General features: G+C 70.5%; 42 protein-coding genes and 2 tRNA genes. 23 read left to right on the forward strand and 21 right to left on the reverse strand.

Translation table 11 applies throughout. The features are described 5' to 3' along the window. Positions 1 to 201: 201 nt before the first annotated feature. Positions 202 to 3054: a helix-turn-helix transcriptional regulator gene (locus tag BI335_RS10675; RefSeq protein WP_094430911.1), complete on the reverse strand. Its 2853-nt coding sequence runs from the start codon at positions 3052 to 3054 to the stop codon at positions 202 to 204. A 124-nt stretch (positions 3055 to 3178) separates the two neighbouring features. After that, positions 3179 to 3272 (reverse strand) — tRNA-Ser (locus tag BI335_RS10680). Positions 3273 to 3460: 188 nt separating this feature from the next. Between BI335_RS10680 and BI335_RS10685 the strand changes: the two genes are divergently transcribed. Continuing rightward, the gene (locus BI335_RS10685; protein ID WP_094430912.1) at positions 3461 to 5155 is read left to right on the forward strand and encodes an LCP family protein; all 1695 of its coding nucleotides are present in this window, start codon (positions 3461 to 3463) and stop codon (positions 5153 to 5155) included. After that, positions 5155 to 5616: a hypothetical protein gene (locus tag BI335_RS10690; protein ID WP_094403278.1), complete on the forward strand. Its 462-nt coding sequence runs from the start codon at positions 5155 to 5157 to the stop codon at positions 5614 to 5616. Before BI335_RS10685 ends, BI335_RS10690 begins: the two co-directional genes overlap by 1 nt. A 2-nt stretch (positions 5617 to 5618) precedes the next feature. Here BI335_RS10690 and BI335_RS10695 read toward each other — a convergent pair. Beyond that, positions 5619 to 5708, reverse strand: a tRNA-Ser gene (locus BI335_RS10695). Positions 5709 to 5790: 82 nt separating this feature from the next. Between BI335_RS10695 and BI335_RS10700 the strand changes: the two genes are divergently transcribed. The 7 genes from BI335_RS10700 (at position 5791) to BI335_RS10730 (ending at position 12492) form a co-directional block, all read left to right on the forward strand. Further along, positions 5791 to 6780, forward strand: a complete 990-nt coding sequence (locus BI335_RS10700) for an NAD(P)H-quinone oxidoreductase (RefSeq protein ID WP_229119547.1) — start codon at positions 5791 to 5793, stop codon at positions 6778 to 6780. Between the two features lie 8 nt (positions 6781 to 6788). Then, complete coding sequence (locus tag BI335_RS10705; protein ID WP_094404936.1) at positions 6789 to 7613, forward strand: helix-turn-helix transcriptional regulator; 825 nt, start codon at positions 6789 to 6791, stop codon at positions 7611 to 7613. 13 nt (positions 7614 to 7626) lie between these two features. Then, positions 7627 to 8475, forward strand: coding sequence for an LLM class flavin-dependent oxidoreductase (locus BI335_RS10710; RefSeq protein WP_094430939.1), 849 nt, complete (start codon positions 7627 to 7629; stop codon positions 8473 to 8475). Between the two features lie 348 nt (positions 8476 to 8823). Continuing rightward, the gene (locus tag BI335_RS10715) at positions 8824 to 10008 is read left to right on the forward strand and encodes an MFS transporter (protein ID WP_144009111.1); all 1185 of its coding nucleotides are present in this window, start codon (positions 8824 to 8826) and stop codon (positions 10006 to 10008) included. A gap of 20 nt (positions 10009 to 10028) precedes the next feature. Beyond that, positions 10029 to 10751, forward strand: a complete 723-nt coding sequence (locus tag BI335_RS10720; RefSeq protein ID WP_094430916.1) for a YaaA family protein — start codon at positions 10029 to 10031, stop codon at positions 10749 to 10751. 9 nt (positions 10752 to 10760) lie between these two features. After that, positions 10761 to 11384 (forward strand): bacterial proteasome activator family protein, encoded by a 624-nt coding sequence (locus BI335_RS10725; RefSeq protein WP_094430918.1) that lies wholly within the window; start codon positions 10761 to 10763, stop codon positions 11382 to 11384. A gap of 535 nt (positions 11385 to 11919) precedes the next feature. Further along, the gene (locus BI335_RS10730) at positions 11920 to 12492 is read left to right on the forward strand and encodes a WhiB family transcriptional regulator (RefSeq protein ID WP_094357715.1); all 573 of its coding nucleotides are present in this window, start codon (positions 11920 to 11922) and stop codon (positions 12490 to 12492) included. A gap of 172 nt (positions 12493 to 12664) precedes the next feature. On the opposite strand, the gene BI335_RS10735 is transcribed toward BI335_RS10730, so the two are convergent. From BI335_RS10735 to BI335_RS10745, 3 genes are read right to left on the reverse strand one after another with little or no spacing between them, the layout of a single operon-like run. Then, on the reverse strand, positions 12665 to 13429 hold the full coding sequence (locus BI335_RS10735) for an HAD family hydrolase (RefSeq protein WP_094357782.1): 765 nt from the start codon (positions 13427 to 13429) through the stop codon (positions 12665 to 12667). A 42-nt stretch (positions 13430 to 13471) separates the two neighbouring features. Continuing rightward, a complete protein-coding gene (gene serS, locus BI335_RS10740) occupies positions 13472 to 14752 on the reverse strand; it encodes a serine--tRNA ligase (RefSeq protein WP_094430920.1) in 1281 nt (426 codons plus the stop codon). Positions 14753 to 14761: 9 nt separating this feature from the next. Further along, a complete protein-coding gene (locus tag BI335_RS10745) occupies positions 14762 to 15472 on the reverse strand; it encodes a FadR/GntR family transcriptional regulator (protein ID WP_094404931.1) in 711 nt (236 codons plus the stop codon). A 94-nt stretch (positions 15473 to 15566) separates the two neighbouring features. On the opposite strand from BI335_RS10745, the gene BI335_RS10750 reads away from it, so the two are divergent. Beyond that, on the forward strand, positions 15567 to 16082 hold the full coding sequence (locus BI335_RS10750; RefSeq protein WP_229119548.1) for a gluconokinase: 516 nt from the start codon (positions 15567 to 15569) through the stop codon (positions 16080 to 16082). A gap of 43 nt (positions 16083 to 16125) precedes the next feature. Beyond that, complete coding sequence (locus BI335_RS10755) at positions 16126 to 17718, forward strand: bifunctional phosphatase PAP2/diacylglycerol kinase family protein (RefSeq protein WP_094404930.1); 1593 nt, start codon at positions 16126 to 16128, stop codon at positions 17716 to 17718. Positions 17719 to 17942: 224 nt separating this feature from the next. Here the strand turns inward: BI335_RS10755 and pheA are convergent, their stop codons facing one another. The 3 genes from pheA to BI335_RS10770 are packed head-to-tail and all read right to left on the reverse strand — an operon-like array spanning position 17943 to position 21484. Next, positions 17943 to 18869 carry a prephenate dehydratase gene (pheA, locus tag BI335_RS10760; RefSeq protein WP_094404985.1) on the reverse strand — a complete coding sequence of 309 codons (927 nt, stop codon included), beginning with the start codon at positions 18867 to 18869 and terminating at the stop codon, positions 17943 to 17945. Positions 18870 to 18906: 37 nt separating this feature from the next. After that, positions 18907 to 19815, reverse strand: coding sequence for a DUF2510 domain-containing protein (locus BI335_RS21405; protein WP_166646740.1), 909 nt, complete (start codon positions 19813 to 19815; stop codon positions 18907 to 18909). A 7-nt stretch (positions 19816 to 19822) separates the two neighbouring features. Continuing rightward, positions 19823 to 21484 (reverse strand): hypothetical protein, encoded by a 1662-nt coding sequence (locus BI335_RS10770; protein WP_133625949.1) that lies wholly within the window; start codon positions 21482 to 21484, stop codon positions 19823 to 19825. Positions 21485 to 21555: 71 nt separating this feature from the next. Here BI335_RS10770 and BI335_RS10775 point away from each other — a divergent pair, with 71 nt between their 5' ends. Genes BI335_RS10775 through BI335_RS10785 form a run of 3 tightly spaced genes read left to right on the forward strand, consistent with a single transcriptional unit; the run spans position 21556 to position 24721 of the window. After that, positions 21556 to 22818, forward strand: coding sequence for an arginine deiminase (locus tag BI335_RS10775; protein WP_094430922.1), 1263 nt, complete (start codon positions 21556 to 21558; stop codon positions 22816 to 22818). A gap of 34 nt (positions 22819 to 22852) precedes the next feature. Continuing rightward, positions 22853 to 24241 (forward strand): DUF1731 domain-containing protein, encoded by a 1389-nt coding sequence (locus BI335_RS10780; protein WP_094430924.1) that lies wholly within the window; start codon positions 22853 to 22855, stop codon positions 24239 to 24241. Between the two features lie 30 nt (positions 24242 to 24271). Beyond that, on the forward strand, positions 24272 to 24721 hold the full coding sequence (locus tag BI335_RS10785; protein WP_094357730.1) for a BlaI/MecI/CopY family transcriptional regulator: 450 nt from the start codon (positions 24272 to 24274) through the stop codon (positions 24719 to 24721). A gap of 7 nt (positions 24722 to 24728) precedes the next feature. Here BI335_RS10785 and BI335_RS10790 read toward each other — a convergent pair whose 3' ends face one another. Next, the gene (locus tag BI335_RS10790; RefSeq protein ID WP_094357732.1) at positions 24729 to 25862 is read right to left on the reverse strand and encodes an NAD(P)-dependent alcohol dehydrogenase; all 1134 of its coding nucleotides are present in this window, start codon (positions 25860 to 25862) and stop codon (positions 24729 to 24731) included. A gap of 118 nt (positions 25863 to 25980) precedes the next feature. Here BI335_RS10790 and BI335_RS10795 point away from each other — a divergent pair, with 118 nt between their 5' ends. From BI335_RS10795 to BI335_RS10810, 4 genes are read left to right on the forward strand one after another with little or no spacing between them, the layout of a single operon-like run. Then, positions 25981 to 26925 (forward strand): AraC-like ligand-binding domain-containing protein, encoded by a 945-nt coding sequence (locus BI335_RS10795; protein ID WP_166646741.1) that lies wholly within the window; start codon positions 25981 to 25983, stop codon positions 26923 to 26925. Positions 26926 to 26963: 38 nt separating this feature from the next. Further along, a complete protein-coding gene (locus BI335_RS10800) occupies positions 26964 to 27614 on the forward strand; it encodes a DUF5134 domain-containing protein (protein WP_133625951.1) in 651 nt (216 codons plus the stop codon). Next, positions 27611 to 29014, forward strand: a complete 1404-nt coding sequence (locus BI335_RS10805) for a PepSY-associated TM helix domain-containing protein (RefSeq protein ID WP_166646742.1) — start codon at positions 27611 to 27613, stop codon at positions 29012 to 29014. The genes BI335_RS10800 and BI335_RS10805 overlap by 4 nt, the downstream gene beginning before the upstream one ends. A gap of 10 nt (positions 29015 to 29024) precedes the next feature. Next, a complete protein-coding gene (locus tag BI335_RS10810) occupies positions 29025 to 30287 on the forward strand; it encodes a S8 family peptidase (protein ID WP_166646743.1) in 1263 nt (420 codons plus the stop codon). 19 nt (positions 30288 to 30306) lie between these two features. On the opposite strand, the gene BI335_RS10815 is transcribed toward BI335_RS10810, so the two are convergent. The 5 genes from BI335_RS10815 to eccCa form a co-directional block, all read right to left on the reverse strand. Further along, positions 30307 to 31233 carry a dihydrodipicolinate synthase family protein gene (locus BI335_RS10815; protein WP_094430933.1) on the reverse strand — a complete coding sequence of 309 codons (927 nt, stop codon included), beginning with the start codon at positions 31231 to 31233 and terminating at the stop codon, positions 30307 to 30309. Continuing rightward, on the reverse strand, positions 31230 to 32657 hold the full coding sequence (locus tag BI335_RS10820) for a sialate:H+ symport family MFS transporter (RefSeq protein WP_208109196.1): 1428 nt from the start codon (positions 32655 to 32657) through the stop codon (positions 31230 to 31232). Before BI335_RS10820 ends, BI335_RS10815 begins: the two co-directional genes overlap by 4 nt. Before the next feature lie 112 nt (positions 32658 to 32769). Then, the gene (locus BI335_RS10825; protein WP_208109197.1) at positions 32770 to 33474 is read right to left on the reverse strand and encodes a FadR/GntR family transcriptional regulator; all 705 of its coding nucleotides are present in this window, start codon (positions 33472 to 33474) and stop codon (positions 32770 to 32772) included. 98 nt (positions 33475 to 33572) lie between these two features. Beyond that, positions 33573 to 34988 (reverse strand): glucose-6-phosphate dehydrogenase, encoded by a 1416-nt coding sequence (locus BI335_RS10830; RefSeq protein ID WP_094430935.1) that lies wholly within the window; start codon positions 34986 to 34988, stop codon positions 33573 to 33575. A gap of 452 nt (positions 34989 to 35440) precedes the next feature. Further along, a complete protein-coding gene (gene eccCa / locus BI335_RS10835) occupies positions 35441 to 39586 on the reverse strand; it encodes a type VII secretion protein EccCa (RefSeq protein WP_094404919.1) in 4146 nt (1381 codons plus the stop codon). 120 nt (positions 39587 to 39706) lie between these two features. Between eccCa and eccD the strand changes: the two genes are divergently transcribed. From eccD to mmsB, 5 genes are all read left to right on the forward strand, one after another. Beyond that, positions 39707 to 41110, forward strand: a complete 1404-nt coding sequence (gene eccD / locus BI335_RS10840) for a type VII secretion integral membrane protein EccD (RefSeq protein WP_166646744.1) — start codon at positions 39707 to 39709, stop codon at positions 41108 to 41110. 134 nt (positions 41111 to 41244) lie between these two features. Next, positions 41245 to 42282 carry a LacI family DNA-binding transcriptional regulator gene (locus BI335_RS10845; protein WP_229117707.1) on the forward strand — a complete coding sequence of 346 codons (1038 nt, stop codon included), beginning with the start codon at positions 41245 to 41247 and terminating at the stop codon, positions 42280 to 42282. Between the two features lie 287 nt (positions 42283 to 42569). After that, positions 42570 to 43610, forward strand: a complete 1041-nt coding sequence (chvE, locus tag BI335_RS10850) for a multiple monosaccharide ABC transporter substrate-binding protein (RefSeq protein WP_094404917.1) — start codon at positions 42570 to 42572, stop codon at positions 43608 to 43610. Between the two features lie 99 nt (positions 43611 to 43709). Beyond that, positions 43710 to 45266 carry a multiple monosaccharide ABC transporter ATP-binding protein gene (gene mmsA, locus BI335_RS10855; protein ID WP_094404916.1) on the forward strand — a complete coding sequence of 519 codons (1557 nt, stop codon included), beginning with the start codon at positions 43710 to 43712 and terminating at the stop codon, positions 45264 to 45266. Then, positions 45247 to 46467 carry a multiple monosaccharide ABC transporter permease gene (mmsB, locus tag BI335_RS10860; protein WP_094357756.1) on the forward strand — a complete coding sequence of 407 codons (1221 nt, stop codon included), beginning with the start codon at positions 45247 to 45249 and terminating at the stop codon, positions 46465 to 46467. The genes mmsA and mmsB overlap by 20 nt, the downstream gene beginning before the upstream one ends. Here mmsB and BI335_RS10865 read toward each other — a convergent pair. The 6 genes from BI335_RS10865 to BI335_RS10890 all read right to left on the reverse strand — a co-directional run bounded on the left by BI335_RS10865 (position 46464) and on the right by BI335_RS10890 (position 53414). Continuing rightward, on the reverse strand, positions 46464 to 47483 hold the full coding sequence (locus BI335_RS10865; RefSeq protein ID WP_229117705.1) for a LacI family DNA-binding transcriptional regulator: 1020 nt from the start codon (positions 47481 to 47483) through the stop codon (positions 46464 to 46466). The two genes, mmsB and BI335_RS10865, sit on opposite strands and share 4 nt — an antisense overlap. 84 nt (positions 47484 to 47567) lie before the next feature. Then, positions 47568 to 48554: a zinc-dependent alcohol dehydrogenase gene (locus tag BI335_RS10870; RefSeq protein ID WP_094404914.1), complete on the reverse strand. Its 987-nt coding sequence runs from the start codon at positions 48552 to 48554 to the stop codon at positions 47568 to 47570. Between the two features lies 1 nt (position 48555). Continuing rightward, positions 48556 to 50064 (reverse strand): L-arabinose isomerase, encoded by a 1509-nt coding sequence (gene araA, locus BI335_RS10875; protein ID WP_094403260.1) that lies wholly within the window; start codon positions 50062 to 50064, stop codon positions 48556 to 48558. A 4-nt stretch (positions 50065 to 50068) separates the two neighbouring features. Beyond that, positions 50069 to 50824, reverse strand: coding sequence for an L-ribulose-5-phosphate 4-epimerase (locus BI335_RS10880; RefSeq protein ID WP_094357764.1), 756 nt, complete (start codon positions 50822 to 50824; stop codon positions 50069 to 50071). Continuing rightward, positions 50817 to 52505, reverse strand: a complete 1689-nt coding sequence (gene araB / locus BI335_RS10885) for a ribulokinase (protein WP_094357766.1) — start codon at positions 52503 to 52505, stop codon at positions 50817 to 50819. The genes BI335_RS10880 and araB overlap by 8 nt, the downstream gene beginning before the upstream one ends. Before the next feature lie 96 nt (positions 52506 to 52601). Continuing rightward, positions 52602 to 53414 (reverse strand): glycosyltransferase family 2 protein, encoded by an 813-nt coding sequence (locus BI335_RS10890; RefSeq protein WP_094404913.1) that lies wholly within the window; start codon positions 53412 to 53414, stop codon positions 52602 to 52604. Positions 53415 to 53554 lie beyond the last annotated feature (140 nt).

Consider the following 53554-nt stretch of genomic DNA (forward strand, 5'->3'; position numbering starts at 1 on the left):
TGGTCATCATCGGCCGGCTGCGCCGCGACCCCGACACCCAGGCCTACTTCCACCGACGCACCAGCGAACACAAGACCCGCGCCGAAACCATCCGATGCCTCAAACGCCACCTCGCCCGCACCATCTATCGAAACCTCAAAACCGACCTCATGACCCCTTGACGATCTATAGGACCGTCGCGATGAGCGTGGGGCCGCGGGGTCAGAGCAGGCCGCGGCGGCGGGCGATCGCGGCGGCCTCCTGCCGGTTCGCGGCACCGAGCTTGGCGAGCACGTTGGACACGTGCACGCTGACGGTTTTGGTCGCTATGAACAGCTGCTTGCCGATCTCGCCGTTGGAGCGGCCCTGCGCCACCAGCGCGAGGATCTCCCGCTCCCTGGGAGTGAGCACGTCGGCGCTGGCCGGCCGGTCCGCGGCAAGCTGCGCCAGCAGCGGGCGTACGCCCAACCGTTCGGCCACCGCCCGGGCCTGCTCGGCCAGCTCGCGGGCCGCGGCCGACCCGGGATCGCGGGCCCGCAGCACCTCGGCGTACCGGGCCCGGCAGCGGGCCAGCTCCAGCACCTCACCGTCCCGGTCGAAGGCAGCGCAGGCCGCCGCCCAGGCCGCATCCAGCTCCTCGGCGTCGACGTCGGCACCGGTGGCCAGTTCCAACCGGAGGGCCTCGGCCCGGGTCCGCAGCAACCACGCCCGGGCCTCCGGCCCGACCAGGTCCCGGCCCGCACCACCGCGTTCGAAGGAGGCCTCCGAACCGGTCACCAGGGTTTCGCCGAACCGCCGCAACTGCTGGCCGCGGCGCCGCAACCGGTCCCACTCCCCGCTCGGTGCGGTGGCCGCCGCATCGGCCAGCAGCCCGAGCAGGACCGCGCTGAACCGGATGCCGACCAACGAATGCCCGCCCCACAAGCGATTCAGGGTGTCCAGTGCGTCGGTGTAGAGGTTCTCGGCGGCATCGAGGCGCCCCTCGCGCGCGAACAACTCCATCCCGGGCTGGGCGGTGAGCACCACCAGCAGGCTTTCCGCGCTCCACCACTGCCGCAACCGGGACAGCTCGGCCGGCGTACCCTCCCCGGCCGCGACCCGCAGGCCGAAGGGCACCGCCTCCAGCAGCGCCCTGGCCGGTTGCGGGGGCGGGTCACCGGTCACCGCGACCCGGCGGCGCGCACCCGGCCAGTCGCCCAGTTGGGCGGCGACGAGCGCACCGAGCAGAGCACAGTCCAGCGCCCACGGTGCCCAGACGCGCCGCATCCGGTGGGCCGCGCGGATGCCGGCGTCGAAGTGCCGCAGCGCGGCCGCCAGATCGCCGACGCGCTGTTCCAGTGAACCCAGTTGGTGCCAGGCCCGGATCTGGGCCGGCTGGTCGGTGCCGTCCAGCTCCGCGGCGAGTTCGGTGAGCCGGGCCCGCTGCTCGGCCACGTCGGCACCGGCCTCATAGGCGCGGGCGAGGATGGCGCGCAGCTCCCCCGCCTCGCGTGGCAGACCGACCTCGTCGGTGAGCGCAAGGGCCTCCTCACCGAGCTGCAACGCCTCGGCGTACCGGCGGGCGTCGACCAGGGCCTGCACCCGGGAGCGCAGCACCCACAACCGCAGCTGGTCCCGCTCCGGGCCGAGCAGGCCGACGGCCTCCTCGGTGAGCCCGAGCGCGTCGATCTCCTGTTCGGTGGCGCGGGCGTCCATCACCAGATCCGCGATCAGATGGGCCCGATGCACCGGGTCGAAGGGCGCACTCGGATCCTCGAGCCGCTCCCGGCGCAGCTGCACCGCACGATTCGGGTCGCCGGACTGGCTGGCCGCGGTCGCGGCCCGCAGCGTGGTCCAGTCGCGTCGCTCGTCGTCGGCGGCCAGCAGACCGAGGGCGCGCTCGAACCGGCGCAGGCCCTCTTGCGGCGCCCCGAGCCGCATCGCGTCCTCACCGGCCTCGAGGTTGGCGGTGATCGCGGTCGCCAGATCACCGGCCGCGGCGGCATGCCGGGCCAGCGCGGCGGCCCCGCCGAGACCCGGATCGGTGCGCAGCGCATCGGCGTAGCGGCGGTGCGCCCGTCGCCGCTCCCCGGGCAACTGGTCGGCGTACTCGGTCTCGGCGATCAGCGCATGCCGAAAGGAGTAACCGTCGGCGGTGGTCTCCAGCAGGTGGTGCGATACCGCGGCACGCAGGGCCTCATCGAGCTCGTCGTCAGTCAGGTCGCTGACGGCGGCGAGCAGGTCGTGGCTGACCTGGCGGCCGGCGACGGCGGCGAGCCGCACCACCTCGCGGGCGCGCGGTTCGAGCTGGTCGACGCGGACTCGCAGCACCCGGGCCAGGTCGGCACCGACGGGTTCACCCAGCCCGGCGGCCATCGTCAGTTCCTCGGCGAAGAAGGCGTTTCCCTCCGCCCGCTCGATCACCGCGGCCACCTCGTCCTCGGCCAGATCGCCGCGCACCGAGCCGACGATCCGGCGCACCTCGGCTGCCGGCAGCGGACCGAGGTCGAGCCGCTGGGCGAGCCGGGACCAGTGCGCGATCGTACGCCCCAGCGGGTGGCCGGGATGCAGGTCGTCGCTGCGGTAGGAGAGCACCATCGACACCGGTTCGGCGAACCCGCGGGTGAGCAGCAGGGTGAACAGGTCGCGGGAGGAATCGTCGATCCAGTGCACGTCCTCGATCACCAGCAGCACCGGTTGCCGGTGACCCAGTCGGCCGAGCAGGGCGTGTACGCCCTCGGCGAGCCGGGCCGGTTCGGTGGCGGTGTCGGCACCGCCACCGGCGGCCAGCTCGGCCAGCCGCGGGTGGGTCTCGGCGACCTCGGCGAACACCTCCGGCGCGGCTCGTTGGACCCGGGTGACGACCTCGGTGACCGGCAGATAGGGCAGCTCCTGACCGCCCTGACCGAGACAGTGCCCGATCAGCACCAGCCGGCCCTGGGCGCCTGCCCGCGCGGTCAGCTCGCGCAGCAGCCTGGTCTTGCCGATCCCGGCATCACCGGAGAGCAGCACGCTGATCGCGGCCTCGGGATCGAGGGACTGCTGCAACCAGGCGAGTTCGTCGTCGCGTCCGACGATGGCGCTGGCAGCAGGCATGGGTTGATTATTGCGGGCCGCGGTGACAGCAGCGATCGGATTCCGCGGTGGGCGGAGTGCGCGCCTGCGGTCGGCACCGGACACCAAAAAACTCCGCCCAGATCAGCTCTGTGACGGAGTCGGTTGGCGGAGGCGGCGGGATTTGAACCCGCGATGGGGTTTAAGCCCCAAACCCGCTTAGCAGGCGGGCGCCATAGACCGGACTAGGCGACGCCTCCACGGCCACCGGCGATGGTGACCGAGGAGAACGTTACTTGGTCGCACGCCCCGCGAGCAATCTGGATGACGGCCACCGGGCCCGGTGCAAGCCTCCAGCACTGGTCGAGATCTGCCCCGGTGGGATTTGGGCCCGCGGCAGGCACCCCCGGTACGCTGCGTGCTGGCCGACGAGAGAAGGATCCCCCACGTGAGCACCCCTGGCAGCCGCAGCGAGGCGTCCGCGGGCTCCACCGCGTACGTTCCCGGCGGCACCACCCATGCGTTTCGACGCAGTGCCCTGTGGACCGCGATCGGCACCTATCTGCCCGGTCTCGGACTGGCCAGAGCCGGTCGTCGGCGTACCGGGGCGATCATTCTCGGTGTCTTCCTGGCGGTCATCGCCGGCCTGCTGATCTGGGCCCTGGTCGACAGCCGCTCGCTGCTCACCCTGGCCATCAACACCGCCTTCCTGAAGACGATGGTGATCGTGCTGCCGCTGCTCGCGCTCGTCTGGGCCGGTGTCGTGGTGGTCACCCATCTGCTGCTCCGACCGCGCCGGTTGACCAACCTGCAGCGCGGTCTGGGTGCCGGCCTGGTCGGGGTGCTCTGCTTCACCGTGACCGCACCGATGGCGGTCGCCGCGCGCTACTCGTTCGACCAGAGCCAACTCGTCGACACCATCTTCCGCCGCGGCGACAGCATCCGCTCCGGCACCGCACCCGGCCTGGACACCGTCGATCCGTGGCGGAACAAGCCGCGGGTCAACCTGCTGCTGCTCGGCGGCGACGCGGGCAAGGACCGCACCGGCACGCGTACCGACACCGTCATCGTCGCCAGCATCGACACCCGCACCGGTGACACGGTGCTGATCTCGCTGCCCCGGAACACCGCCCGGATGCCGTTCCCGGCCAACTCCCCGCTCAGCCAGTACTATCCCGACGGCTTCACCAGCGGCGACGCCGACGACCAGGAGTTCATGTTGAACTCCATCTACGACAATGTTCCGCAGAACGTCCCCGCCGACGTCCTCGGACCGACCGACGATCTCGGTGCCGATGCGCTCAAGCTGTCGGTCGGTGAGGCCACCGGGCTGAAGATCGACTACTACGTGCTGGTCCAGCTCGAGGGCTTCCACAAGCTGGTGGACGCCCTCGGCGGGGTCACGGTCAACATCAACACCTGGATCGCGATCGGCGGTCAGACCGACCTCGGCATCAAACCGAAGGGTGCGCTGCGGCCCGGCCCGAACCAGCACCTGAACGGCGATCAGGCGCTCTGGTACGCCCGGGGGCGCTACGGTTCGGACGACTTCCAGCGGATGGATCGCCAGCGCTGCGTCATCGATGCGGTGATCAAGCAGGCCAATCCGGCGAACATGCTGACCCGCTACGAGGCGGTGGCCCGGCAGAGCAAGGACATCGTGAAGACCGACATGCCGCAGGAGATCCTGCCGGCGATGGTCGACCTGTCGCTGCGGGTGAAGAACGGCGGGAAGACCCGCAGCATCGTGCTCAAACACGGCCAGGACGGCTTCTTGTCGAACCGGCCCGACTTCGAGCTGATCAGGCAGCGGGTCGCCACCGCCACCAAGCCGCGACCGGCGCCCACCACACCGCCGCCGGCCCCGCAGACCCAGGCCCCGGGGGCGCCCGCGCCGCAGCCGCCGGCCTCCCAGGCACCCCGGACCGAGGCCCCCGTCACCCAGGCACCGACCACTCAGGCGCCCGCCAGCCAGACGCCGTCGCGGCGGGCGAGCACCCCGGCTCAGGGCTCGGGTTCGGCGACTACGCCGAGCGCCGCGCCCAGCACCGCGACCGCGCCCGCGGAGGACCTGTCGGATTCCTGCGCGTACAAACCGGAGATCGCGGAACAGCAACCGCCCGTCCCACCGTGGGAGCAGTGATGAGCGATCCGTCGCAGAACCGTGAAGTCAGCGTGCATGTCCTCCGCCCCGCCCCGCCCATCCGCGCCTTCGGGCTGGCCTCGGTGTTCACCGTGCTCGGCGCGGTGCTCTTGGTGACCGCGTACGCCCAGGGCTGGTCGACGGTGTTGAAGGTGCTCTTCGGGATCGTCCTGGTGCTCGGGCTGGCCCTGCTCGGCGCGGCGATCGCCACGGTGGTCCGGATGCGCGTCCGCGCCGAACTCACCCCGACCGGTTACAGCTTCCGCACCCCGGCCGGCGTACGCCACGGCACCTGGGCCGACACCGCGAAGGTGAGCACCTCCGAATCCGGCCACCGGCTCAGCTTCGTCGACAACGACGACCGGGTGCAGCACGTGATCTCCCCGGTCGGCGGCGAGTCCCCGGAGATGTCCGCACTGACCGCGGAGATCGTCGCACGGCTGGAATCCAGCCGGGACTGACGTGGCGGCGAGAGTGGGATTCGAACCCACGGAACGGTCGCCCGCTCGGCCGCTTTCAAGGCGGCTGCACTAGTCCACTATGCGATCTCGCCAGCACCCCGATCGGGGCGCAGCGGCCATGGTACCGACTGGGGCCGATGACCGCTGTCGGATCGGGCATCTAAGGTGTGGTCCATGGTCGATGCGGACGTTCCCGAGCAGATGAAAGCGGTCGTCGCCGAGGGGTCCGGTGAGCCGGATGTGTTGCGGGTGACCGAGGTCCCCACACCGCGGCCGAAGCCCGGTCAGGTGCTGATCAAGGTGATCGCCGCCGGGGTCAACCGGGCCGATGTGATGCAGCGCCGCGGCTTCTATCCGCCGCCGCCCGGTGAGTCCGAGGTGATCGGGCTCGAGGTCTCCGGCAGCATCGCCCAGGTCACCGACGGGGTCGAGGGCTGGCAGGTCGGCGACGAGTGCCTGGCGCTGCTCGCCGGCGGCGGGTACGCCGAATACGTCGCCGTCGACGCCGGCCAGGTGGTGCCGCTGCCGCCCGGGGTGGACGCGGCGACCGCGGCCGGGGTGCTCGAGGTCGCCGCGACCGTGCAGTCCAATGCCGAGATCGCCCACCTCTCCCCCGGTGACGCCTATCTGGTGCACGGCGGCGCCGGCGGGATCGGCAGCTTCGCGATCCAGTACGCCAAGGCGCTCGGTTGCACCGTGTTCACCACCGCCGGATCCGCGGAGAAGCTGGCATACTGCCGCGACCTCGGCGCCGACCACGCGATCGACTACCACGACGACTGGGTGGCCGCGGTTCGCGATGCCGGCGGGGTCGACGTGATCCTGGACAACATGGGTGCCAAATATCTCGAGTCGAATCTGGCCGCGCTGCGCCCCGACGGCCGACTGACCGTGATCGGGTTGATGGGTGGCCGCAAGGCCGAGCTGAACCTCGGTGAGCTGCTGGCCAAGCGGGGTTCGGTGGCCGCCACCTCGCTGCGCTCCCGGCCGGCCGAGCAGAAGGCGGCGATCTGCGCCGGGGTCGTCGAGCGGATCTGGCCGATGTTCGCCGACGGGCAGATCAAACCGGCACCGACGGAGGTGTTCCCGCTCGCCGACGTCGTCGCCGCGCACGAATACTTCGACTCGGGTGAGCACCGCGGCAAGATCGTGCTGACGGTCTGAGCGACGCGATGCCGACCACCGCCCGCCCCGAGGTGCTCGCCACCCTGCGGTTCATCACCGAGCACCAGAGCGAGCCGCTGACGCTCGCCGAGGTGGCGGATGCGGTCGGTTACAGCCCGTTCCATCTGGCGCGGCGGTTCAAGGCCGAGGTCGGCCTGGCGCCGATGCAGTGGCTGGCCGCGCAGCGCTTCCTGCGGGCCCGGCAGCTGCTGCTCGGCTCCGATGCCAGCGTCACCGACATCTGCATGGAGGTGGGCTTCTCCTCGTTGGGCACCTTCACCCGCCGGTTCACCGGTGAGGTGGGGTTGGGCCCGAGCGAGTTCCGCCGGTTGCCGGATCGGTTGCACGACGAGCCGGCGCGGTTCGCGCACGTGCCCGGGCTGGACCCCGCAGGCGGTCGACTCAGTGGCCGGATCCGGTTCACCGAGGCGGCGCGGGCCAGGGTCGGCCAGGATCCGGTGATCTACATCGGGTTGTTCGCCGAACGAGCGGCCCGTGGCCGACCGGTCTGCGGTTCGCATCTGCGCGGCACCGACGTCTTCGGTTTCACCGATATCCCGCCCGGGCAGTACTGGCTGCTCGCCTCCGCATACGCCGACGACGACCCCTTGCGCCCGCTCACCGATGCATGGCCGGTGGCCGGCGGCACCGGCGCCCCGGTACGGATCGGACGCGGGCTGACCAGCGGCCAGCAGGTGCTGATGGCCACGCCCGGGGAATGGGCCACCCCGATCACGGTCGCGCTGCCCGCGCTGACCGCCGAACGGACGGCTGCCCGGCCGCCGATCCCGCTGCCGGTGCCGATGCATCACGGTGTCTGGCGGCCCCGATGATCAGGAGGATTCGATGAGGGTGGGCGTCTGCATCCTGCCGGAGTACGCCTGGGTGGAGGCCGCGCCGCGCTGGCGGGCGGTCGAGGAGCTGGGGTTCGACCACGGGTGGACCTATGACCATCTGGTCTGGAGCGGTCTGCCCGACGCTCCCTGGCACAGCACGGTGGTGACACTGACCGCGGCGGCCACCGTCACCGACCGGATCCCGCTGGGCACCTGGGTCGCCTCCCCGAACTTCCGGCATCCGGTGCCCTTCGCCCGCGACCTGGTCAGCCTGACCGACGTCGCCGGGCCGGGCCGGGTGATCTGCGCGATCGGCTCCGGCGGCGACACCGACGCCGAGCTGCTCGGCGAGCAGCTCAGCCGCGGTGAGCGGACCCGGCGCTTCGGAGAGTTCGTCGGGCTGCTGCGCCGTGCCCTGGTGGAGGATCCGTTGAACTACTCCGGCCCGCGCTACACGGTGCACGGTTATCGCAACCTCGCCGGGGCCGCCGCCGAGCCGCCGCGGGTGGTCGTCGCCGCCACCGGCCCGCGCGGGATGCGGCTCGCGATCGAACAGGGCGACGGCTGGGCCACCACCGGCATCGGCGGGGATGACAACGAGGCCTGGTGGCAGGGCGTACGCCAGCTCACCGAGGCCCTGGCCGAGGCCGGCGGCCGATCACTGGATCGCTATCTGAGCATCGACGCCGGGCCCGAGTTCTCCTTGCAGAGCAAGGAATTCTGCCTCGATCAGCTGGGCCGCGCCGCCGAGCTCGGCTTCACCGACGTGGTGCTGCACTGGCCGCGACCCACCGACCCCTACCGCGGATCGGAGCAGGTCCTCGAGGCCGTCGCCGCCGAGCTCCCCCGGTTGCACTGACGTCCCGATCGTCCCCCTCACCCACCCGCCCGAACGATGCACCTTTGATGCCCGTGAGGCATCAAGGATTCGTTTGGTACCGGGTGAGCATCAAGGATTCGTTTGATGCCCGGTGAGCATCAAGGATCCGTTTGATGCCCGGTGAGCATCAAGGATCCGTTTGATGCCCGGTGAGCATCAAGGATCCGTTTGATGCCCGGTGAGCATCAAGGATCCGTTTGATGCCCGGTGAGCATCACGAAATTCTTTGATACCTCCTTGGCATCAGAACCGGACCGGTTGGCACCCGTCCATTGGGGGCGAAGAACTCGTTAGCGGCCGTCGGACACCGCAGCTAGCCTCACTCGGGTGAGGAGATATGCCGAGGTCTGGGCGATCCCGGTGGTACGCCAGGTGCTGCTGCTGGGCGCGCTCTGCCGCATCCCGATGTTCGGGGCCTCGGTGCTGCTCACCCTGCATGTGGTGCAACGTCTCGACCCGCGCTACACCGCCGCGGGCGTGATCGCGATGGCCGCCACGCTGGCCATCGGGATCGCCGGCCCCTGGCGCGGCCGGATGCTCGATCGGTTCGGGCTGCGGCGTACCCTGCTGCCCTCGCTGATCGTGATGCCGATCTGCTGGGTGATCGCGCCGTGGGTCGGCTACTGGCCGCTGCTGGTGCTGGTCGTCATCTCCGGGCTGTTCACGGTGCCGGCGTTCTCGATGGTCCGGCAGGCGCTCGCCGGCGCCACCTCCGGGCCGCAGCGCAACACCGCGATGGCATTGGACTCGGTGATCGCCGAGATCTGTTTCATGATCGGTCCCGCGGCCGGCGTCTTCGCGGGCACCCAGTGGGGCACCACCTGGACGTTGATGATCTTCCAACTCTGCCTGGTGCTCGGTGGTGTGGTGATGTTCTGGGTGAACCCGCCGCTGCGCTCGGAGGGCGAGGACACCGACACCGAGCAGGCCCCGCCGAGCCGCTGGGTGACGCCGGCGGTGCTGGCGATCTTCGCCGCCACCGTGGCCACCATCGTCGCGGTCACCGCGACCGACCTCGGCGTGGTCGCCGGGCTGCGCGAACTCGGCGCGCAGTGGGTGATCGGCCCGGCGATGGCGGTCTGGGGGCTGGGCTCGGCCATCGGCGGACTGTTCTACGGCGCGATCAGCCACCGGGTGCCGACCTGGGTGCCCGTGTTCGGCCTCGGCGTCACCACCGCCCTGATCGCGCTGGCCACCGATCCCTGGTCGATGACGTTGCTGCTGCTGCTCGCCGGCGTCTTCTGCGCGCCCGCCTTCGTGGCCACCACCACCGCGCTCTCGGTGCTCGTCCCGGCCCGCTTCCGCGGTGAGGCATTCGGCTGGCACGGTTCCATGATCACCGCCGGTGGTGCGCTGACCGCCCCGACGATCGGGCTGGCGATCGACAAGGCCGGTTGGCCGGCCGGCTTCGTGGCCGGCGGGGTCGTCGCGGTGATCATCGCGCTGGCCTGGCCGCTGGTCCGCCGGGTGCATCGGCGCCGCGCGCACCCGGTGTCCGAACCGGTCGGTTGAGCCCCTCCTATGCTGGCCCGGTGCTGATCCTGCTGCCCCCCTCGGAGTCCAAGACCCCGGCCCGTCGCGGCCGCCCGATGGACTGGGATTCGCTGAGCTTCCCCGCGCTCACCTGGGCCCGGCAACAGGTCGCCGATGCGCTCGCCGAGCTCGGCGACTCCGCGGCAGCGGCCCGCGCGATCGGCGTACCGGAAGGAAAAGCGGACGAACTGTCCCGCAATCTCGAACTGGAGACCGCGTCGGCCAGCAAGGCCGCTGACCTCTACACCGGTGTGCTCTTCGACGCGCTCGATCTGGCCGGCATGGACACCGCCGAACGCCGCCGGGCCCAGCAGCGGGTGCTGATCTTCTCCGCCCTCTACGGGGTGGTACGCCTCGGCGATCGGATCGCGCCCTACCGGTTGTCGATGGGCGCCAACCTGCCCGGAATCGGGAGGCTGTCGAGCTTCTGGGCCGAGCAGCTGGACGGTGTGCTGAGTTCGGGCGGTTGGTTCGTCGACTGCCGCTCGGCGGCCTATGTCGCCGCCTGGCGGCCGCCGGCCGAGCGCTGGGTGCAGGTGTCGGTCCGCGGCGCCAGCCACAACGCCAAGCACAATCGCGGGGTGTTCGCCCGGTTGCTCTGCCAGAGCCAGCCGGCCCCGCGCAGCCTCGACCAGGTGCTCGACGTGGCCAGCGGACGCTGGGGCCGCGATGTGGCCGTCGAGGGCGGGGGCCCGCATCGCCTCGAGATCCCCGCGACCTAGACTCTGCCCATGAGCGAACAGCGTCCGGAGCAGGCCAATCAGGGATCCGAGCAGGGCGAGCGCGGGCGGGTGGTCGCCGGGCAGACCGACGACGGCCGGGTCTATGTGGTCTCGCCCCAGGCGATGGCCGTCGAATCGGCCGAGCCCGACCAGGACCGCGAATCGGTCACCGACATGGTGTCCCAGCCGGACAAGGTGATGCGGATCGCCACGATGACCCAGAAACTGCTCGACGAGATCAAGGCCGCGCCGCTGGACGACCCGTCCCGCAAGCGGATCTCCGAGGCGTACGGCACCTCGATCGAGGAGCTCAAGTCTGGCCTGGATCCGAAGCTGGCCGCCGAGTTGGAGCGGATCACCGAGCCGATCGCCGAGGGTTCGACCCCCTCCGATGCCGAACTGCGGATCGCCCAGGCCCAGCTCGTGGGCTGGCTGGAGGGGTTGTTCCAGGGCATCCAGACCGCGATCTTCGCCCAGCAGATGGCCGCCCGCGCCCAGTTGGAGCAGATGCGCCGGGCGCTGCCGCCCGGGGCCGGACCGATGCCGGGCCAGCCCGGCCAGCCCGGCCAGCCGGGTCAGCCCGGGCACGACCCGAATCAGCCGGGTAGCGGCGGCTCCGGCATGTACCTCTGAGTGCCCGATCCCGTCCCGATCGCCGTCGCGGCGCTCATCCGAGACGGCCGCGTCCTGCTGGCGCACCGGCACCCGCCTGGGTGGGTGGGCCGGTCAACCTCGCACCCGATGAACATGATGATCTGCGGTGGTTCGCACCCGCCGAACTGGCCGGGCTGACGCTCGCCGACCCCGCCGCGTTGCCGGATCTGATGAGAGTGCTCCCCGGCTGGAACGCCCCGACTCCATCGCCTGTCGAGTAGCACTCCCAGCAAGCATTTCAACGCTCAACGAAGCGCTGACCCGCACTGCTGCGGGGGTGCTGAGCCGAACTACTCCCGGACCCTGGGTACCCGTACCTAGATTTGCTTGTGCGAACTACTCAGCCCAACTCTGGTAGCGCTGCCTACGGATCCGCCTTTACCCCCGATTTCGTTTTGCGAAGATTGTGGTGCGGATAAGAAACCGCACATCGGGGGAATCCGAGGGGAACCACGGACCCAACTCTGAGCGTCGGTCTCACCGACAAGGCACGGAAAAGGATTGGGGAAGAAAGATGGCCAGCAACGTGATCGAGCAGAGCACCAAGCAGCGGGGTTGCCTGGACAACGCCGACCTCTTCCAGCACCGCCTGCTGGAGGAGCCGCCCACCGCCTCGGCACCCGCCGACGAGCGCCGCCAACACCTGATGATGACGCGCAAGGCCGAGAATCTGTGCATCGAGTGCCCGATCATGACCCAGTGCCTCTACAACGCCGTGGTCCGCTACGACGTCGCGGGCTTCGTCGCCGGTACCACCGTGCGGCAGCGCCACGAGATCCGCGCCCGGCTCGGCATCACCGTCACCCCGGAGGACTTCGACACCCTGGCCGGGGTCACCGCTCGGCATCGCCAGGTCGACCACGACGAGGTCGTCCGGCTGCGCAACGCCAACCCGCACGAGAGCCTGGAGACCCTGGCCCACCGCCTCGGCTGCTCGCTGTCGACCGTCAAGCGGCACCTGCGCCGGCACCGCCACGAGGCCGCCAGCAAGGCCCCGGCGCCGAAGAAGCACACCCCGACGATGACCGAGGTGCTGACCGCCTACCGCGAGGTCACCCGCGGCATCCCGGCCCGCCGCGCCGCCTGAGCGCACGCCGGCCCGCGGCACCACAAGACGAACGGACCCCGTCGACGCGACCCGTCGGCGGGGTTCTGCAATTCCCACGCCGACCCCTTGAAGTTGTCAGGGGTTATGCACAGTTCCGGTGTCGGAAACTGTGCGATCCCCCGCACGCGTTCAGACGCGCCGCGCCCAGGGCTCAGAACCAGCGGGCCAGTTCGGCCGGCGTACCGCCGTCGTCGAAGAGGCCGGTGACGGCATCGGCGGCCTGCTGGACCTCACCGGGGGCATCGCCCAGAGCGACCCCGCGACCGGCCCATTGCAGCATCTCGATGTCGTTGCGGCCGTCGCCCATCGCCAGCACGTCGGCGCGGTCCACGCCGAGCCGGTCGCAGACCTCGGCGAGCCCGGTCGCCTTGTGCACGCCCTCGGGGGCGATGTCCAGCCACGCCGAGTAGCCGATGAAGTAGCTCACCCCGTGCAGGCCGAGCTGTTCGGCCAGCGCGATGAAGTCCTCATCGGAGCTGCCGGGATCGCGGATGATCACCCGGGTGACCGGTTCGCGTCGCAACTGCTCGGCGCTCTCCACGGTGATCTCACCGTCCAGGTCGCCGGCCGGGAACTGGGCGGAGACGCGGTAGCCGTGGCCGACCACCTCGGTGGCGATCAGCGCATCCGGTGCGAACCGGGTGACCTTGTCGATCACATCGGCCGGGTCGAAGGTGACCTGCCGGATCACCTCACTCGGCGGGTACTCCACCACCACCGCCCCGTTGGAGCTCACCGCGTACCCGGGCGGGAGACCGAGCGCATCGAAGACCGGGCGGGTGGCGTGCCAGCTCCGGCCGGTGGAGAGCACCACCGGTACACCGGCCGCCAGCACCCGCTGCACCGCATCCCGGACCGGATCCGGCAACCGGCCGGCGTGGTCGACGACGGTGCCGTCGATGTCCAGTGCGACCAGCTTCGGGCGCCAGCCGTCCTGCTGCACCTGCTCAGCCACCGGTCAGCCCGCCACCGGCACGAGCGCTTCGCGGCCGCCGAAATAGGGCCGCAGCGCCTCGGGCAGGCGTACCGACCCATCGGCCTGCTGGTGGTTCTCCAGCACCATGATGATCATCCGGGTCATCGCGCAGAGCGTCCCGTTCACCGTCGCGGTGGGCCGGACCCCGTCGGCGAACCGGCCGCGGATCTGCAGCCGGCGGGCCTGGTAGTCGGTGGCGTTCGAGGTCGAGGTGATCTCCCGGTACCGCTGCTGGGTCGGCAGCCAGGCCTCGCAGTCGAACTTGCGGGCCGCCGACAGGCCGAGGTCACCGGAGGCGACGTCGATGATCCGGAACGGCAACTCGAGCGAGGTGATGAAGTCGCGCTCGTAGTCGAGCAGCTTCTGGTGCCAGGCCTCGGCGTCGGCGAGATCGCAGTGCACGAACATCTCGACCTTGTCGAACCAGTGCACCCGGAAGATGCCGCGGGTGTCCTTGCCGTAGGAGCCGGCCTCGCGGCGGAAGCACGGCGAATAGCCGACGTAGCGGCGCGGCAGGGTGTCGGCGTCCAGGATCTCATCGGCGTGGTACGCCGCCAGCGCCACCTCCGAGGTGCCGACCAGATAGAGATCGTCGGCCTCCAGGTGGTAGACGTCCTCACCCGCGCCCTGCCCGAGATACCCGGTGCCGTCCATCGAGCTGGGGCGTACCAGCGCCGGCGGGATGATCGGGGTGAAGCCCCACTCGGTGGCCTTGGCCATCGCATGGTTGAGCAGCGCCAGCTCCAGCTGCGCGCCCTGCCCGGTGAGGAAGTAGAAGCGCGAACCCGACACCTTGGCGCCACGTTCCATGTCGATCGCGCCGAGCAGCTCACCGAGCTCCAGGTGGTCCTTCGGTGTGATGCCCTCGCTCGCGAAGTCCCGCGGCGTACCGTGCTCCTCGAGCACCACGAAGTCGTCCTCGCCGCCACGCGGCACCTCGTCGAAGACCAGGTTGGGCAGCGACTTCAACAGCTCGTCGAAGCGTACGCCGGCGGCGTCGGCCTCGGCCTGCGCGGCCTTGACCTGGGCGGCGAGCTCCTTGGTCTGCGCGAGCAGCTGCTGTTTCTCCTCGCCCTGGGCCTTCGCGACCTGCTTGCCCATCCCCTTCTGCTCGGCACGCAGCTTCTCGAAGGCGGCGATCGAGGCACGCCGGGTCTCGTCGGCGGCCAGCAGTTCGTCGACCGGGGCGGGGGATTCGCCGCGGGCCTCCAGGCTCCGCCGGACGCGGTCGGGGTCGGTACGCAACAGCCGGGGATCAATCACCGGGACAGCCTAGCGTTCAGCGGCCGCCCGCCTGCCGGATATCTCGGTGACGCCGGACCAGGCCTCCTCGACGATCTCCCGCATCGCCCGCTCCGCGGTGCCGGCATCGCCCGCGGCGACGGCGCGCGCCACCTCGACATGCAGCCGACGGGCGGCGACGGTGGGTTCGGGTGGCATCAGCTCGTAGTGGTGCCGGGCGGTGAGCACCTCGGTGACGATGCCGGACAGGGCCATCATCAGCGGGTTGGCCGAGGCCTGCAGCAGCGTGCTGTGGAAGCGGACGTCGTGGTCGAGGTAGCTGTCCAGATCACCGTTGGCCACCTCCATCGCCGTCGCACTGTCGACCAGTTCGCTGCGTTGGTCGGCACTCGCCCGCTCGGCGGCCAGCGCGGCCGCGACCGGTTCGACCCCGCGCCGCAGCTGGCTGATCGCCTGCAACTGGTCCAACCGGTAGGGCCCGGCCAGTTGGTGCTGCAGGACGAACGGCGAGAGCGCGTTCCACTCGGTGGCCGGCAGCACGCGGACCCCGACCCGGCGCCGGCTGGTCACCAGGTTGTGCGACTCCAGCACCTTGACCGCCTCGCGGACCACGGTCCGGGAGACGCCGAACTCGGTACCCAGCAGCTCCAACCGCAGCACCTCACCGGCCTCCAGCTCCCCGTTGATGATCCGGGCGCCGAGGACGCCGGCGATCTGCTCGGTGAGCGGCGTGGGCGACATGGTCAGGATTCTAGGGCCCGTACGGGGCTACAATCGCCAAAAGTATTATCAATGCCGGCCCTGCGGTCGGCACCGTCACGATCGGACACCTGCGATGACCGCACCCCAGAGCGCGCCCCTGGCCGTGGTGATGGGGGTGTCCGGCTGCGGCAAGAGCACCATCGGGGCGCTGCTGGCCGAACGCCTGGCGGTGCCGTTCGCCGACGCCGACGCCTTCCACCCCGCCGCCAACATCGCCAAGATGTCGGCCGGGATCCCGCTCGACGACGCCGACCGGCGGCCCTGGCTGGCCAGCATCGGCGAGTGGCTGGCCGAGCACCGCGCCCGGGGCGCGGTGATGGCCTGCTCGGCGCTGAAGCGTACCTATCGCGACCAGATCCGCACCCCGGCACCGGGCACCGTCTTCCTCCATCTGGACGGCCCGTTCGAGGTGGCGCTGACGCGGGTGCAGTCCCGGCCGGGGCACTTCATGCCGGCCTCGCTGCTGCGTTCCCAGTACGCCGACCTGCAACCGCTGGAATCCGACGAGGCCGGGACGACGGCAGACTTCGCCCGCCCGGCCGATGCGCTGGTCGGCGAGTTCACCGCCTGGTTGGACCACGCTCGCTGAGCGAGCGCCGACACCTCGAAGCCACCCCTAGACTGCTGCCACCATGGCCCGCAGACCGCCCAGTCCGACCGCGTCGGTGACGCTCGTCGTGCTCACCCTCGCCTTCCTGGGCTGGACCCTGCTGGTCCTCTCCGGGGCGCTGACCGGATTCGACCGCTCCACCACCTATGCCGGGCTGACGCACAACTCCCCGGCCGCGCAGATCTTCGAGGCGATCGCCCTGGTCAGCTGGCCGGGCGTGCTGTACGCCGTGCTCGCCGGGCTGGCGCTGTGGGCGTACCAGCGTCGGCTGCGCAACCTGGCCGGCGCGATCGCCCTGTCCATCCCGCTGGGGTGGGGCAGCCAGGTCGTGCTGAAGCTGCTCATCGCGCGGCCGCGACCGGAGACCCCGCTGGATGTGATCACCGGGACCGGGTACGCCTATCCCTCGGGGCATCTGGTGGCGGCCACGGTGACGGTGATCATGATCGGTGCGGCCGTGGTGGTGACCCGGCAGTCGTTCACCCGACGGTTGGCGTCCCGGGTCGTCGGTGGGTCAGCCATCGTGCTCGTCGCCATCGACCGGTGGGCGATGAACGCGCACTGGATCTCCGACCTGGTCGGCGGGTTGCTGCTCGGGGCGCTGGTCTCCGCGCTGTCGCTGGTCGCGGCCGGGGTCCGGGTGCTGCCGAGCAATCCGCTCGAGCTGGCACGGCCCCGGATGCGGGCCGAGGCCGTGCCGGAGGGTGAGGAGAAGCGCTGTGCGGTGATCTTCAATCCGACGAAGGTGCTGGACATCACCACCTTCCGCCGGCATGTGGAGTACGAGGCGAGGCGGCGGGGCTGGGATTCCCTGCTCTGGTTGGAAACCAGCAGCCATGACCCGGGATATGAGATGGCCCGGGTGGCGCTGTACCGGGAGGTCGACCTGGTGCTCGCGGTGGGTGGTGACGGCACCGTGCGGGCGGTCTGCGAGGTGCTCGCCGACAGTGATGTCGCGGTGGCGCTGATCCCTGCCGGGACAGGGAATCTGCTTGCCCGGAACCTGGAGATCCCGCTGGATGAGTCGGAGGCGCTGCGGGTCGCCTTCCTGGGTCGGCGGGAGCGGATCGACCTGGTCCGGTTGACCACCGACCGGGGCCTGGCGTCGGAACAGCAGCACGTCTTCGGGGTGATGGCCGGGATCGGTATCGACGCGGCGATCATGGACCGCACCGACAAGGAACTGAAGCGCGCGGTCGGGACGGCGGCGTACTTCATCGCCGCGGCACAGAATGCCAACCATCCCCCGTTGCCGGTGAGCATCCGGGTGGATGACGACGAGTGGTTCAAGCGGAAGGCGTCGGTGCTGCTGATCGGCAATGTCGGGGTGCTCACCAACAACATCCGGATCATCCCGGATGCCTCCGCCACCGACGGCCAGCTCGATCTGCTGGTCGCCTCCCCGCGGACCGCGGCCGACTGGGTACGCCTGACCACCAAGGTGCTGACCCGCGCCCGCGGTACCGACCGGCGGATGGACCTGCTGAAGGGCCGCCGGGTCGAGGTCCGTGCGGAGCGCAGCGACGCCTACCAGGTCGACGGCGACACCGAGGGCCGCTGCCGCACCCTGGAGGCCGAGGTGATGCCCAGCGCCCTCACCATCCTGCTCCCCTGACGCCCCCACCCCCGCTCATCGAGTAGGTCGGCATGCGGAGCGCAGCGGAGAAATGCCGACCGTGTCGAGATGAGCCCCGTACGCCGGTTGAGCGAGCGAGGTACGAGCGAGTCGAAACCCGCCGCACCAGTGAGCCTGCGGGCAGGGTGAGCGGCGTACGGGTTCATCTCGACACGCCAGCCATTGCTCCGCTTCGCTTCGCATGGCTGGCTACTCGATGAACGTCAGGGGTTGGTCAGCTCAGCCAGCCACTCGTTGGCGGCGCGGTAGTCGCCGTCGGTGTGGCCGCGGTCGACGGCGGGGCGGACCTTGTCGGCGCGCGGGTAGGAGCCCAGGAAGACGACCTCCCGACTGGTCCGCTTGATGCCCTTCAGGGCACCGGCGACGCGTTCGTCGGCGAGATGGCCGTGGGCGTCGATGGAGAAGCTGTACGCCCCCCGCACGAGTCGGCTGGGGCGGGACTCGATCCGCGACAGGTTCACCCCGCGGGAGGCGAACTGTTCCAGCATCCGCATCAGCGACCCGGAGTCGTCATCGTTGAGGAAGACCACCACAGTGGTCTTGTCGGCGCTGGTCCGCTCCGGTGGCGGCCCGGGCCGGGTGACCAGCACGAAGCGGGTCACCGCATCGGCATTGTCGGCGATCTCGGTGGCCAGCGCGGTCAACCGGTTGGCCTCCCCCGCCACCGCCGCACAGACCGTCGCGTCGAAACCGGATTCCGGATCGGCGACGGTGACCGCACCGGCGGCGGTGCTGCCCTCGGTGACGATCTGCACATCCGGCAGATGGGTGGTCAGCCACTGCCGGACCTGGGCGATCGCATGCGGATGGCTGACCACCCGGTGCACCTCGCTCAGCTTCGTACCCGGCCGTGCGTACAGATTGAACTGCACCGGCAGCAGCACCTCGCTGACGATCCGCAGCGGCCTGCCGTAGGTCAGGTCGTCCAGGGTCGCCGACACCCCGCCCTCGACGGAGTTCTCGATCGGCACCAGGGCCGCGGCGATCTCACCGGCCCGGACCGCCTCCAGCGCCAGCAGCACCGACGGATAGGGCACCGGGTCCGGCGGAGCGTCCGGAATGCTGAGCAGGGCCTGGTGGCAGAACGTGTTGGCCGGCCCCAGATAGCCGTACCTCTCCTCCGCTGACATGGCGGTCACGCTAACAGCGCGGGCCGCCGCACCCGGTTCAGCCCACCAGCCGGATCGTGGCCTGCGATGCGGTCAGCGAATCCCGCACCTCTGCCGGTGCGTTGGTCGGTACCAGGGTCAGCCAGACCCCCATTCCCGACGCCCGCCCGTTCTGCCAGGGCAGCACCAGCATGGTGACCTCCTCGGCGACCAGCTCGGGATCGGGGCTCTGGTAGCGCACCTCGGCGGTGACCCGGGTCGCCCCGGGCAGCCCCGGCCACGGCTCGATCCGCGGCGAGCTCCACTCCAGCGGCACCGAGGCGGTCAGCTTCACCCGCATCTGCTCATAGGTGCGCCGGGCGGTCGCCGCCGAGTCCCCGGGCACCACGAGCGTCGGATCGAGATAGCCGAGCACCTGCTGCGCGGACTGCTTCTCATCGGACCGCTGCTGGGCGGAGGCGATCCAGCAGTGCTGGTACAGCCCGGACACCTGCTGCACCGACAGATCCGGGGAGGCGACCTCGGCCAGCGTCATCTCCAACCGCTCCCCGAGAATCACCGTCCGGTCCCGGAACCCCCAGGCCGCAGCCGTCCGCTGCGGCGTACCCAGCGAGGACGGGGTCGGCGCCTCCGGCACCGCCTGCGGCAGCGATCGCCCATAGATCGAGAGCGCGGTCAGCCCGAGCAGCAGCGAGGTGAGCACCAGCACCGCGAGCAGCCACCGGGCCGAGCGCGGCCGACGCAGCTCCGCCCGCGGCAGCACCGAAGGAGCCGGCCCGCGCGGCGACGGGGCGTAGGGGGTGTCGGCCAGCCAGGCCGTCCAGGCGCGGCCGTCCCACCAGCGGTACGCCGGTTCCGGGTCGGGATCGTCGAGTTCGCGCGGGTCGGGATACCAGCCGGGCCGGGGCGGCGGGTCGGGGCGCGGGCCCAGCTCCGGATCGAGATCCTGACCTACGCGTACCGGCATCGTGACCTCAGCTGTTGGCCCGGGCCGGTTCGTCGGTCTCGTCGCTGACGTGCGGGGACTTCGTGTGGCTGCCGACCTTGAGACCGTGCTCGTGCCACCAGAGCACCACCATCACGATCACACCGATCGCTGCGGAGGTGGAGAAGATCTCGCGGAGCCGCTGGTTCGCCGCCGACATCAGCGGCGGGTAGGCGATCACCCGGCCGAGCACGTACGCCAGGTTCAGCACGGTGACCCGGAAGAGCCCGATCAGGTCGAGCTTGGTGGCCCCGATCAGCGCCATCGGCAGGAAGTAGATCAGGTCGTACCAGGCCAGCGAATACGAGGAGGTGATCACCCAGCCGGCGGCCAGCCAGACGCTGGTGCGGATCGCGACGGCCAGCGGATCCCGCTCCGGGCCGACCCCCTTCGGCGCCCCGGGCAGCGCCCGCCAGGGCAGCACCCGCGACAGCATCCAGCACAGCAGCACCGCCGAACCCCAGGACAGCACGCTGACGATCGAGGCGACCACATCGCCGTCCAGGAACGGCTCGAGGAGCCGGCGTACCGGATGGATCCAGGACGAGCCGGCGACGTAGGAGGCGTTCTTCGACGCCAGTTCCAGCGCCCGCGGATAGAGGAAGATGTAGACGATCACGTTCGGGATGGCCGCGCCGAGCACCGAGAGGAAGAGTTTCTTGATCTCCCGCCGGTACGCCCAGGCCATCGCCAGGCCGTAGATGCCGACCGTCGCCTTGCCGGTGCAGGCGATGCCGATCAGCAGGCCGGTCAGGAACGGGTGGCGCCGGATGAACAGGAACGCGGCCATCGCGAAGAAGATCGAGATGCCCTCGTTGTGGGCGCCGGTGACGACCGCCCAGATCATCGCCGGGGAGGCCAGCGTCCACAGGATCGCGCGGCGCTGCAGATAGGGGTTGCCGCGCGCGATCCAGATGATCACCGAGCAGGCGCCGATGAAGCCGAGGGCGCAGAAGAGCTGCAGCCAGAAGACGATGTCGTGCAGGTTGTCCCCGCCGAGCACGTTCGCGAAGTAGTTGAGCCAGTGCAGCAGCGGGCCGTAGACCTCGACGGTGTCCTGCCAGGGTCGCTCGGTCCAGCGCAGCACCGGGTCATAGAACTGCCGGAACACCTCCGCCGGGGAGGTCACATAGGGATCGAAGCCGAGCTTCGCCAACCGGCCGTAGGCGGCGTACATCAACGTGTCGGCCGAGGTCTGCGGCGGGGTGAGGATCGTCAGCAGGTTCAGCAGGACGCCGCCGATGTAGAGGTTGCGGACCCGGGGCGCCCAGCCGACGGCCAGTGCGCGCAACCCGATCCAGGTGCCGGCCACACCCATCAGCACGATCACATAACCCAGGAACGCGACCAGCCACGGGTTCGGCTCCAGCATCCCCGGCAGGTACCAGGAGGGCATCAGCGTCTCCCGGGGACCCAGGGTGAGGGTGGTCACCGAGGGGCCGAGGAAGCCGACGAACATCGTCAGCACCGTCGAGCCGGCGATCAGCAGCAGGGCCAGCCGGGGGCTACGGTGCCAGGGGGTGTCGGCGGGGGCCTCGGCCAGCTGGCGCACCGCCGCCCAGAACCGCTTCGGCACCGATGCGCGGGTCGGTGAGGAGCCAGCTGGTTCCTCACCGGGGGGCGCGCTGGGTGTGTCGACGGTCCGGGTCACGGGCGCAAGGTTATCCGTTCTCGCCCATTACGCACCTTTTCCGGCGCCGCGCATGCCGTACGCTCGCGCGCATGGTCGACTCCACCCTCACCAGCATCCCGGACAGCACTCCCGCCGCGGCCCCCGGCGTACGCTCCGAGGTCGGCCCGCTGCAGACCGTGCTGCTGCACCGGCCCGGCAACGAGTTGCGCCGGCTCACCCCGCGCAACAACGACGACCTGCTCTTCGACGCGATCCCGTGGGTGGACCGCGCCCAGGAAGAACACGACGCGTTCGCCGAGCTGCTCACCGGCCGCGGTGTCGAGGTGCTGCGGTTGACCGATCTGCTCACCGAGACCTGGACCGATCCCGAGGCCCGCCGGTGGGCGATCGCGATGACCTGCGACGACCTGCACATGGGCGCGCAGCTGCAGCGCTACCTGACCGAACGGCTCGCCGACCTCTCCCCCGCCGAGCTGACCGAGATCCTGGTCGCCGGGCTGCGCAACGACGAGGTCACCGGGGTGCGCACCCTGGTCACCGCGCTGAAGCAGCCGGAGGAGTTCGTGATCAACCCGCTGCCGAACCTGCTGTTCACCCGGGACTCCTCCACCTGGGTCGGCGACCGGCCGGTGGTGACCTCGCTGGCGATGCCGGCGCGGGCGCGGGAGACCCGGTTGACCGGGCTGCTCTATGACTTCCATCCGCGGTTCGCCGGGCTGCGCGATGGTGGCATCTCGCCCTTGCACGGTTGGGATTCGGAGCATCTGGAGGGTGGCGACGTGCTGGCGCTGGCCGAGGGTGTGCTGGCCGTCGGCGTCGGTGAGCGGACCAGCCCGGCCGGGGTGGAGCGGTTGGCCCGGGCGGTCTTCGAGCTGGGTCTGATCCGGCGGATCGTGGTGGTACCGATCGATCAGCGGCGGGCCACCATGCACCTGGACACCATCTGCACGATGGTCGACACCGACACCCTGCTGATGTATCCGAACGTCGCCGACACCTTGACCGCCCTGGAGGTACGCCCCGGTGAGGCCGGTGATCTGGTGGTCGGCGAACCGGGCCCGTTCCTCGAGATCGCCGCGGCCGCGATGGGCATCGATCGGTTGCACCTGATCGACACCGGGCTGGATCCGGTGACCGCGGAGCGCGAGCAGTGGGACGACGGCAACAACACCCTGGCGCTGGCGCCGCGGGTCGCGGTGGCCTACGAACGCAATACCGAGACCAATGCCCGGCTCGAGGACGCCGGCATCGAGGTGCTGCGGATCGCCGGGTCCGAGCTGGGCTCGGGCCGGGGCGGCCCGCGCTGCATGTCCTGCCCGATCGTGCGCACCGACCTGGGCAACGCCGGCTGAGCGAATGGGACCCCAGCTGCGGAACACTGAACCCATGTGGTCGCGTACCGAATCCATCGAACTCGCCCTCCCGATCGATGCCGTCCGGGCGGTCCTCGACGATCCCGAACGACTGCCCGAGTGGCACCACTTCTTCGCCACGGTGCAGTTGGTCGACCACGTGCACGGCCACTACCGCCCGCGCGGCTGGGCGAACCAGGTGCATGCCCGGACCGCCGGCGCGTTCCGGATCGAGCGCGGTGACCGCGCCCTGGAGCTGGAGCAGCCACAACCGGCCGGCGGCATGCATCGGTTCCGCTGGTCGCTGGAGCCGAGCGAGATCGGCTGCCGACTGACCCAGCAGGTCACCGTCACCGGGACCGCGGCTCCGCTGTTCTCCCGGTTGGCCGGTCGGCCCTCGGCGCAGCAGTTCGGGCTGGACGCGGTCCGGCTCCACCGGTTGGCCGGTGGCGAGGTGCACCCCGACGCCGCGCGGGTGGTGATCGCCGGCGGCAGTGGATTCCTGGGCCGGGCGCTGGCCGCCGATCTGGTCTGCCGCGGCCAGGAGGTGGTGCTGCTCACCCGCCGGATCTCCCCCGATACCGAACCGGGTGCCGGGCTGCCGTTCGCACAGCAGCGCTGGGACGCGCGCAGCGGTACCGGTGAGTGGACCCAGGTGTTCGACACCGGATCAACCGGCCGCCCACTGGATGTGGTGAACCTGGCCGGCAAGCTCGTCGACTGCCCACCGACCGCGGCCAATGTCGCCGCGCTGCGGGATTCGCGGGTCGACGCCACCCGGGCCCTGGTCACCGCGACCAGGGAGCATCGGGTGCGGCACTGGTTGCAGGCCTCCACCACCGCGATCTGGTCCGATGCCGGGGATGCCCGGCTCGACGAGTCCAGCCCGTTGCCGACCGGTGAGGCGGCGCTGCCGCAGATGACCGGGGTGGCCGCACCGTGGGAGCGGGCCGCCGACGACGCGAACGCCGACCACCTGGTCTGGCTGCGCACCTCGATCGTGCTGGCCCAGGACTGCCCGGCCTTCGACCGGCTCGCCGGGCTCGCGGCGTTGGGCGCCGGTGGCACCGTCGGCGCCGGTGACCAGTGGTTCTCCTGGATCGAGCTGGACGACTGGTTGGCGATCGCCCGCTCCACGCTCGGCCTGGGCCCGGTCGACCTGCCGTCGGGGGTGGTGGTCGCCGCCACCCCGAATCCGGTCGGCAATGCCGAACTGATGCGGCTGCTGCGCGAGCGGCTGGCACCCGCCGGGCTGGGCATCCCGACCCCGGGACCGCTGCTGAAGGTGGGCGCGAAGGTGATCCGCACCGATCCGGCGCTCGCACTGACCGGTCGGCACGTCACCTCGACGGTGCTCGCCGAGGTAGGATTCCGGTTCGACCAACCCGAACTCGGCCCGGCCCTCGATGAGATCCTGAGCTGAGCAGAGCCCGCCAGCGGAGAGGAGACGGGAGTGCCCCGCGATCATCTGCGACGTGCCGTCCTCGACCTGCTGTGGGAATACCCCGACGGGCTGACCGCGGCCGAGGTGCAGCAGCTGCTGGCCGACCGGGAGCTGGCGCTCACCACGGTGATCACCGTGCTGGACCGGTTGCGCGCCGAGGGTGAGGTGGACCGCGAACGCCACGGCCGGGCGTACCGGCACCGCACCACCCGCAGCCGGGAGGAGACGGTCGCCAAGGTGATGCTGGAGGCGCTGCACACCGGTGGTGACTCGCATCGCGCGCTGTCGCGGTTCGTGGACAGTGTGAACCCGGCCGAGGCGAGCCTGCTCAGCACCGCGCTGCTGACCCGCTGCGCCTGTGGCCCGGAATGCGGCTGCCCCGCCGACTGCGCCTGCCGCGGTACCGGGGATCCGACCGCCTGCACCGCCCACCCCGGGACCGTTCACCACCACCACTGATCCGGCGTCAGCCGGGCTGCTCCTCCGGGGAGATCCGGACGACCGGTTTGATCACCTCACCGCGATGGCTGGCCGCGATGGCCTCCTCGAGCTGGTCGAAGTCGTAGTACTGGATCAACCTGTCGAACGGGAACCGGCCCTGGCGATACAGCTCGATCAGCGCCGGGATCAGCACGTGGGAGCGGCCCTCCCCGCCGAGTACGCCGACGATGCGCTTGCCGAAGACGGTGCTGAAGTGGTCGGTGGTGAAGGTGGCACCGGCCGGGGCGCCGCCGATCAGGATCGCGGTGCCACGCATGCCGACGGTGGCGATCGTCTGCTCCACCACCGAGATGATGCCGGTGCAGTCCAGGGCGAAGTCGGCCGGAGCGCCGAGCCGCTCCCGCACCGCCTCGCTCACCGATTCCACCCCGGTGGAGTTGATGGTGTCGGTGGCTCCGAACTGCCGGGCCAGCTCGAGCCGCGAGTCGTGCACGTCCACCGCGACGATCCGGGTCGCCGGGGTGTTGGTGGCGGCCATCACGGCGGCCAGACCGACCGCACCGGCACCGTAGACGACCAGGCTCGCACCGACCTGCGGGCGGGCGGTGTTGAGCACCGCGCCCGCGCCGGTGGCGATGCCGCAGGCCAACGGCCCGACGAGTTCCAGCGGAATCTCCTCGGGCACCCGGACCACCGCGTTGGCCTGCGCCAGCGAGTGGGTGGCGAACGAGGACTGGCCGAAGAAGTGGCCGGCCACCGGCGTACCGTCGGCGCGCCGGTAACCGCTCTGCCCAGCCTTCGGGCCGAGCAGCCGGTGCCCGCCGACCACCGCCTCACCGACCCGTTCGCAGTAGCGCGGTTGACCGGCCAGACAGTTCGCGCATCCGCCGCAGAACGGCCAGCCCAGCACCACCCGATCGCCGACGGCGACACTGTCGACCCCCGCCCCGACCGCGGTCACCACCCCGGCGCCCTCATGCCCCAGGACCCCCGGCAGGGGCATCGGCATGTTGCCGCGGCGGGTGTTCTCATCGGTGTGGCAGACCCCGCTCGCGACCACCCGCACCAGCACCTCACCCGGACCGGGATCATCCAGTTCGATGTCGCGGACGGTGAACGGGCCGTTGACCTCATCGACGAGGGCTGCGCTGATCTGCATGGGGCCCATGCTCGGCCCCTCGGCCCGCGGGGGCTTCGCTGTGCGCGCCATGGGCGTTGCCGTTGCGCGCCAGGACGCGGTTGTACGCTGCCCCGGTCGGGCAGCGGAGGGGGCAGCGATGGGCACCAATGACCCGATCCGCGACACCGAGGTCGCGAGTGACTGGCAGGCGACGATCGCGCAGGCGTTCGACGGCCTGCGCGCGCGCCCACTGGACGGCGACGACGGGCCGGTCACGGGTCGGCTGACCGGTCGCCGATTCGACGACGTCGGACTCTACGATCTGGCCAGCAGTGCGCAGACCGTGCACCGCTCGCCCGGTTCGGCCCGCCGGGCCGGCGTACACCTGTTGAAACTCTCGCTGTCGCTGCGGGGCCGCGCGATCGTCGATCAGGCCGAGACCCAGGTGGAGATCCGGCCCGGGGAGTTCGCGATCTATGACACCAGCCGGCCCTACTCGCTGACCGCGTTCGGGCCCTGGCACACGTTGGTGATGACGGTGCCGCGGGCGCTGCTGCCCATTCCCCAGCGCGAGTTCGACCGGTTGCGGTCCCGGCCGCACGACGCGACCCGCGGCGCCGGTGCCCTGCTGACCGGATACCTGCGGGCCGGCACCCAGCAGCCGGACCCGGGCACGGCGGCGGAGGGCACCCGGATCCGCGATGCCGGCCTGGCCCTGCTGGAGGGGGCCCTGGCGGGTGCGGTGACCACCGCGACCACGGATGCCAGGACCGCGATACGGGCGTTGGCCGTCCAGCAGATCCGTGCCCGACTGGCCGATCCGGAGCTCTCCCCCGCCTCCGTGGCCGCCGCGTGCCATCTCTCCGCCCGCAGTCTGCATCGTGCGTTCGAGGGCAGCGGCAGTACTGTGGCCGAGGAGATCCGGCGCTCGCGGTTGGACGCGATCCGCCGCGATCTGGAGAACCCGGTGCTGCGGCACACCACCATCGCGGGGCTGGCGGCCCGCTGGTGTGTCTGGAACCAGGCCTGGCTCTCCCGGGCGTTCAAGCGCGAGTACGGGGTCTCACCCTCCGACTACCGCGCGCAGCATGGGGCGCCCTGAGTTGCACACAGAGTTCTACGTCTTGTAGAAATTGGGGCGTGCTTCCCGCTCCCTGGTCGATCGTGCTGACCCTGCTGTTCTGCGGCACGGCGGCGTACGCCCTGCTGCAACTGGTCCGGCTCGCGTCCCGGCCGCGCGCGGAGGGACCCGGTGGGCAGGTGGTCGAGCTGAACCATCTGGTGATGAGCGTGCTGATGGTGGCGATGGTCTGGTGGATGCCCGGCGGCCTCGGTACCGCGGTGCAGGTGGCCGCGCTCGGACTGTTCGGGCTGGCGCTGCTGCGTCACGCCACCCGGCCGGAGCTGGCCCGCGGCACCCGGATCGCGATGGCCGCCCATCTGATCGGCAATGTCGCGATGATCTGGATGCTGGTCGCGATGCCCTGGCTGATGGGCCACGGCACGGCCACCACCGACCCCGCCGCGGCGGGCCAGCATGCCGGCCACGGGGGCGGTGCGGAGCCCGCGCCGGGCGGTGCGATGCCGCCGATGGAGATGCCGATGGGTACGCCCGGTTGGATGACCGTGGTCACCCTGGTGCTGGCGGGCCTGCTGGTGCTGACCGCGATCGGTTGGCTGGTGCACCGGCACCGGGCCCGCGAACTGCGCGCCGGTGATGACTGGTCGCACCGGATCTGTCACGCGGCGATGACCGGCGGGATGGCCGCGATGCTGGTGGTCATGCGGTGAGCGTCGTCGATCCCGATCAGACCAGCCGAGCCGCCGACACCCCCACCACCCGCACCGCGGATCGCTGGTGGCTGGCCGGTTTCCGGCCGCTGCTGCTGCGGTTGCACTTCTATGTCGGCCTGTTCGTCGGGCCGTTCCTGCTGGTCGCGGCGGTGACCGGGCTGCTCTACACGATCGCCCCGCAGCTGGAGTCGTCGGTGCACGCAGAGCAGCTCCGGGTACCGGCGGTGGGCACCCGTGCCGTGCCGCTGGCCGATCAGGTGACGGCGGCGCAGGCCGCGGTGCCGGAGGGCACCCTGAAGTCGGTCCGGCCGCCGAGCAGCGCCGACGGCACCACCCGGGTGGTGTTCGCCAGCCCCGAGACGGCGGAGGGCTACACCCGGACCGCGTTCATCGACCCCTACACCGGCCGGTCGCGCGGGGTGTTGGACACCTATGGCGAGTGGTTGCCGGTCCGCGCCTGGCTGGACGATCTGCACCGCAACCTGCACCTCGGCGAACCCGGCCGGATCTACAGCGAGCTGGCCGCGAGCTGGCTGTGGGTGCTGGCGCTCAGCGGCCTGCTGCTCTGGTGGGCGCGGGCCCGGAAGGCACGCCGGGATGCCGGCGGACCGGGCCGGTTGCGCCGCCTGCTGATGCCGCGCGGTGGGAAGGGCCGGGGCCGCCTGCTCAGCTGGCACGGCAGCATCGGCGTCTGGGCGCTGCTCGGCATGTTGTTCCTCTCCGCGACCGGGATGACCTGGTCGACCTATGCCGGTGCCACCGTCAGCGAGGTGCGCAGTGCCCTCAGCTGGCAGGCACCGTCGGTGACCAAGGGGTTGCCGAGCACCGCCGCACCGGTCGCGGCCGAGGATCAGCCGGCCGCCGTGCAGCGGGTGCTGACCGCGGCCCGTACCGCCGGCCTGGACGGCCCGGTGGAGGTGAGCGTCCCGAGCTCCGGCGCAGCCTGGAAGGTCAGCCAGACCAAGCGTTCCTGGCCGGTCGCGCAGGATTCGATGGCGGTCGATCCGCAGTCGGGGACCGTGCTGAATCGGATCGACTTCGCCGATTGGCCGGTGATGGCCCAGCTCGCCAATCTGGCCATCGACACCCACATGGGGCTGCTCTTCGGCGTGCCGAACCAGATCGCGCTGGCACTGATCGCGGTCGGCATCATCGCCGCGGTGCTGATCGGGTACCGGATGTGGTGGCTGCGCCGCCCGACCCGCGGCACCGGGGCACGCCTGCCCGGACCACCGGGGGCGGGCCGGGCACCGAGCCGGATCGCGCTGGTCACGATGGTGCTGGTGGCGATCGCGGTGGGGGTGGCGTTCCCGGTGCTCGGCGGTTCGCTGCTGCTGTTCTGCGGGATCGACGCCGTCTGGCAGGCGACCCGGAGAGCTGGCCCGACCGGGTCGTAGGGTGGCGCCCGTGCCATCCTTCCGATCCCTCGGCCGGCGGCTGCTCGGGGCCGCCGCGGTGGCACTGCTGCTCGCCCAGGGCGCGCAACCGGCGTACGCCGCCGACGGCGAGGGCGAACCCTTCGACGCCACCCTCTGCGGTGACTTCGTCCCCAACGACCCGAGCCAGGTGGAGAACGCGCACTGGGCCACCCAGCGGCTGCAGGTCGAGCGGGTGAACCAGTTGGCGACCGGCAAGGGGGTCCGGATCGCGGTGATCGACACCGGGGTGGACACCTCCCGCAATCCCGAGCTGCAGCGCGAGGGCCGGCCGGTGGTCAGCCAGGCGTACAACTTCGCCGGTTACGACAAGTCCAAGGGCTCGGGCAGTGAACGCAGGGCGGACTGCGCGCACGGCACCCGGGTCACCTCGCTGATCGTCGGGCGCCCGGACGGCAAGGGTTTCAGCGGGCTCGCCCCCGATGCGGAGGTGATCTCGCTGCGGGCGCTGCAGCAGACCGCCGGCAGTGTCGGTACGCCGGGTCAGCAGCAGGAGTCCGAACCGCTGCAGCCGACGATCAATGCGGTCCGCAAGGCGATCGAGCTGCGCGTGGACATCATCAACATTTCCCAGCAGGGCAGCGATTCCTACGAATACCGGCAGGCGATCAATGAGGCGATCGGGGCCGGGATCGTGGTGGTGGCGGCCTCCGGCAACCGGGGCGGGGAGCCCAGACCGCCGTATCCGGCGAGCTATCGCGATGTGATCGCGGTCGGGATGAGCGACATCAACGACCAGCCGCATCCGCAGTCACAGTTCAACCCGGATCTGCATGTGGCCGTCGGGGCGCCGGGGGTGAAGGTGCTCGCGGCGAACCCGTCCGGGCCGCAGGGCCAGTCCTGGGAGATGGTGGACGGCACCTCCTATGCCGCGCCGCTGGTGTCGGCGACGGTCGCGCTGATGCTGGAGCGCGATCCCGGTCTGAAACCGGCCGAGGTGAAGCGGCGGTTGCAGGCCAGCGCCGACCCGCCGGCTGCGACCGCACCGGACAAGCAGCTCGGCTTCGGGATCGTGAACCCCTACCGGGCGCTCACCGACGTCGACTTCGGTACGCCGGGGCCGACTCCCCCGCCGGTCGCCGGCCGCGCCCCCGATCCGACGAAGGCCGCGAGCACCACCGGCGGCGGGAAGCTGGCGGTCGCGCTCGGCCTGGCCGCCCTGGTCGGGGTCGGGCTGGCCACCGCCCTGTTCGCGGCCTATCCCTCGGGCAAACGGCGCGGCTGGAAGGCCTGACCCGCATCGGCGCTGCTCCTCAGCGCACCACCGTGAGCCCCGCGCGGATCAGGATCTCCCGGATCCGGTCGATCTCCGCATCGGTCAGCGGGCTCAGCGGTGCGAAGGTGCGGGGCGAGTCGAGCACGCCGCGCAGCCACATCGCTGCCTTGAAGGCGCCGAGGGCGCCGGCGGTGAAACCGATCCGGGATCGGTCGGCGACATCGATGATCGCGAACAACGCGATCAGCCGCTCCTGTTCGGCGGCCGCGGCGGCCGGGTCACCGGCCTCGACGGCGCGGAGGATCGCGGGGTAACCGTTCGGGTCGACATTGCCCAGGCCGGGTACGATGCCGCTCGCACCGAGCTGGACGGCGACATCGGCGAAGACCTCGGAGCCGGTCAAGGCGGTGACCCCGGTCCCCCGCAGCGCCGCGAGCGCACGGCGGAAGCCGGCCAGGTCACCACTGGAGTCCTTGAAGGCCGCGATCGTACCCTGCTGTGCGAGTCGGGCCAGGGCCGCGAGCGGCAGCGGTGAATGGGTGGCGGCGGGGATGTCGTAGGCGACCACCGGCACCTCCACCGCGGCGGCGATGAGCTCGTAGTGTCGGACCACCTCGGCCACCCCGGGTGCGATGTAGAACGGCGGGGCCGCGACCACCGCCGCGGCCCCGGCCGCGACGGCCGCGACCGCGTGGTCGATGACGCGCAGCGTGCCGGTGTCCATCGCGCCCGCGATCACCGGGGCCCGACCGGCGGCCGCCGCGACGGCGACCTCGACCACCCGGCGGCGTACCGCATCGGGTTGCAGGGCGACCTCACCGGTCGATCCGCCGACGAACACCGCCCGGGCGCCGGCGCCGAGCTGCTCGTCGACGACCCGGCCGAGCGCGTCCTCATCGAGCTCGCCGGTGTCGGTCAGCGGGGTGACCAGCGGGGTCACCACACCGCGCAGTGCCTCGGTCATCGGGCGCCCTCCTGCAGGGCCGGGGCATCGGACTCGACGCGCAGCGCCTTGCCGATCCGGGCCGGGACGTTGAAGCCGACGAACACCGCGACCACGATCGTGAACGCGATCGCCAGCACCATCAGCGCGGTCCCCAGGCCGCCGAAGCGCTGGGCCAGGGTGGCGCCGATGACCGGGGCCAGTGCCCCGCCGAGGGCGCCGATGTTGTAGGTCAGACCCAGGCCGGCCGCACGCAGCCGGGTCGGGAAATGGTCGGTGATGAACTTCGGCAGCAGCCCGGAGATGCCCTGGCTGGTGAACTGCAGCGCGAACAGCAGCACCGAGAGCAGCACGAAGCTCGAACCGCCGATCAGGAACACCGGTGCGATCACCAGCAGCGAGACCAGCAGCCCGGTGAGGTACGCCCGACGGGTGCCGATCCGGTCGCCGAGCATGCCGGCCGCGACCGAACCGGCCGCGTACCCGAGCCCGGCCCAGAGCAGCACCGTCGAGACGGCGGCCGGGTTGTAGCCGAGGTCGGTCTTCAGATAGGTGGGCAGCAGCGACTGGATCGGCCAGGAGTAGAGGAAGGCCGCGAACACCGTGACCACCAGGGCGACCGTCATCGGCCAGAGCCGGCCGGCCATCTGCACCAGGTAGGCGATGAAGCCCGCACCGACGATGATCGCGAGCAGCCAGGTGGCGGGCCCGGCGGCCTTGGAGAAGACCAGCACCAGGCAGACGGCGATGACGATGCCGATGACGGTGTTCAGCAGGGCGCGCTGCCGGGTGCCGAACAGGATCTGGAAGGTGGTCGCCTCGGCCCGCTCCCCGACCTCGCGCTGCCATTCCGCGGCCTCGGGCAGCGAGCGGCGCATGACCAGTGCGAGCACGACCGGCAGGATGCCGATGTAGAACATCCAGCGCCAGCCGAGCGAGGGCACGATCACCGCGTACAGCAGGCTGGCGACGACCACACCGACCGGGTACGCCGAGAGCAGCATGCCGGAGGCGCGGTTGCGCAGTGCCTGCGGCCAGGACTCCATCGCGAAGGTGGCACTGGATCCGTATTCGCCGGCCATCCCGATGCCGACCAGCGCCCGGAAGGCGAACATCGACCAGTAACCCCAGGCGAAACCGCAGAGCAGGCTGCCGACGGCGAAGCACCAGATGCTGATGATCATCGCCGGCTTGCGGCCGAACCGGTCGCCGATCGCGCCGAGCACCAGGCCGCCGAACCAGCGGGAGACGAAGGCCGCGCTGACCAGGGTGGCCGCGGTCGGCAGGTCGAGCTGGAATTCCTCGGCGATCTCGGTGAGCACCAGGGTGATCAGGATGAAGTCGAATCCATCGAGGAAATAACCGAGCCAGGCGGCGAAGAAGGACCGCCACTGCTGGGGTTGCAGCGAGCGCAGACCGCTCTGCTGGGTTGGCGTCGTTGCCACGTGAGCTCCCGTCGTCCATCGCGGGGTCGGGCCCCGCCTCCCGTACGCCCCCCGAAGATAGGACGTCCCATGTCCTATGACGGTAACCCCGTTGCTGGGTGAACCGCAACCATCAGGCGCGGCCGAGCCGCTCCCGGATGTCGGCGAAGTGCGTCGCGACGGCCCGCTGGGTGGCCCCGACATCCTGCTGCCGGACGGCCGCCAGGATTCCCGCGTGCCAGCCGGCGGCGGCCACCGGGGTGTATCTGGCACCGGGCAGTTGGGCCTCGACATCGCCGAACACCCGCCAGAACACGCGCAGCAGATCGGTCACCAGCGCATTCCCCAGCGGGGCGTACAGGGTCTCGTGGAATCGCCAGTCGAGCTCGGGGAAATAGTCACCGGCCGCCGCCGCGCGCTGCATGCCCTGCACGATCTCCTCGAGGGCCGCCAACTGGGCGTCGTCGACGGCCGCCACCACCCGGGCCGCGAGCCCCACCTCGAGCGCCTCCCGGACATCGAGCAGATCCCGCAGTTCCCCGAGCCCGGCGCGCAGCGACATCGCGGCCCGGAAATGCAGCCCGCGTTCCAGCGCGGTGAGGCCGGCGTTGCCGACGAAGGTGCCGTAACCGTGGCGGACCTCGACGATGCCGAGCGCCTGCAGCGCCTTCAGCCCTTCGCGCAGCACGTTGCGGCCGACGCCGAACTCGCGCATCAACTCCTGCTCGGTGGGCAGCGGGTCACCGGGCCCCAGGCCGTGCTCGACGATGTAGTCGGTCAGCAGCGAGCGCACCTGCTCCTGCAGCAGGGGCCGCGCGGTGCGGCGGTCGGCACTCACACGCTCAGCCTAGCCGCGACCCCGCGCCCCTCCCTCACGTTCCCTGAGCGAGGAGCGCCGCGACGAGTCGACGGGACCGTGGCTTCGTCTCGCTCGTGCTACCAGCCCTCCGGCCCGGCCGAGCCGGCGGCGTACTCCTCCAGCGGCACCTTGCCCGCCGCCCAGGCGTTCAGCACCGGCTCGACGATCCGCCAGCACTCGACCGCGGCGTCGCCGCGGACGGTGAGCAGCTGGCTGCCGTCGAAGATCTGGGCCAGGATCTCCCCGTAGGGCAGCAGATCGGCCGGCGCGAGGGTGACGGTCAGCGTCTTCTGCTCCAGATCGAAGGGATCGCCCTCGGCGTTCATCGTCAGGCTCAGCGACACCTCACCGGACTTGAGGTCGAGCACCAGGGTGTCGGCGCCGGTGGTGTCGTCGATGAACCCGTCCGGCAGATGGGCCACATCGCGGAAGGTCACGATGATCTTCTTGCAGGGCGTGCCCAGCGCCTTGCCGCTGCGCAGCACGAACGGCACCCCGGCCCAGCGGTTGTTCTCGATCGCGACGGTGACCTGCGCGAGCGTCTCGGTCTCGCGGGTGGGATCGACGCCGTCCTCCTTGGCGTAGTCGGGGAGCTTGCGTCGGCCGATGCTGCCGGCGGTGTAGCGGGCCCGGCGCGAGGACCGCTTCGGCGAGTTCCCCCACAGCCTGGTGGCGCGCAGCACCTGCGCCTTCTGGTCGCTCAGCTCCTGATCGTCCAGGACCGCGATCGACTCCAGGGCGAACATCGCCATCACCTGCAGCAGGTGGCTCTGGATCATGTCGCGCAGCGCACCGGCGCCGTCGTAGTAGCCCGCCCGCCCCTCCAGCGCCAGATCCTCGTCGTAGACGATCTCCACCCGTTCGATGTGGGTGCCGTTCCAGACCGGTTGCAGCAGCCGGTTGGCGAACCGCAGCCCGATCAGGTTGAGCACGGTCGCGCGGCCGAGGAAGTGGTCGAGCCGGAAGACCTGCTCCTCGGGCACCACCTGGTGCAGCAGGGTGTTGAACGCCTCCGCACTCGCGCGATCCACCCCGAAGGGCTTCTCCAGGGCGAGCCTGGTGACCGCGGGGAGGTCGATGTCGCGGAGCAGTTCGCAGACCTTCATCGAGATCTGCGGCGGCAGCGCGAAGAAGATCACCAGCGGGCCGTCGCCGCACCGGCCGATCAGGTCCGCGAGCGCGGCCGGGTCGAGCAGGTCGGTCTGCACGTACGCCGTGCGCCGGGTCACCGCGGTGGTCACCCGGGCCGGCGCATCGGTGCTGGCGAAGGAATCCTTGACGCGGTCCTTCCACTGCGCGGCGCTGAGATCGGCGCGGTCGGCCCCGGTGACGCGGATGTCCCGGTCACGCTCGGCGGTGAGCAGGCTGGCCAGCCCGGGGAGCAGCAGCCGATGGGTGAGGTCACCGGCCGCACCGAGGATCAGCAGGGTCGCCGACTTCGTGGTGTCCGCGTTCTGGACGGTCTTCTTCTTCGCCTTGGTACCGGTCGCCATGGCGGCAGTTTTCCATGCCGGTCGGAACGCCCATCGAGTAGGCCGCCATGCGGAGCGAAGCGGAGCAATGGCCGGCCGACCCGGACGTTCATCGAGTAGGCCGCCATGCGGAGCGAAGCGGAGCAATGGCGGCCGACCCGGACGTTCATCGAGTAGGCCGCCATGCGGAGCGAAGCGGAGCAATGGCGGCCGTGTCGAGATGAACCACCACAATCGGTTGGACCGCACGACGCGCCGGCAGCTGAAACCCCCTTACCGTGCGTGAAACCCCTGCTGCAGTGGGGGTTTCACGCACGGTAAGGGGGTTTCACGACTGGGCGTCGAGGATGGAACCGGGTGGCTTCGACTCGCTCGTTCCTCGCTCGCTCAGCCGGCGTAGGCGCGTGCGGTTCATCTCGACACGTGGCCCCGGCTCCGCTGGCGCTCCGCCGGGTCCACTACTCGATGAACGGTCAGTCGAAGACGGGGGCGGGGGTGTTCACCGTCTGGATGAGCACCTTGCCGCCGCGGGTGACGAAGGTGCCGCGGCCCGGGGGCAGCGGGAACGGGCGGACGTCGGCGAGCAGCTGGCCCTCGTCCTTGGTACCGGACATGATCAGACCCGGGGACTGGCCGTCCTTCATCCGGGCGATCAGCGCGTCACTGAAGGCCGCCCGGCCGGCACCGCCCATACCGCGGGCGATGATGATGTGCAGGCCGATGTCGGAGGCCTGGGAGACCAGGTCGGCGAACGGCTGCAGCGGATTGTTCATCGAGGTGGCCACCAGGTCGTAGTCGTCGACCACCACGAAGATCTCCATGCCCTGCCACCAGGACCGGTTCCGCAGCTCCTCCTGGGAGACATCCGGGCCGGGCAGGCGTACCCGCACCGCCTCGGCGAGATGCTTCGACATGTCGGTCGCCGCCTGCGAGGAGGCGCAGTAGCTGATCAGGTAGTCATCGGGCACCAGCCCCAGATGCTGGCGCCGATAGTCGAGCAGCAGGATTTTGGCGTCCTCGGAGCTGTACCGGGTGGTGATGCCCTCCAGGATCGTGCGGATCAGCGTCGACTTGCCGCACTCGGGTGCACCGAAGGCGACCAGATGCGGTTCGGAGGCCGGGTCGAACCAGACCGGTGCCAGCTCCAGCTCGTCGACCCCGATCGGGAACGCCCGCTCGGTCTCGTCGCGGCCGATGCCGGGCAGCTGGGCCGGGGTGAGGTCGTCGGGCAGCATCCGCACCTCGGCGGCCTTCGGCCCGCGCCAGGCGGCGTCGATCTGCTGCACCGCGGCACGTACGCCGTCGGAAAGTTCTTCCACATCAGGGTTTCCGTCGATCCGCGGCAGCGCGGCCAGCGAGTGCAGACCGTCGCGGGACAGGCCCCGGCCGGGCCGACCCTCGGGCACGTTCGCTGCCAGTTTGCGGTTGATCTCGGACTCGAAGTTGTCACCGAGCTTGAGCTCGATCCGACTCTGCAGCAGGTCGCGGATGTTCATCCGGAACTCCGACCACTTGGCGCCCGAGAGCATCACATGGATGCCGAAGCTCAGGCCGCGATGCGCCAGCTGGGTGATCGTGGACTCCAGGTCCTCGAACTCCTGACGCAGCGTGATCCAGCCGTCGACGACCAGAAAAACGTCACTGGGGAAGCGATCGGGGGGAATGCTGCCCTGGGCTCGGCCCCGCCGGTACGCCTGCATCGACTCGACGCCGAGCTCACCGAACTGGGTCTCCCGCGCCGACAGCAACGAGGTCAGCTCGGCCACCGTCCGCTTCACCCGGTCCACATCCAACCGGCCACAGACCGAACCGACGTGCGGCAATCCGCGCAGCGAGGCGAGCGCACCGCCGCCGAAGTCCAGGCAGTAGAAACCGACCTCGGCCGGGGTGTGCTGCAGCGCCATCGACATCACCGTCGAACGCAGTACCGTCGACTTGCCGGTCTGCGGGCCACCGACCACACCCAGGTGGCCACCGCCACCGGCGAGGTCGATCCACATCGGATCGCGTCGCTGCTGCCGGGGCCGGTCGATCAACCCCATCGGCGCCTGCAACCGCCCGTACATCCGCGAGTCCCCGGTCGTCAGCCCACGCCCCTCGACCTCGACCAGCCGGCCCCCATCGCCGAAGCTGGAGGCGTACAACTCATCGAGGGTGGGCGGCACGTCCAGCGGCGGCAGCCACACCTTGTGCGCCGGCCAGCCCTGCCCGCGGAGCCGGCCGACGACGACGCTGAGCAGGGTCTCCTCATCGTCCTCGTCGTCCTCGGCGGCGACCGGGGCGGGTTCGGGTTCGGCGGCCAGATCCGGTGGCGGCGCGGTCTCCTCCATCCGGGCCGCCCGGGCCGGCAGCAGTTCGGGCTCCGGCGGACGCGGCACCTCGACCGCGCGCGGAGTGAACTCCAGCACCGGCGGGATCCAGGTATCGCTCGGTTCCTCTTCGTCGGCGGCGTCGATCAGGCTGTCCCCGGCGCGACTGCGGACCGGGGCGACACTGCCCTGCCAGGGACCGGACACGTAGGCCGCCTTGAACTGCACCATGTTGGTGGTGTCGTATTTCAGATAGCCGTTGCCGGGGGCGCTGGGCAGCTCGTAGGCATCCGGTACGCCGATCACCGTCCGCGATTCCTGCGGGGAGAAGGTGCGCAGCGCGATCCGGTAGGAGAGGAAGGTGTCCAGCCCGCGGAGCTTGGACTCCTCCAGTCGCTGCGAGGCGAGCAGCAGGTGTACGCCGATCGAGCGGCCGATCCGGCCGATCTGGATGAACAGGTCGATGAACTCCGGCCGTGCGGTGAGCAGCTCGGAGAACTCGTCGACGACGATGAACAGGCTCGGCATCGGCGGGATGTCGGCCCCGTCGAGGCGGGCTTGGTCGTATTCCTCGCGGTTCTTGATGTCGCGGTTCTTCAACTGGGCATTGGTCTGCGAGAGCACCTCCATCCGGCGGTCCAGCTCACCGCCGATGGCGTCCTGCATCCGGTCGACCAGGGTCAGCTCGCCCTCCAGGTTGGTGATCACCGCCGAGACGTGCGGCAGCTCCTCCAGCCCGGCGAAGGTGGCGCCACCCTTGAAGTCGACGAGCACATAGTTGAGCTGGTCCGGCGGATGGGTCATCGACAGCCCGAGCACCAGGGTGCGCAGGAACTCCGACTTGCCCGAACCGGTCGCGCCGATGCACAGGCCGTGCGGGCCCATGCCGGACATCGCGGCCTCCTTGATGTCCAGCTCGACCGGCTGACCGCTGGTGCCGTTGCCGATCGGCACCCGCAGCCGCTGGTGCAGCGGGCGCTGTTTCCAGACCCGTGAGGTGTCCAGCATGGCCGGGTCGCCGACCCCGACCATCGACGGGTAATCCTTCGGTGCTTCGAAAACGGGCGCATCGGCGATGTCCCCGGTGTCCTCGACGACCGCGCCGATCGGCATCCGGAACGGGGCCAGGGCGCGGGCCAGCAGCTCGGCGTGCACCATCGCGGTCTGATCGGCCGGGCCGATCTCGCTGGTCTGCAACCGGTTGCCGCGGCGCAGGTGCGCGTGCAGCTGCCCCTCGCGCACCTCCACCGCCATCGTGCCCGGCTCGATCCGCCGCGGCGCCTCCCGGACCCGGGACACCTCCAGGGTGGTCGCGGTCGTTCCGGGCGCGGTGAACTGGCCGGCGTTCACCCCGTCGACACCGTCGGTGACGACCACGATGTGGCGCAGCGTGTCATCGCTCAGCGACCCGGCGGCCCCCTCGGCGAGCTGGGTCAGCTCGGCGGCACTGCTGGCGAACAGCCGGACCGCCCCCGCGCCGTCGTTGCGATCCGGGTGCTGGGCGTGCGGCAGCCACTTCACCCAGTCCCAGTGCCGCTGGTTCTCCGGGGCGATGCAGAACAGGATCCGGAACTCGGTCGGCGCATGCCAGGCGGCCATCTGGGAGACCATCGCGTACGCCAATCGGCGCGCGCCGTCCTCCTCGCCGATCAGCTGCACCATCCGGTAGGAGGGCAGATCCAGCGAGATCGGCATCGAGGTGACCCGGCGGTGGGTGTTCATGAACCGGCGCAGCGCACCGACGGTGAGCGGCTCCAGATCCTCCACCGGCTTGGATTCCGGCGGGGTGATCCGCTGGGCGAAGTTCTGCTGGCCGAGCCCGATCCGGATCGAGCCGAAGTCGCCGTCCTCGGGGCGGCGCTCCCACATCCGCCGGGTGCCGGCGATGGTCCACAGGTTCTCCGGGTCGGGATGGATCCACAGGGTCGAGCGGCGCTGCTCGGCGGCGGTACCGCGGATCCGCTTGCGCATCTGACCCAGATAGCGGAAGTAGTCGCGCCGCGCCGCGTCGAGCTGCTGGGCCTGGTCGTCGTTGCCGCGGCCGGTCTGGCTGAGCATCATGCCGAGCATCGAGATGCCGTACATGCCACCCATCACCGCACCGAGCGGCCCGCGGGCCCCGGCGGTGGAGGTCATCATCATCGCCATCGCGCCGGCACCGGCGAGCATCGGCAGCATCCGCAGCACCATTCCCCAGTTGGCACCGGTGGACGGCGGCGGGATCTCCGGCGGGGACTCCAGCAGCAGGTCCCCGCGCGGCATCGCGGGACCGCTCGGGCGCTTCGGCCGGTTGAAGGTGACGGTCGCCATGGTGGTTCGCAGACTAGTCGGAACAGGGGCCGAAAGATCAGTCGACTGGTTCTCGAATCATCTGTCGAGTGCCTGTGACTCGCTTATTGAATGGGCCTTTCAACCACTACTCTCACGCTCGTGAGCACAGCAACCGACGAAGCCGCCGAGGAGGTCGCCCGGGTCACGGTGATCTCACCGACCCGGCGGATCGACCTGGCGCTGCCCGCGGGCACCACCCTGGGTGAGTTGATGCCCAACATCGTCCGGTTCTCCGGCTACGAGGGCGGCGGTGCCCAGGAGGCCGTGCAGTCGTGGGTGCTGCAGCGCTTCGGTGAGGACCCGCTCGATGCCGATCGGCCGATCGGCGAACTGGAACTGCGCGACGGCGAGACGCTGCATCTGCGGCACCGGGAGGCGACGCTGCCCGATGCCGCCTTCGACGACGTGGTGGACGCGGTCGCCACCGCGACCGGCACCCAGCCGCGGTGGAGCGACAACGACTCCCGAAAGTTCACCCTGGTCTTCGTGGCGCTGCTGGCGGTGCTGCTGCCCGGCTTCGCGGTCGCCGCGAGCCCCGGCTGGATGGTCGCCGTCGCGGTGCTGGTGCTGGCGCTGGCCTGCGGGTTCACCGCGGTGCTGCTGGCGCGGGCCTTCGGCTTGACCGCGGTCGCGGGGACGCTGGCCTGGGTGGCGGTGGCGCTGGCCGGGATCGGCGGGTTCGCGGTGCTGCCGGGTACGCCGATGCTGCCGCGGGGCGATATGAGCGTGCAGGTGCTGCTGGCCGCGGCGCTGATCCTGGCGATGGCCGGGGCGATGGCGTTGGGCACCCAGGTGACGGCGTACCCGCTGCTCGGGGTGAGCTGTGCCGCGGTCGTGGTGGTGCTGGCGGCGATGGCCGCGGTGCTGCTGCCGAACCGGCAGCTGCATGCCGCGGCGGTGGCGCTGGCGATCGTGATGGCGGCGACCTCGATGCTGCCGATGCTGGCCTTCCGGGTGGCCGGGGTGGCGATGCCGAATCTGCCCTCGACCGCCGAAGCGCTGATGGCCGATCGGCAGCCGGTGCAGCACGACATCGTCTCCCGGGCGATCGCCGCGGACCGGTTCCTGACCGCGTTCCTGGTCGGTACCGGGTTGGCGGCAGCGGTGCTGTCGGTGCCGGTGCTGGTGCTCGGTACCGGGTGGGCACCGACGGTGCTGGTGCTGGTCTGCGCGCTGGCGCTGCTGCTGCGCGCGCGGGCCTTCGTCGGCCGGACCGCGCGGCTGGCGCTGCTGGCCGCCGGCACCCTGATGGCGCTCGGCGCGGCCATCGACGGGCTCGCCGGTCTGGAATCGCCGATGTCCCGGGCACTGGCCGGGTTGCTGATCGTCGCGCTCGGCGTCTGGTTCGGCAGCCAGTACGCCGCCACCGGCTGGAACCGGGTGCTGTCCCCGGTCTGGGGCCGCTGGGGTGACATCTTCGAGTGGCTCGCGGTGATCGCGATCCTGCCGCTGCTGCTCGCCGTCCTCGATCTCTACTCCTGGGCGTACGGGCTGGGCGGCTGAGCCCCCGACGGATGGCCACGGCCCCCGGGGCCGAGTCCGGCGGTACGATGACGAGTCGCCGGGCCAATCAACAGGTATGGGCCAACAGCTATGGGCCAACGGGTATGGGGCGTGATCCAGCAGACAGGACGACCGTGACGGCAGCCAATCAGCGACGACGATCGCCGAGCATCCGCGACGTCGCGCGCGAGGCCGGGGTGTCACGGCAGACCGTCTCCCGGGTGATCAACAACCATCCGAGTCTGCGCCCCGAGACCCGCGACCGGGTGCTGCAGGTCATCGAGCAGATGCGCTACCGGCCGAACGCGGTGGCCCGGGCGCTGGGTCGCAACAGCTCGCACGTCATCGGCGTACTCGCCCTGCAGCGCACCCAGTACGGCCCGATCGCCGCCATCCAGGCGATCGAGGAGGCCGCCGTCGCCTACGGGTTCGTCTCGTTCACGGTCCCGCTGACCGACACCTCCTCCGACATGATCCGCGAGGGCCTGGAGTTCCTGGTCTCCCAGCAGGTCGCCGGCATCGTGGTGATCGCCCCGCAGCGGCCGGTGCTGAAGGAGGTCACCCAACTGGAGTTGGACATCCCCTATGTGCTGTTGCACTCGCGCGTCGACGACGAGACCGATCTGGAGATCTTCGCCGACCAGCGCCACGGTGCCCGGCTGGCGGTGGCCCATCTGGCGGACCAGGGTCATCGGCGGATCGCCCACCTGGCCGGACCCGCCGACTGGATGGAGGCCGAGGCGCGGTTGCACGGCTATCGGGACGAGCTGACCGCGCGGGGTCTCGATCCGTTGCCCGTGGTGCACGGCGACTGGTCGTCCGCGAGCGGCGCCGCCCGGGCGGATCCGATCGTGGCGAGCGGCGCCACCGCCGTGTTCTGCTCCAACGACCAGATGGCGCTCGGGTTGATCCATGCGGTCCGCCTCCGCAACCTGTCGGTCCCCGAGGACGTGAGCGTCGTCGGCTTCGACGACATCCCGGAGGCGGCATACTTCGCCCCACCGCTGACCACCGTCCGGCAGGACTTCGCCTCGATGGGCCGGCGCTGTGTGGCGCGGCTGATCACCCCGCCACCGGGCGCACCGATGGCCGCCACCCGCCTCGACATCACCCCCGCCAGCACCGTCGCGCTGGTGGTCCGCGAGTCGGTTCACAACATCACGAGTCGGTGACGGCCCCACCGATCGTGGCCGAATCCCTTGACTGACGAATCCCCGTCATGCCTATGATGTGACCGGTCCCATGAGGCCTGACTTCAAGCCGGACGCCGTCCGCAGACCGCTCGATGCCGAGGGGGAGCAGGAGCGGCGCCGAAGTGTCAGGTCCCGGCCGTACCGAGCAGGCAACGAGGCCCGCCGGAAGGAAAGGATGAGTTGTGGACAGAAGGACTTTCCTGGGAACGACCTCCCTGGTTGCGCTCGGACTGGGCCTCACCGCATGCTCGGGTGAGCGCGCGGGAATGGCGAGCGGGTCAGCGGCACCGGGTGACAACAAGGGTGCCCTGGTCGGCGTCGCGATGCCGACGAAGACCTCGGAACGCTGGATCGATGACGGCAACAACATCCAGGCGAAGCTGGAGGCCCTCGGTTACAAGGTCGATCTGCAGTACGCGAACGACAAGGTCCCCGATCAGCAGCAGCAGTTGGAGTCGATGATCAACAAGGGCGCGAAGGCGCTGATCATCGCATCGATCGACGGCACGGCCCTCACCCAGCAGCTGGCCTCGGCGGCCCAGTCGGGGGTCAAGATCATCGCCTACGACCGGTTGATCAACGGCACCCCGAACGTCGACTACTACGTCACCTTCGACAACCAGAAGGTCGGCGTGCAGCAGGGCACCTCACTGCTCGTCGGCCTCGGGCTCCTCGACGCCGACGGCAAGGAGACCGGCAAGACCGGGCCGTTGAACATCGAGTACTTCGGCGGATCGCCGGACGACAACAACGCCCAGTACTTCTGGCAGGGTGCGATGAGCGTCATCAAGCCGTTCGTCGACAAGGGTGTGCTGAAGGTGGTCTCGGGGCAGACCGAGTTCAGCCAGTGCGCGATCCAGCAATGGAAGCAGGAGACCGCGCAGGCCCGGATGGAGACCATCCTCAACGGCTTCTACGCCCAGGGCACGAAGCTCGACGGGGTGCTCTCCCCCTACGACGGCCTCTCCCGGGGCGTCCTGAACGCCACCAAGGCCGCCGGCATCCCGAACCCGATCGTCACCGGACAGGACGCCGAGAAGCCCTCGGACAAGCTGATCCTCGACGGCGTCCAGTATTCGACGATCTTCAAGGACACCAGGAAACTCGGCGACACCGCGGCGCAGATGGTCGACGCCGTGCTGAACGGGCGGACCCCCGAGACCAACGACACCACCACCTACAACAACAAGGTGAAGGTCGTCCCGGCCTACCTGCACCAGTCGGTGATCATCACCAAGGACAACCTGGTCAAGGAGATCGTCGATTCCGGTTACTACACCAAGGAAGAAGTCGAGAAGGGTCAGTGACCCCTCGGCCCGACCGAGAGCCGCCGTCGCGGGCGGGGCAGCAACCGGCCCTGCCCGCTCCGGCTCCCGACTCCGGCTCCAACTCCGACTGGGAGAACGATGACAGCTCAGCACATCCTGCAGATGCGGGACATCACGAAGACGTTCTCGGGGGTGGTCGCCCTGAAGAATGTGAACCTGACCGTCCAACGCGGTGAGGTGCACGCGATCTGCGGTGAGAACGGGGCCGGGAAGTCCACCCTGATGAAGGTCCTCTCCGGGGTGTACCGCCACGGCAGCTACACCGGGGAGATCGAGCTCGACGGAAAGCCGGCCGAGTTCGGCGGCATCCGCGACTCCGAACGCGACGGCATCGTCATCATCCACCAGGAACTCGCGTTGAGCCCGTACCTGTCGATCGCCGAGAACATCTTCCTGGGCAACGAACGCCGCAATCGGATCGGCCTGGTGGACTGGAACGCCACCAACATCGAGGCGGCCCGGCTCATCCAGCGGGTCGGCCTGCGGGAGAACCCGGCCACCAAGATCCTCGACATCGGGGTCGGCAAGCAGCAGCTGGTGGAGATCGCCAAGGCGCTGTCGAAGGACGTCCGGATCCTGATCCTGGACGAGCCGACCGCCGCACTCAACGACGAGGACTCCGCACACCTGCTCGACCTGATCCGCGGCCTCCGGGACGAGGGTGTCACCTGCATCATCATCAGCCACAAGCTCAACGAGATCCGTGCGATCGCCGACCGGGTGACGATCCTCCGCGACGGGCAGACGATCGAGACGCTGCAGAACGACGCCGAGCTCACCGAGGACCGGATCATCCGCGGGATGGTCGGCCGGGCCCTGGAGAACCGCTTCCCCGCCCGGGAGAGCAATCCGGGTGAGGAGGCGCTGCGGATCGAGAACTGGACCGTGCACCATCCCCTGGAGACCAGCCGGATCGTGGTCAATCACGCGTCGCTGAATGTCCGGGCCGGTGAGGTGGTCGGCATCGCCGGTCTGATGGGTGCCGGACGCACCGAGCTGGCGATGAGCGTGTTCGGGCATTCCTACGGTCACAACATTTCCGGGGATCTGTTCGTCAACGGCAGACCGGTGCGGGCGAGGAGCGTACGCCAGGCCATCGATGCCGGTCTCGCGTACGCCACCGAGGATCGCAAGGTCTATGGACTCAACCTCATCCAGTCGATCCGCACCAACATCTCTGCCGCCTCCCTGGACAAGCTGTCGCGGCTCGGTTGGGTCGATGCGAACAACGAACAGATCGTGGCCAACGACTATCTGCGGAAGATGCGGATCAAGGCTCCCAATGTGGATGCGATCGTGGGCAAGCTGTCCGGCGGCAACCAGCAGAAGGTCGTGCTGTCGAAGTGGATGTATTCCGACCCCGATGTGCTGATCCTCGATGAACCGACCCGCGGCATCGACGTGGGTGCGAAATACGAGATCTACACCATCATCAACGAGCTGGCCGCCGCCGGGAAGGCGGTGCTGATGATCTCCAGCGAGTTGCCCGAGCTCCTCGGCACCTGTGATCGCATCTACGCCATGTCCGCCGGCCGGATCACCGGCGAGCTGCCCGTCGCCGAGGCCACCCAGGAACGACTCATGCAGTACATGACCCGAGAGAAGGAAGAAGCGCGTGAGCACATCGACCACTGAGGCGCCCCAGACCCCGGCGCCCGAGACCAGCCACGGTGTCGGCGCGTTCCTGGCGAGCCGGCTCCGGCAGGTGGGCCTGATCATCGCCCTGGCGGTGATCATCCTCCTCTTCCAGGTGCTGACCGACGGCAATCTGCTCACCCCGCGGAACGTCACCAGCATCATCAACCAGAACGCCTACGTGCTGATCCTCGCCATCGGGATGGTGATGATCATCATCGCCGGGCACATCGACCTCTCGGTGGGCTCGGTGGTCGCCTTCGTCGGTGCGATGAGCGGCATCTTCATCGTGAAGATGGGCATGCCGTGGTGGCTGGGTGTCGTCCTCTCCCTGGCCATCGGGGCGCTGATCGGTGCCTGGCAGGGGTTCTGGGTCGCCTATGTGGGCATTCCGGCGTTCATCGTCACCCTGGCCGGGATGCTGACCTTCCGCGGCCTCACCCAGATGGTGCTGCAGAACGTCCCGATCACCCCCTTCCCCGCCGAGTACACCGCGATCGGCTCGGGGTTCCTGCCCGATCTGACGGGCGGGCAATCGGTGTTCGAGATACTCACCCTGATCCTCGGGGCCGTCGCGACCATCGCGCTGGTCGCCAGCCAGGTCAACGAACGCCGCAAACGGGTCCGCCTCAACCTGGAGAGCGATCCGATCCAGTGGTTCGTCCTCAAGCTGGTCGTCATCTGCGCCTTCCTGGTCGGGCTGACCTTCGTGCTGGCCAGCTACCAGGGCACCCCGATCGTGCTGGTGATCCTGGCGGCGCTCATCCTCATCTACTCCACGGTGATGTCGAACAGCGTCTTCGGCCGCAATGTCTATGCCCGCGGTGGAAATCTGTTGGCGGCGCAGTTGTCGGGTGTGAACACCAAGAAGGTCGACTTCCTGCTGTTCGTGAACATGGGTGTGCTCGCCGGCATCGCCGGCATCGCGTTCACCGCGCGCACCAACTCGGCCCTGCCGAACGCCGGCAGTGGCTTCGAACTCGATGCGATCGCCGCGGTGTTCATCGGTGGTGCGGCGGTGACCGGTGGTGTCGGAACGGTGACCGGCGCGATGATCGGCGGCCTCACCATGGGCGTGCTGAACAGCGGCATGTCCCTGCTCGGGCTCGGCAGCGAGGTCCAGTCCTTCATCAAGGGCTTCGTGCTGCTGCTGGCGGTCGCCTTCGACATCTTCAACAAGCGCCGCGGAGCCAACGCCTAGGCGAGTGGTGCGGTGCTGGCCCGGATCCGCAGTTCGGGGGCGATCAGCCGGCGCGCCGGCTGATCGCCCCCGATCTGCGCGACCAGGGTCTCCAGGCAGGCGGACGCGAGCTCGTCGAAGGGCTGGCGAACCGTGGTCAGCGCCGGGGAGAAGAAGGCAGAGCCGGGCATGTCGTCGTAACCGACGACGCTCACCCGGTCCGGCACCCCGATGCCCCGTTCCCGGAGCGCCGCGATGAGACCGAGAGCGATCAGGTCGTTGCCGCAGACCACCGCGTCGGGCAGACCGGAGCGGGCGAGCTGCTCGCCGAGGGCGTGACCGCGGGCGGCGGTCCAGTCCCCCTCGAGCAGCGGCCCGTCCAGACCGGCGTCCGCCATCGCCGAACGCCAGCCGCGGATCCGGGACCGGGCGTCGAACCAGTCCACCGGCCCGGCGAGATGGGCGATCCGGCGATGACCGAGCTCGATCAGATGCTGGGTGGCGGCCCGGGCGCCGGCCGCGTGATCGACCGCGACCACACTGGGCTGCTCCGCGGACTCCCCCACATCGGCCACCACGATCATCGGGATCGCGGGCACGAGGTCCAACAGGGGTGCGGCCATCGCCTCGCGTCCCACGATCGCGACGATGCCGTCGACCCCGCGGGCCGCGAACGAATCGACCAGGGACACCGGCTCCTCGGGGTCGTCCTCACCGACGATGCCCACCAGGGTGGCGTACCCGTGCCGCCGGGCGGCGGCCTCCACCGCACTCAGCGTGCTGGCCGGACCGAGCAGCGGGGAGCCGCCCGACAGCACCCCGATCAGACCGGAGCGGTGGGTGGCCAGGGCCCGCGCCGACAGATTGCGCCGATAGCCCAGCTGGTCCACCGCGGCGAGCACCCGATCCCGGGTCGCGGCACGGACGCTGTCGGCCTCGTTGAAGACCCGGGAGACCGTCTGGTGCGAGACCCCGGCCAACGCGGCCACATCCATCATGCTCGGCGGTCGGGTCCGCCCGCCGGATCGTTCGCTCACCCTTGACCTCCTCGACAGCTCCACCCGGACGAGGTGGCGCGGCGCCATTCCAGCACGCCGCCGTTCCTCGCCGTCGCCGGTGGCTCAGATCTCGATGACGGTCTTGAGACCTGCCCGCCGGGCGGCGAAGTCGAACCCGGCGGCGGCATCGGCCAGCGGGAACCGGTCGCTGACCAGCGAGTCCAGGTCGACGTGCCCGCGCTGCACGGCGGTGACCGCGCGGGCGTACACGTCTTTCATCCGGCGTACGCAGACCAGGGTGAGTCCCTTGCGGCGCGCGAGCGAGGCCGTGAAGGTGGTCCGGTCCTCATCGGGGATCCCGACCAGGGCGACCCGTCCGCCGCCGCGGGCCAGCTGCATCGAGAGCTCGACCGCCTCGGGTCCCCCGTGCACCTCGAAGACCACCTCGCAGGAGGCGGGCGGTTGTTCCCGGGCCTGGTCGGGGGTCAGCACCCGATCCGCGCCATAGCGCTCGGCCGCCGCCCGCCGGTGTGCCAGTGGTTCCACCGCCCACACCTCCCGTGCCCCCAGGGACACGGCCAGTTGGACCAGCAGCAGGCCGATCGGGCCGCAGCCGACGACCGCGACCCGGTCCGCCAGCCGCACGTGCCCCAGATCCCAGGCGTGGATGGCCACCCCCAGTGGTTCCAGCACCGAGGCGGCCACCGGGTCGATCCCCTCCGGCATCGGGTGGAGCCGGTCGGTCGGCCAGAGCAGTTCCTCCTGCAGCCCGCCGTCGAAACCGCCGTGCCCGGCGAAGTCCTGGTGCTCGCACAGGTTGGGATTCCCCTCGCGGCAGTGCTCGCACCGATCACAGGGGATGGACGGATCGATCGCGACGACCTGGCCGGCGTAGGGACCGTCGAGGGCCACCCCACCCATCTCGTGACCGGGCACGACGGGCTGGTCGAGACGGGCGTCGCCGATCCCGCCCTCGGCGTACCAGTGCAGATCCGAGCCACACAACCCGACCGCACCGACCGCGATCCGGGTCCACCCCGGACGCGACTCGGGCGCCGGCTCCTCGGTGAGCCGCAGATCACCGGGGGCGTGCAACTGCGCGGCGCGCACCTCAGGCCCCTCGGGTGAGGCGACGGTAGGCGTGCTCCCAGCGCAGCGCGTCGGCGAAGCCGCGAGTGGTGGTCCGGTCGTCGATGACGGCCAGCTCGATGTCGACCATGTCCGCCAGCGCCTCCCAGACGTCGAGACCGACGGCGCTGCTGAGCACCGTGTGATGGGCCGCGCCGGCGGTGATCCAGCATTCCGCCGAGGTCGCGAAGTCCGGTTTCGGCTCCCAGACGGCGTGGGCCACCGGAAGGTTGGGCAGCGGGGCGTCCGCGGCGACCAGGTCGACCACATTGGCGGTCAGCCGGAGCCGCTCGCCGAGGTCGGCCATGGCGACCACGATGCCCGGGCCCGGATCGGCCTCGAAGACCAACCGGACCGGGTCCTCGCGGTTGCCGATGCTCAACGGGTGGACCTCCAGCCGCGGCCGCGCGGTGGTCAGCGAGGGACAGATCTCCAGCATGTGCGCGCCGAGGATCTTCTCCCGACCGGGCGTCAGTTCATAGCTGTAGTCCTCCATCAGCGAGGCGCCACCCGGCAGACCATGGCCCATCACCTTGGCCACCCGGACCAGGATCGCGGTCTTCCAGTCGCCCTCGGCGCCGAACCCGTATCCGTCGGCCATCAACCGCTGCACGGCCAGGCCGGGCAGCTGTCGGAGCCCGCCCAGGTCCTCGAAGTTGGTGGTGAAGGCCCCGAAACCACCGCCGTCGAGGAAGGACCGCAGGCCCAGCTCGATCCGCGCGGCGACCCGCAGCGAGTCCCGCCGATCCCCGTCGGGGCCCAGTTCCGGCGCCACCTCGTAGTCCCGGTCGTACTGTGCGCAGAGGGCGTCCACCTCGGCGTCCGGAACCGCGTCGACCGCCTCGACGAGTTCGTTGACCGCCCAGGAGTTCACCGAGACGCCGAGTTTGAACTCGACCTCGGTCTTGTCCCCCTCGGTGACCGCGACATTGCGCATGTTGTCACCGAAGCGCGCGAGTCGCAGGCCGCGGAGTTCGGCGGCTCCCGCGGCGGCCCGGGCCCAGGCGCCGACCCTGGCACGGGTCCGGGGGTCGCTGACGTGGCCGACGACCACCGTGCGGCGGGTACCCAACCGGGCCCCGAGATACCCGAACTCGCGGTCCCCGTGGGCGGCCTGGTTGAGGTTCATGTAGTCCATGTCGATGGTGGCCCAGGGCAGCTCCACCGCGGCCTGCGTGTGCAGGTGCAGCAGCGGTTTGGCCAGGGCAGCCAGCCCACCGATCCACATCTTCGCCGGGGAGAAGGTGTGCATCCAGGTGATCACCCCGACGCAGGCGTCGTCACTGTTGGCATCGAGCATGGTGCGGCGGATCGCGTCCCGATCCTTCAGCGTCGGTTTCCAGACCACGCGGATCGGGATCTCCGGGGCCTCGTCGAGCTGGGCGACGATGGCCTGCGACTGCTCGGCCACCTGGCGGAGGGTGTCCTCGCCGTAGAGATCCTGCGATCCGGTGAGGAACCAGATCTCCTTGCCCTGGAACGGATTCTGCACCGGGTCAGCCTTTCTGGTTCTGGGAGTGGGTCGCGTCCTCGGCAGCCGTCGGCTGGCCATAGACGTTCTGGTAGCGGGCGTACAACCGGTCGACCGCATCGGAGTGGATCGGTTGCGGCATGCCCAGCTGGCGGGCCAGATGCACGGTCCGGGCGACCTCCTCGACCATCACGGCCGCCTTCACCGCGGCACGGGCGTCCGGTCCGATCGTGAACGGGCCGTGGTTCGCCATCAGCACCGCGGGCGATCTGCTGCCGCGCAGGGTCTCCACGATGCCCTGTCCGATGGAGTCGTCGCCGATCAGCGCGAAGGGCCCGATCGGCACGTCGCCGCCGAACTCGTCGCCCATCATCGTGAGGACGCAGGGAATGGGTTCGCCGAGCGCGGCCCAGGCGGTCGCATAGGGCGAGTGGGTGTGCACGACCCCGCCCACCTCGGGCATGTGCCGGTACACGTAGGCGTGCGCGGCGGTGTCCGAGGACGGGGTCAGTCGCTCCGGCGTACCGTCGTCGATCTTGGCGCCGTCCAGGGTGCAGACCACCATCGCCTCGCTGGCGAGTTCGTCATAGGACACCCCGGACGGCTTGATCACGAACAGATCGGTGCCCAGGACCCGTTCGGAGACGTTGCCCGCGGTCCAGACCACCAGGCCGTTGCGGGGCAGTTCGGCGTGCAGGGTGGCGACCCGCTCGCGGCAGGCCGCCACCGCGTCCCGGGTCGCCCGGTCCAGATCGCGCAACCGCGGCCGCTGGTCACTCATCGCGGGTCCTCCTGTCCTCGAGGGCCTGCTGGCGCATCTCCTTCAGGTCGTGCATGAGATCGCGGGCCTCTCGTCCGAGATGGTCATGGAGCCGGCGGTAGTGGGCGTAGAGCCTGCGGTAGGCGGCCGCGGCGTCCGGGTCGGGCCGGTACGCCGCATCGACGCGGCGGCCCATCGCCTCGGCCGCGGCCGGCACGTCCGGATAGCACCCCGCGGCCACCGCGGCGTGGATGGCCGAGCCGAGCGCGGGGCCCTGGTCGGAACCGATCACCGCGATCTCCATGTCCAGCACGTCGGCGTACACCTGCATCAGGAACCGGTTCTTCAGCAGGCCGCCGGCCGCCACGAATCGGGTCACCGGTACGCCGGAGCGGTCGAAGGCCTCGACGATCGTGCGGGTGCCGAAGGCGGTGGCCTCGATCAGGGCCCGGTACTGGTCCTCCGGTCGGGTGGCGAGGGTCTGGCCGACGATCACCCCGGACAGGGCGTGGTCGACGAGGATGGACCGGTTGCCCGAGTGCCAGTCCAGCGCCACCAGGCCGTGCTCGCCCACCTGCTGCCGCGAGGCCAGGTCGCTGAGGTGCTGGTGCACCGAGATCCCGGCGGCCTCGGCCGCCTCGGCGTAGGAGGCGGGTACGCAGTTGTCCACGAACCAGCCGAGGATGTCGCCGACCCCGGACTGGCCGGCCTCGTAACCCCAGAGACCGGCGACGATGCCACCGTCGACGACCCCGCACATGCCGTCGACCTCGCGCAGCTGGGCACCGTTCATCACGTGACAGGTGGAGGTGCCCATGATCGCGACCATCTCGCCGGGTGCGGTGGCCCGGGCGGCGGGGGCGGTGACGTGGGCGTCGACATTGCCCACCGCGACGGCGATCCCCTCCGGCAGACCGGTCCAGGCCGCGGCCTCGGCGGTCAGGGACCCGGCGCGGGCACCCAACTCGCCGATGCGGGCCCGGAGCTTCTCCTCGACGAATCCGCCGAAGCCGGGTGAGAGCGCCTCGCAGAACTCCTCGCTCGGGTACCGGCCGTCCTGGTAGATGCCCTTGTAGCCGTTGGTGCAGGCGTTCCGGACGTATTCGCCGCACAGCTGCCAGACGATCCAGTCGGCCGCCTCGACCCAGTGGTCGGTGGCCGCATAGACCTCGGGCGCCTCCTCGAAGAGCTGCAGCCCCTTGGCGAACTCCCACTCCGAGGAGATCAGTCCGCCGTAGCGCGCGAGCCACGGTTCACCGCGCTCGGCGGCCAGCGCGTTGATGCGGTCGGCGTGGGGTTGGGCGGCGTGGTGCTTCCACAGCTTCACATAGGCATGGGGGTTGTTGCGCCACTCGTCGAGATCGCTCACCGGGGTGCCGTCGGCCAGCACCGGCATCGGCGTCGATGCGGTGAAGTCGGTACCGATGCCCCGCACGCGGGCCGGGTCGACCCCGGCGGACTCGAGCGCGGCCGGAACGGCCCGGCGGAGCACCGACAGGTAGTCCTGCGGCGCCTGCAGGGCCCAGTCGGCGCCCAGCGCGCGCCCGTCCCCGGCGGTCAGCCGGTCGCTCATCACCGCGTGCTCGTAGTCGTGGACCGCGCTGCCGAGTTCCTTCCCGTCGCGCACCCGGACGACGACCGCTCGTCCGGACAGGGAGCCGAAGTCGACTCCGATCACCACCTCGTCGTGGTCCGCACCCATCCTGTGTCCTTCGCTAGGCCAAGTTGCCGCAATGTTAGCGCTCACAATTTGGCTGTCAAGACGTCCGCCGGGCAGTCGGAAGGGTTGCCGCGGGTGTTACCGGGTGGGTGACTGGGCCTTCTCCCAGCCCGATCCGGTACGCCGCAGCGCACCAGCCTGCTCGAAGGCCTCGAGCCAGCCGCGCATCGGCCAGTCACCCCAGCGGCGGTGGAAGATCCGGGCATTCACCAGGATGTCGTCGAGGTGCTGCCAGGGCGGGCTGCTGGTGGGGTGCCACTGGTGCACCGCGTCGGCGCCGCCGACCCAGACCAGGTCGATCCCGGCCACCCGGGCCAGTCGGCCGAAGTCGGTGTCCTCCCCGCCATAGCCGGCGTACTCGGTGCAGAAGCCACCCAGTTCCCGCCAGGTCTCGGCGGTGCAGGCGAAGGACAGCGACCAGAACAGGTCGTGGTCGCCGCCGTCGGCGAGCGTGCCCGCGGGCGGGTCGGGGCGGGCCGGATGCGGGGCGCGGTGGGTGACCAGCTGCTGCCAGTCGGCGCCGGCGGTCTCGGCGGGCAGGTAGCTCACCGGCCCGCAGAGCAGCGCCCGGGGCCGGGCCGCGAGGGCCCGCCGGTACGCCGGCAGCAGCCCCGGGGTGGGCAGGCAGTCGACATCGAGCAGGACCAGTTCGCGGTGCCCGTTGGCCATCGCCAGGTCCGCGGCCAGGTTCCGCGCGGCGGCCAGCGGCAATCGGCCGTCGGCGGCCGGCAGGTGGGCGTGCAGGTCCCCGCAACCGGGGTCGAACTCCGGGCCCATGGTCACCACCACGTGCCGAGCCGCTGGGGCGTACGCCCGCAGGGCGGCGGCCTGGTTGTGCAGGTGCGCCAGCCGACCCCGGGTGGCGAGGGTGAGCACGGCCGGTTCAGCCATCGGCGACCCCCGCGATCACCCCGGCGGCGCGCTCGGCGGCACCGGTCAGCTGCCAGCGGTCCCAGTCCGGGCGCAGGTCCCGGGCGCGGTGCAGCAACCCCGGCCAGTCGGGGACCGCCAGGCCAACTCCGCGCTCTACA

Origin of the sequence: Enemella evansiae, from assembly GCF_002250705.1 — a bacterium.
GTDB classification, from domain to species: Bacteria; Actinomycetota; Actinomycetes; order Propionibacteriales; family Propionibacteriaceae; genus Enemella; species Enemella evansiae.

What these genes read in the sequence shown, in the direction of transcription:
- BI335_RS10675 (WP_094430911.1), bottom strand. Translation starts at nt 3,054, where the DNA reads ATGCCTGCTGCCAGCGCCATCGTCGGACGCGACGACGAACTCGCCTGG.
- BI335_RS10690 (WP_094403278.1), top strand. Translation starts at nt 5,155, where the DNA reads ATGAGCGATCCGTCGCAGAACCGTGAAGTCAGCGTGCATGTCCTCCGC.
- BI335_RS10700 (WP_229119547.1), top strand. Translation starts at nt 5,791, where the DNA reads ATGGTCGATGCGGACGTTCCCGAGCAGATGAAAGCGGTCGTCGCCGAG.
- BI335_RS10705 (WP_094404936.1), top strand. Translation starts at nt 6,789, where the DNA reads ATGCCGACCACCGCCCGCCCCGAGGTGCTCGCCACCCTGCGGTTCATC.
- BI335_RS10710 (WP_094430939.1), top strand. Translation starts at nt 7,627, where the DNA reads ATGAGGGTGGGCGTCTGCATCCTGCCGGAGTACGCCTGGGTGGAGGCC.
- BI335_RS10725 (WP_094430918.1), top strand. Translation starts at nt 10,761, where the DNA reads ATGAGCGAACAGCGTCCGGAGCAGGCCAATCAGGGATCCGAGCAGGGC.
- BI335_RS10730 (WP_094357715.1), top strand. Translation starts at nt 11,920, where the DNA reads ATGGCCAGCAACGTGATCGAGCAGAGCACCAAGCAGCGGGGTTGCCTG.
- BI335_RS10745 (WP_094404931.1), bottom strand. Translation starts at nt 15,472, where the DNA reads ATGTCGCCCACGCCGCTCACCGAGCAGATCGCCGGCGTCCTCGGCGCC.
- BI335_RS10750 (WP_229119548.1), top strand. Translation starts at nt 15,567, where the DNA reads ATGACCGCACCCCAGAGCGCGCCCCTGGCCGTGGTGATGGGGGTGTCC.
- BI335_RS10755 (WP_094404930.1), top strand. Translation starts at nt 16,126, where the DNA reads ATGGCCCGCAGACCGCCCAGTCCGACCGCGTCGGTGACGCTCGTCGTG.
- pheA (WP_094404985.1), bottom strand. Translation starts at nt 18,869, where the DNA reads ATGTCAGCGGAGGAGAGGTACGGCTATCTGGGGCCGGCCAACACGTTC.
- BI335_RS21405 (WP_166646740.1), bottom strand. Translation starts at nt 19,815, where the DNA reads ATGCCGGTACGCGTAGGTCAGGATCTCGATCCGGAGCTGGGCCCGCGC.
- BI335_RS10775 (WP_094430922.1), top strand. Translation starts at nt 21,556, where the DNA reads ATGGTCGACTCCACCCTCACCAGCATCCCGGACAGCACTCCCGCCGCG.
- BI335_RS10780 (WP_094430924.1), top strand. Translation starts at nt 22,853, where the DNA reads ATGTGGTCGCGTACCGAATCCATCGAACTCGCCCTCCCGATCGATGCC.
- BI335_RS10790 (WP_094357732.1), bottom strand. Translation starts at nt 25,862, where the DNA reads ATGCAGATCAGCGCAGCCCTCGTCGATGAGGTCAACGGCCCGTTCACC.
- BI335_RS10795 (WP_166646741.1), top strand. Translation starts at nt 25,981, where the DNA reads ATGGGCACCAATGACCCGATCCGCGACACCGAGGTCGCGAGTGACTGG.
- BI335_RS10815 (WP_094430933.1), bottom strand. Translation starts at nt 31,233, where the DNA reads ATGACCGAGGCACTGCGCGGTGTGGTGACCCCGCTGGTCACCCCGCTG.
- BI335_RS10830 (WP_094430935.1), bottom strand. Translation starts at nt 34,988, where the DNA reads ATGGCGACCGGTACCAAGGCGAAGAAGAAGACCGTCCAGAACGCGGAC.
- eccCa (WP_094404919.1), bottom strand. Translation starts at nt 39,586, where the DNA reads ATGGCGACCGTCACCTTCAACCGGCCGAAGCGCCCGAGCGGTCCCGCG.
- chvE (WP_094404917.1), top strand. Translation starts at nt 42,570, where the DNA reads ATGGCGAGCGGGTCAGCGGCACCGGGTGACAACAAGGGTGCCCTGGTC.
- mmsA (WP_094404916.1), top strand. Translation starts at nt 43,710, where the DNA reads ATGACAGCTCAGCACATCCTGCAGATGCGGGACATCACGAAGACGTTC.
- BI335_RS10880 (WP_094357764.1), bottom strand. Translation starts at nt 50,824, where the DNA reads ATGAGTGACCAGCGGCCGCGGTTGCGCGATCTGGACCGGGCGACCCGG.
- araB (WP_094357766.1), bottom strand. Translation starts at nt 52,505, where the DNA reads ATGGGTGCGGACCACGACGAGGTGGTGATCGGAGTCGACTTCGGCTCC.
- BI335_RS10890 (WP_094404913.1), bottom strand. Translation starts at nt 53,414, where the DNA reads ATGGCTGAACCGGCCGTGCTCACCCTCGCCACCCGGGGTCGGCTGGCG.